General features: G+C 70.3%; 54 protein-coding genes and 2 pseudogenes (1 of these 56 cut by a window edge). 31 read left to right on the top strand and 25 right to left on the bottom strand.

Annotated elements, in window-relative coordinates; all coding sequences use genetic code 11:
- The 10 genes from AIIKEEIJ_RS07780 to AIIKEEIJ_RS07735 form a co-directional block, all read left to right on the top strand.
- Window positions 1-822 carry the 3' portion of a long-chain-fatty-acid--CoA ligase gene (locus tag AIIKEEIJ_RS07780; RefSeq protein ID WP_161995359.1) on the top strand. It extends 735 nt beyond the left edge of the window, so only the last 822 of its 1,557 coding nucleotides appear in the window; its start codon lies beyond the left edge, outside the window; it ends in the stop codon at window positions 820-822.
- Window positions 823-988: 166 nt separating this feature from the next.
- Window positions 989-1,684 (top strand): TetR/AcrR family transcriptional regulator, encoded by a 696-nt coding sequence (locus tag AIIKEEIJ_RS07775; RefSeq protein WP_202916715.1) that lies wholly within the window; start codon window positions 989-991, stop codon window positions 1,682-1,684.
- A gap of 80 nt (window positions 1,685-1,764) precedes the next feature.
- Window positions 1,765-2,688, top strand: a complete 924-nt coding sequence (locus AIIKEEIJ_RS07770; protein WP_161995358.1) for a LysR substrate-binding domain-containing protein — start codon at window positions 1,765-1,767, stop codon at window positions 2,686-2,688.
- A 164-nt stretch (window positions 2,689-2,852) separates the two neighbouring features.
- A complete protein-coding gene (locus tag AIIKEEIJ_RS07765) occupies window positions 2,853-3,698 on the top strand; it encodes an SDR family NAD(P)-dependent oxidoreductase (protein ID WP_161995357.1) in 846 nt (281 codons plus the stop codon).
- Window positions 3,695-4,528, top strand: coding sequence for a TIGR03084 family metal-binding protein (locus AIIKEEIJ_RS07760; RefSeq protein ID WP_161995356.1), 834 nt, complete (start codon window positions 3,695-3,697; stop codon window positions 4,526-4,528). The genes AIIKEEIJ_RS07765 and AIIKEEIJ_RS07760 overlap by 4 nt, the downstream gene beginning before the upstream one ends.
- 361 nt (window positions 4,529-4,889) lie before the next feature.
- Window positions 4,890-5,630 (top strand): SDR family oxidoreductase, encoded by a 741-nt coding sequence (locus AIIKEEIJ_RS07755; RefSeq protein WP_161995355.1) that lies wholly within the window; start codon window positions 4,890-4,892, stop codon window positions 5,628-5,630.
- Between the two features lie 389 nt (window positions 5,631-6,019).
- Entirely contained in the window at window positions 6,020-6,388 is a 369-nt protein-coding gene (locus AIIKEEIJ_RS07750; protein ID WP_161995354.1) for an EthD family reductase, read from the top strand.
- 178 nt (window positions 6,389-6,566) lie between these two features.
- Window positions 6,567-7,688: a zinc-binding dehydrogenase gene (locus AIIKEEIJ_RS07745; RefSeq protein ID WP_238406247.1), complete on the top strand. Its 1,122-nt coding sequence runs from the start codon at window positions 6,567-6,569 to the stop codon at window positions 7,686-7,688.
- A 124-nt stretch (window positions 7,689-7,812) separates the two neighbouring features.
- On the top strand, window positions 7,813-8,094 hold the full coding sequence (locus AIIKEEIJ_RS07740) for an acyl-CoA dehydrogenase family protein (protein WP_202916714.1): 282 nt from the start codon (window positions 7,813-7,815) through the stop codon (window positions 8,092-8,094).
- A gap of 329 nt (window positions 8,095-8,423) precedes the next feature.
- Window positions 8,424-9,320 (top strand): alpha/beta fold hydrolase, encoded by an 897-nt coding sequence (locus tag AIIKEEIJ_RS07735; protein WP_161995353.1) that lies wholly within the window; start codon window positions 8,424-8,426, stop codon window positions 9,318-9,320.
- A 1,016-nt stretch (window positions 9,321-10,336) separates the two neighbouring features.
- Here AIIKEEIJ_RS07735 and AIIKEEIJ_RS07730 read toward each other — a convergent pair.
- The gene (locus AIIKEEIJ_RS07730; RefSeq protein WP_161995352.1) at window positions 10,337-10,858 is read right to left on the bottom strand and encodes a hypothetical protein; all 522 of its coding nucleotides are present in this window, start codon (window positions 10,856-10,858) and stop codon (window positions 10,337-10,339) included.
- Between the two features lie 465 nt (window positions 10,859-11,323).
- On the opposite strand from AIIKEEIJ_RS07730, the gene AIIKEEIJ_RS33600 reads away from it, so the two are divergent.
- Window positions 11,324-11,458 (top strand): hypothetical protein, encoded by a 135-nt coding sequence (locus AIIKEEIJ_RS33600; protein WP_274386531.1) that lies wholly within the window; start codon window positions 11,324-11,326, stop codon window positions 11,456-11,458.
- 813 nt (window positions 11,459-12,271) lie between these two features.
- On the opposite strand, the gene AIIKEEIJ_RS07720 is transcribed toward AIIKEEIJ_RS33600, so the two are convergent.
- Complete coding sequence (locus AIIKEEIJ_RS07720; RefSeq protein WP_161995351.1) at window positions 12,272-13,747, bottom strand: glyceraldehyde-3-phosphate dehydrogenase; 1,476 nt, start codon at window positions 13,745-13,747, stop codon at window positions 12,272-12,274.
- Between the two features lie 434 nt (window positions 13,748-14,181).
- On the opposite strand from AIIKEEIJ_RS07720, the gene AIIKEEIJ_RS07715 reads away from it, so the two are divergent.
- Complete coding sequence (locus tag AIIKEEIJ_RS07715; protein WP_238406246.1) at window positions 14,182-14,460, top strand: DUF4192 domain-containing protein; 279 nt, start codon at window positions 14,182-14,184, stop codon at window positions 14,458-14,460.
- A 485-nt stretch (window positions 14,461-14,945) separates the two neighbouring features.
- Here the strand turns inward: AIIKEEIJ_RS07715 and AIIKEEIJ_RS07710 are convergent, their stop codons facing one another.
- Together AIIKEEIJ_RS07710 and AIIKEEIJ_RS32930 are read right to left on the bottom strand one after the other, a co-directional pair.
- Window positions 14,946-16,346, bottom strand: coding sequence for an Hsp70 family protein (locus AIIKEEIJ_RS07710; RefSeq protein WP_161995350.1), 1,401 nt, complete (start codon window positions 16,344-16,346; stop codon window positions 14,946-14,948).
- A 121-nt stretch (window positions 16,347-16,467) separates the two neighbouring features.
- On the bottom strand, window positions 16,468-16,989 hold the full coding sequence (locus tag AIIKEEIJ_RS32930; RefSeq protein ID WP_238406245.1) for a DinB family protein: 522 nt from the start codon (window positions 16,987-16,989) through the stop codon (window positions 16,468-16,470).
- Window positions 16,990-17,387: 398 nt separating this feature from the next.
- Here AIIKEEIJ_RS32930 and AIIKEEIJ_RS32925 point away from each other — a divergent pair.
- Window positions 17,388-17,611 (top strand): annotated as a pseudogene (locus AIIKEEIJ_RS32925) (type II toxin-antitoxin system Phd/YefM family antitoxin).
- A gap of 157 nt (window positions 17,612-17,768) precedes the next feature.
- On the opposite strand, the gene AIIKEEIJ_RS07695 reads toward AIIKEEIJ_RS32925, so the two are convergent.
- Entirely contained in the window at window positions 17,769-19,253 is a 1,485-nt protein-coding gene (locus AIIKEEIJ_RS07695) for an adenylate/guanylate cyclase domain-containing protein (protein ID WP_029546914.1), read from the bottom strand.
- A 112-nt stretch (window positions 19,254-19,365) separates the two neighbouring features.
- On the opposite strand from AIIKEEIJ_RS07695, the gene AIIKEEIJ_RS07690 reads away from it, so the two are divergent.
- From AIIKEEIJ_RS07690 to AIIKEEIJ_RS07680, 3 genes are read left to right on the top strand one after another with little or no spacing between them, the layout of a single operon-like run.
- The gene (locus tag AIIKEEIJ_RS07690) at window positions 19,366-20,919 is read left to right on the top strand and encodes a succinic semialdehyde dehydrogenase (RefSeq protein ID WP_050034323.1); all 1,554 of its coding nucleotides are present in this window, start codon (window positions 19,366-19,368) and stop codon (window positions 20,917-20,919) included.
- A gap of 57 nt (window positions 20,920-20,976) precedes the next feature.
- Window positions 20,977-22,308: a diguanylate cyclase domain-containing protein gene (locus AIIKEEIJ_RS07685; protein ID WP_161995348.1), complete on the top strand. Its 1,332-nt coding sequence runs from the start codon at window positions 20,977-20,979 to the stop codon at window positions 22,306-22,308.
- Window positions 22,309-22,362: 54 nt separating this feature from the next.
- Window positions 22,363-23,472, top strand: a complete 1,110-nt coding sequence (locus AIIKEEIJ_RS07680; protein ID WP_161995347.1) for a CapA family protein — start codon at window positions 22,363-22,365, stop codon at window positions 23,470-23,472.
- Window positions 23,473-23,482: 10 nt separating this feature from the next.
- Here AIIKEEIJ_RS07680 and AIIKEEIJ_RS07675 read toward each other — a convergent pair whose 3' ends face one another.
- Complete coding sequence (locus AIIKEEIJ_RS07675) at window positions 23,483-24,253, bottom strand: DUF427 domain-containing protein (RefSeq protein WP_161995346.1); 771 nt, start codon at window positions 24,251-24,253, stop codon at window positions 23,483-23,485.
- Between the two features lie 69 nt (window positions 24,254-24,322).
- Window positions 24,323-25,798, bottom strand: coding sequence for a flavin-containing monooxygenase (locus tag AIIKEEIJ_RS07670; RefSeq protein ID WP_065923231.1), 1,476 nt, complete (start codon window positions 25,796-25,798; stop codon window positions 24,323-24,325).
- A 98-nt stretch (window positions 25,799-25,896) separates the two neighbouring features.
- Between AIIKEEIJ_RS07670 and AIIKEEIJ_RS07665 the strand changes: the two genes are divergently transcribed.
- Window positions 25,897-26,490, top strand: a complete 594-nt coding sequence (locus AIIKEEIJ_RS07665) for a TetR/AcrR family transcriptional regulator (RefSeq protein WP_065923230.1) — start codon at window positions 25,897-25,899, stop codon at window positions 26,488-26,490.
- Window positions 26,491-26,502: 12 nt separating this feature from the next.
- On the opposite strand, the gene AIIKEEIJ_RS07660 is transcribed toward AIIKEEIJ_RS07665, so the two are convergent.
- Both AIIKEEIJ_RS07660 and AIIKEEIJ_RS07655 read right to left on the bottom strand, forming a co-directional pair.
- Window positions 26,503-26,808: a DUF1540 domain-containing protein gene (locus AIIKEEIJ_RS07660; RefSeq protein ID WP_006935328.1), complete on the bottom strand. Its 306-nt coding sequence runs from the start codon at window positions 26,806-26,808 to the stop codon at window positions 26,503-26,505.
- 148 nt (window positions 26,809-26,956) lie between these two features.
- A pseudogene (locus tag AIIKEEIJ_RS07655) lies at window positions 26,957-27,652 on the bottom strand (MFS transporter); the annotation flags it as partial.
- A 116-nt stretch (window positions 27,653-27,768) separates the two neighbouring features.
- Here AIIKEEIJ_RS07655 and AIIKEEIJ_RS32920 point away from each other — a divergent pair.
- The 4 genes from AIIKEEIJ_RS32920 to AIIKEEIJ_RS07635 all read left to right on the top strand — a co-directional run bounded on the left by AIIKEEIJ_RS32920 (window position 27,769) and on the right by AIIKEEIJ_RS07635 (window position 32,538).
- The gene (locus tag AIIKEEIJ_RS32920) at window positions 27,769-27,927 is read left to right on the top strand and encodes a hypothetical protein (RefSeq protein ID WP_238406244.1); all 159 of its coding nucleotides are present in this window, start codon (window positions 27,769-27,771) and stop codon (window positions 27,925-27,927) included.
- A gap of 79 nt (window positions 27,928-28,006) precedes the next feature.
- Window positions 28,007-28,633, top strand: coding sequence for a TetR/AcrR family transcriptional regulator (locus tag AIIKEEIJ_RS07645; RefSeq protein WP_161995345.1), 627 nt, complete (start codon window positions 28,007-28,009; stop codon window positions 28,631-28,633).
- 31 nt (window positions 28,634-28,664) lie between these two features.
- The gene (locus AIIKEEIJ_RS07640) at window positions 28,665-31,853 is read left to right on the top strand and encodes a carboxyl transferase domain-containing protein (RefSeq protein WP_161995344.1); all 3,189 of its coding nucleotides are present in this window, start codon (window positions 28,665-28,667) and stop codon (window positions 31,851-31,853) included.
- Between the two features lie 40 nt (window positions 31,854-31,893).
- On the top strand, window positions 31,894-32,538 hold the full coding sequence (locus tag AIIKEEIJ_RS07635; protein WP_420833222.1) for a UdgX family uracil-DNA binding protein: 645 nt from the start codon (window positions 31,894-31,896) through the stop codon (window positions 32,536-32,538).
- A gap of 47 nt (window positions 32,539-32,585) precedes the next feature.
- Here the strand turns inward: AIIKEEIJ_RS07635 and AIIKEEIJ_RS07630 are convergent, their stop codons facing one another.
- The 3 genes from AIIKEEIJ_RS07630 to AIIKEEIJ_RS07620 form a co-directional block, all read right to left on the bottom strand.
- On the bottom strand, window positions 32,586-34,247 hold the full coding sequence (locus tag AIIKEEIJ_RS07630) for an alpha/beta hydrolase (RefSeq protein ID WP_338020918.1): 1,662 nt from the start codon (window positions 34,245-34,247) through the stop codon (window positions 32,586-32,588).
- A 29-nt stretch (window positions 34,248-34,276) separates the two neighbouring features.
- A complete protein-coding gene (locus AIIKEEIJ_RS07625) occupies window positions 34,277-34,657 on the bottom strand; it encodes a PLDc N-terminal domain-containing protein (RefSeq protein ID WP_029546925.1) in 381 nt (126 codons plus the stop codon).
- A 210-nt stretch (window positions 34,658-34,867) separates the two neighbouring features.
- Complete coding sequence (locus AIIKEEIJ_RS07620) at window positions 34,868-35,785, bottom strand: helix-turn-helix transcriptional regulator (protein WP_161995342.1); 918 nt, start codon at window positions 35,783-35,785, stop codon at window positions 34,868-34,870.
- Window positions 35,786-35,989: 204 nt separating this feature from the next.
- Between AIIKEEIJ_RS07620 and AIIKEEIJ_RS07615 the strand changes: the two genes are divergently transcribed.
- Window positions 35,990-36,748 carry a DUF998 domain-containing protein gene (locus tag AIIKEEIJ_RS07615; protein WP_338020917.1) on the top strand — a complete coding sequence of 253 codons (759 nt, stop codon included), beginning with the start codon at window positions 35,990-35,992 and terminating at the stop codon, window positions 36,746-36,748.
- Here the strand turns inward: AIIKEEIJ_RS07615 and AIIKEEIJ_RS07610 are convergent.
- From AIIKEEIJ_RS07610 to AIIKEEIJ_RS07590, 5 genes are all read right to left on the bottom strand, one after another.
- A complete protein-coding gene (locus AIIKEEIJ_RS07610) occupies window positions 36,701-37,429 on the bottom strand; it encodes a transporter substrate-binding domain-containing protein (RefSeq protein WP_161995341.1) in 729 nt (242 codons plus the stop codon). The two genes, AIIKEEIJ_RS07615 and AIIKEEIJ_RS07610, sit on opposite strands and share 48 nt — an antisense overlap.
- A 169-nt stretch (window positions 37,430-37,598) precedes the next feature.
- Window positions 37,599-38,546: a CopD family protein gene (locus AIIKEEIJ_RS07605; protein ID WP_161995340.1), complete on the bottom strand. Its 948-nt coding sequence runs from the start codon at window positions 38,544-38,546 to the stop codon at window positions 37,599-37,601.
- Window positions 38,547-38,562: 16 nt separating this feature from the next.
- Window positions 38,563-39,156 carry a copper resistance protein CopC gene (locus AIIKEEIJ_RS07600; RefSeq protein ID WP_238406243.1) on the bottom strand — a complete coding sequence of 198 codons (594 nt, stop codon included), beginning with the start codon at window positions 39,154-39,156 and terminating at the stop codon, window positions 38,563-38,565.
- 31 nt (window positions 39,157-39,187) lie between these two features.
- Window positions 39,188-39,673, bottom strand: coding sequence for a hypothetical protein (locus AIIKEEIJ_RS07595; protein ID WP_029546928.1), 486 nt, complete (start codon window positions 39,671-39,673; stop codon window positions 39,188-39,190).
- Window positions 39,674-39,680: 7 nt separating this feature from the next.
- On the bottom strand, window positions 39,681-40,355 hold the full coding sequence (locus AIIKEEIJ_RS07590; RefSeq protein WP_006944681.1) for a DUF6474 family protein: 675 nt from the start codon (window positions 40,353-40,355) through the stop codon (window positions 39,681-39,683).
- 107 nt (window positions 40,356-40,462) lie between these two features.
- On the opposite strand from AIIKEEIJ_RS07590, the gene AIIKEEIJ_RS07585 reads away from it, so the two are divergent.
- The gene (locus AIIKEEIJ_RS07585; protein WP_161995339.1) at window positions 40,463-42,055 is read left to right on the top strand and encodes a TM0106 family RecB-like putative nuclease; all 1,593 of its coding nucleotides are present in this window, start codon (window positions 40,463-40,465) and stop codon (window positions 42,053-42,055) included.
- Between the two features lies 1 nt (window position 42,056).
- Here the strand turns inward: AIIKEEIJ_RS07585 and AIIKEEIJ_RS07580 are convergent, their stop codons facing one another.
- Window positions 42,057-42,872, bottom strand: coding sequence for an alpha/beta hydrolase (locus AIIKEEIJ_RS07580; RefSeq protein ID WP_161995338.1), 816 nt, complete (start codon window positions 42,870-42,872; stop codon window positions 42,057-42,059).
- A 70-nt stretch (window positions 42,873-42,942) separates the two neighbouring features.
- Window positions 42,943-43,710, bottom strand: coding sequence for an SDR family NAD(P)-dependent oxidoreductase (locus AIIKEEIJ_RS07575; RefSeq protein ID WP_006944673.1), 768 nt, complete (start codon window positions 43,708-43,710; stop codon window positions 42,943-42,945).
- A gap of 173 nt (window positions 43,711-43,883) precedes the next feature.
- Here AIIKEEIJ_RS07575 and AIIKEEIJ_RS07570 point away from each other — a divergent pair, with 173 nt between their 5' ends.
- The gene (locus AIIKEEIJ_RS07570) at window positions 43,884-45,017 is read left to right on the top strand and encodes a PucR family transcriptional regulator (RefSeq protein ID WP_029546930.1); all 1,134 of its coding nucleotides are present in this window, start codon (window positions 43,884-43,886) and stop codon (window positions 45,015-45,017) included.
- A 109-nt stretch (window positions 45,018-45,126) separates the two neighbouring features.
- Entirely contained in the window at window positions 45,127-45,909 is a 783-nt protein-coding gene (locus AIIKEEIJ_RS07565; RefSeq protein ID WP_043801402.1) for a class II aldolase/adducin family protein, read from the top strand.
- A gap of 40 nt (window positions 45,910-45,949) precedes the next feature.
- Here the strand turns inward: AIIKEEIJ_RS07565 and AIIKEEIJ_RS07560 are convergent, their stop codons facing one another.
- The 5 genes from AIIKEEIJ_RS07560 to AIIKEEIJ_RS07540 all read right to left on the bottom strand — a co-directional run bounded on the left by AIIKEEIJ_RS07560 (window position 45,950) and on the right by AIIKEEIJ_RS07540 (window position 50,015).
- The gene (locus AIIKEEIJ_RS07560) at window positions 45,950-47,176 is read right to left on the bottom strand and encodes an MFS transporter (protein WP_006944667.1); all 1,227 of its coding nucleotides are present in this window, start codon (window positions 47,174-47,176) and stop codon (window positions 45,950-45,952) included.
- On the bottom strand, window positions 47,173-47,592 hold the full coding sequence (locus AIIKEEIJ_RS07555) for a MarR family winged helix-turn-helix transcriptional regulator (protein ID WP_029546932.1): 420 nt from the start codon (window positions 47,590-47,592) through the stop codon (window positions 47,173-47,175). Before AIIKEEIJ_RS07555 ends, AIIKEEIJ_RS07560 begins: the two co-directional genes overlap by 4 nt.
- Window positions 47,593-47,716: 124 nt before the next feature.
- A complete protein-coding gene (locus tag AIIKEEIJ_RS07550) occupies window positions 47,717-48,424 on the bottom strand; it encodes a TMEM165/GDT1 family protein (protein WP_161995337.1) in 708 nt (235 codons plus the stop codon).
- 258 nt (window positions 48,425-48,682) lie between these two features.
- Window positions 48,683-49,210, bottom strand: a complete 528-nt coding sequence (locus AIIKEEIJ_RS07545) for a hypothetical protein (RefSeq protein WP_006944656.1) — start codon at window positions 49,208-49,210, stop codon at window positions 48,683-48,685.
- Between the two features lie 181 nt (window positions 49,211-49,391).
- Window positions 49,392-50,015 (bottom strand): superoxide dismutase, encoded by a 624-nt coding sequence (locus AIIKEEIJ_RS07540; protein ID WP_006944654.1) that lies wholly within the window; start codon window positions 50,013-50,015, stop codon window positions 49,392-49,394.
- A 285-nt stretch (window positions 50,016-50,300) separates the two neighbouring features.
- On the opposite strand from AIIKEEIJ_RS07540, the gene AIIKEEIJ_RS07535 reads away from it, so the two are divergent.
- The 3 genes from AIIKEEIJ_RS07535 (at window position 50,301) to AIIKEEIJ_RS07525 (ending at window position 52,829) form a co-directional block, all read left to right on the top strand.
- Window positions 50,301-51,404, top strand: coding sequence for an acyltransferase family protein (locus AIIKEEIJ_RS07535; RefSeq protein ID WP_006944652.1), 1,104 nt, complete (start codon window positions 50,301-50,303; stop codon window positions 51,402-51,404).
- A 9-nt stretch (window positions 51,405-51,413) separates the two neighbouring features.
- On the top strand, window positions 51,414-52,082 hold the full coding sequence (gene msrA, locus AIIKEEIJ_RS07530; RefSeq protein WP_161995336.1) for a peptide-methionine (S)-S-oxide reductase MsrA: 669 nt from the start codon (window positions 51,414-51,416) through the stop codon (window positions 52,080-52,082).
- 150 nt (window positions 52,083-52,232) lie between these two features.
- Window positions 52,233-52,829, top strand: a complete 597-nt coding sequence (locus tag AIIKEEIJ_RS07525; RefSeq protein WP_006944648.1) for an Rv1733c family protein — start codon at window positions 52,233-52,235, stop codon at window positions 52,827-52,829.
- 13 nt (window positions 52,830-52,842) lie between these two features.
- Here AIIKEEIJ_RS07525 and AIIKEEIJ_RS07520 read toward each other — a convergent pair whose 3' ends face one another.
- Window positions 52,843-53,769: an LLM class F420-dependent oxidoreductase gene (locus AIIKEEIJ_RS07520; RefSeq protein ID WP_029546935.1), complete on the bottom strand. Its 927-nt coding sequence runs from the start codon at window positions 53,767-53,769 to the stop codon at window positions 52,843-52,845.
- A 370-nt stretch (window positions 53,770-54,139) separates the two neighbouring features.
- On the opposite strand from AIIKEEIJ_RS07520, the gene AIIKEEIJ_RS07515 reads away from it, so the two are divergent.
- The 3 genes from AIIKEEIJ_RS07515 to AIIKEEIJ_RS07505 are packed head-to-tail and all read left to right on the top strand — an operon-like array spanning window position 54,140 to window position 56,069.
- Window positions 54,140-54,277: a hypothetical protein gene (locus tag AIIKEEIJ_RS07515; protein WP_202916712.1), complete on the top strand. Its 138-nt coding sequence runs from the start codon at window positions 54,140-54,142 to the stop codon at window positions 54,275-54,277.
- On the top strand, window positions 54,277-55,263 hold the full coding sequence (locus AIIKEEIJ_RS07510) for a DUF4328 domain-containing protein (protein WP_161995335.1): 987 nt from the start codon (window positions 54,277-54,279) through the stop codon (window positions 55,261-55,263). The genes AIIKEEIJ_RS07515 and AIIKEEIJ_RS07510 overlap by 1 nt, the downstream gene beginning before the upstream one ends.
- A complete protein-coding gene (locus tag AIIKEEIJ_RS07505) occupies window positions 55,260-56,069 on the top strand; it encodes a glycerophosphodiester phosphodiesterase family protein (RefSeq protein WP_161995334.1) in 810 nt (269 codons plus the stop codon). The genes AIIKEEIJ_RS07510 and AIIKEEIJ_RS07505 overlap by 4 nt, the downstream gene beginning before the upstream one ends.
- Window positions 56,070-56,101 lie beyond the last annotated feature (32 nt).

Raw genomic sequence — 56,101 nt, 5'->3', positions numbered from 1 at the left:
CGGACCCTGGAGTTGATGCAGCGGTACCAGACCACGACCCAGTTCATGGTGCCGGCGATGTGGGCGGCGCTGTCGAAGGTGCCGGATTTCGACTCCTACGACGTCTCGTCGATGCAGTACGTGCTCTGCGGCGGCGCTCCGTGCCCGCTTCCGGTGATCGAGTTCTACCAGCAGCGCGGCTGGATGTTCCTGGAAGGGTTCGGGATGACCGAGGCTTCGCCGAACACGCTGTTGCTGGACGAGGAGTCGGTGGTCTCGCACGCCGGTTCGGTGGGCCGACCGTTCATGCATGTCGACGTGCGGATCGTCGACAACGAGGATCACGATGTCGCGGTCGGTGAGGTCGGCGAACTGGTGCTGCGCGGCCCGAACATTTTCGCGGGGTATTGGGGCCGACCGGCGGAGACGGCCGAAGCCACCCGGGGCGGCTGGTTCCACACCGGTGATCTCGGACGGGCCGACGCCGACGGCTTCATCACTTTGGTGGACCGGAAGAAGGACATGATCATCTCCGGGGGAGAGAACGTCTACCCGATCGAGGTGGAACAGGTCCTCTACCGCCACCCCGCAGTCTCGGAAGTCGCCGTCATCGGCGTCCCGGACGAGAAGTGGGGGGAGACGGTCGTGGCGGTGGTGGTACCCGAGGGCGACGGCATCGACGAAGCAGAGCTGATCGACTACACACGCAACCGCATCGCACACTTCAAATGCCCGCGTCGGGTGGTGTTTGTCGAGGAATTGCCTTACACCGCAACGGGAAAGCTCCTCAAGCGCACACTGAGGGAGCAATTCACCGGTGTGGCTGCGACCGTGCACCGCTGACCCGTGAGAGATGATCGGCCGACCCGTCGGATCGGTGTGCCACGTCAGACCGCTTCCGTCCTCGTGATTCGGCGGCGTCCACGGCTGGATGACTCGCGTGTCATATCATCGACGGACGGGCGTGGCCCCGGCGAGCGGCGGAGCCGTCCCGGAAAGGAGACAGGCAATGGCACAGCCCGTGCGAGCGGCATCTTCGGGCAGCGAGGGTGCGGCTGCGGCTGACAGCAAGGGCAACGGTGGCGGCGGCCAGCCGGTGCCGGTCCAGTCGCTGTCGGCGCGCGGCAAGAGAACCCGTGCCGCGCTCATCCAAGCGGCCCGGGACGCCTTCGAGGAGGTCGGCCTCAACGAGGCCCGGGTCGCCGACATCACACGGCGCGCGGAAGTCTCCTACGGCAGCTTCTACACCTACTTCGAGTCCAAGGAGGAGATCTTCCGGGAAGTGGTCAAGCAGGTGACCGGGGAGATGTTCGAGGCGTCTGCGGTCGGTGACGCGGCGGGCTCGAGCCCTCGGGACCGTTTGGCGGCGGCCAATCGGCGCTACCTGCAGGCGTATGCGCGTAACGCCCGGATCATGGGGTTGATCGAGGAGGTCGCCCCCTACGACTCCTACTCACAGGAGCTGCTCAAAGGGATTCGCGGCCTGTTCCTGGGTCGGATCGAACACGGCGTGCGCCATCAACAGAAAGTGGGTCGGCTCGACCCGGAACTCGATCCGCAGGTCGTTGCCCGGCTCCTCGGCGGGATGATCGAGCAGGTGGCCCGGGCGTCGTTCATCCAGGGCGAGCCGTACGACGAGGATGTCGTCGTCCACACCCTGACCACCTTGTGGTCGAACGCGGTGGGATCCGTGTCCGACGAGTGACCGTTGGTCGAGCAGCAGGCGGCATCTGCCCGGAATTGTGATCTGTACCATATGAGCGAGGCGGGGTAGACGGAGGTGCGATGGACCTGCGACAGCTGCAGTACCTGGTCGCCGTCGCGGAGGAAGGCAGTGTGCGCCGCGCCGCCCGGCGGCTCTACATGGCGCAGCCGCCTCTGTCCCAAGCGTTGCTCCGGCTCGAACGTGATCTGGGTGTCGAGCTCTTCACCCGGACCAGCAGGGGTGTGATTCTCACCGACGCAGGACGAGAACTTGTCGGCCGGGCCCGCGACATCTTGCACCAGGTCGAGGACGCGCGATCCGCCGTGCAGGCGACGGCCCCGGACGACAGCGCGACCTTGCGGATCGGGGCGGTGGCCGGACCGTTGTCCGCCGGCGAGCTCACCAGGCCCATCCTCGAGGCGTTCCGGGCGCTGCACCCCGATGTCACCGTCAGACTGCGGGACACCAGTTTCGCCGATCAGGTCGACCTGGTCGCGAGCGGAGTGATCGATGTGGCGCTTGTGCGTTGCCCCGTCGTGCACGACGACGTCGATGTCATACCGATTGCGGCGGAGCCACGGGCGCTCTTCGTGCGGAGCACACACGAATTAGCGTCCGAGCAAACTCTTTCCGTGGCCGACGTCATCGAGTATCCGATGCTCGGCCTCGATGCGCCGGAGTGGTTCTCGAGTTTCTGGCAGTTGGACCCCGAACGCGGGCATTCCCTGGTCGATACGCAACTCCCACCGGTGTCGACGGTGCAGGGCATCCAGCTGGCGCTGGCAGCCGCCCCGCTTGTCGTGACCGGTTGTGCCACGATGGCGCGATTTGCCCCTTCGCCGTTGATTCGGGCCATCGAGTTGCCCGACGCGAGCCCGTCGATCATCGGGGTCGCGTACCGGCGCGGGGACACCAGACCGGTTGTTCGGTCCTTCCTCGAGGCGGCGGCGACGGCGGCCGCGGAGAACATCGCTCTGCTTCCGAACGCCACCAGCAGCGTCTGAGCCTCCGTCTGCGGGATGGACGCGGCGGGCGTCCAATCGTGCTCCTGCGGGACGAGGACACTTGACCATGTACTTGACATAGATGTCAAATAGATGTCGGTCCTCTGCAGGCACCTTCTGTGCGCTTCTGTGCGCTTCTTCGTCAATCGAAAGGTCTCGAACATATGCACCCTCGCAACGACCCGCCCTGGCTTCAGGGCGCAGGGATCGTCGTCACCGGCGCCGGTAACGGCATCGGCCGCGCGCTCGCGCATCGACTGGCCCGCGCCGGAGCGCGGGTGGTCGTCAACGACCTCGACCCGCACGCATGCATGGCCGTCGCCGAGGAAGTCGGCGGATACGCCGTACCGGGCGATGCGGCAGCCGAAAGTGCCGTACACGATCTGGTCGTGCAGGCACGGCAGGCGATCGGCTCGATCGATGTCTTCTTCGCCAACGCAGGCATCGAGACAGGTGCGGACGACGCGGAACCCGCCTGGGATCGATCATGGAACGTGAACGTGATGGCCCACGTGCGCGCCTTGCGCGAACTCCTGCCCGAGTGGTTGGAGCAGGGGAAAGGACGTTTCGTCGTCACCGCATCGGCAGCAGGGCTGCTCACGATGCTCGGTTCCGGACCGTACTCGGTCACCAAACACGCAGCAGTCGCGCACGCCGAATGGGTCTCCGCCACCTACGGGGACCGCGGCATCACGGTCCAGTGCCTGTGCCCTCAAGGTGTTCGGACCCAGATGTTGCCTACCAACGAGGTCGGCGACGTCGTATTCGGCATTGGCGTTCTCGAAGCCGACCAGGTTGCCGACGAGGTGCTGAACGCCCTCGGCGACGACCGCTTCTACATCCTCCCGCACCCGCAAGTGGCGCAGTACTACGCCATGCGGGCCACCGAACCCGATCGATGGCTGCAGGGCATGCGACGCCTGCGGCGAAAGATCGACAACGCGGCGTCTACCCGCGCTGCACAGCCCAACGCACCGATGACCGACGAAACGACAGGACCGAAATCGTGAGCACATACGCGCACCTCATCGACGACCTTCAAGCCGAGCAGGCGGCTCTCGACGACGTCGTGGCAGCCTTCGGCGACACCGAATGGAACCGTCTCACCCCCGCGGACGGATGGACGAGCCGGCATCAGATCGCTCACCTCGCCTTCTTCGACGCCGCAGCCGAGATGTCACTCACCGATCCCGAGGCGTTCGCCGAACAGCGACACCGAGCAGATCAGGACCCGGACGCCTACAGCATCGCAGTGCTCGAACCGCTGCTCGAGCTGTCTTCGGCACAACTTCTCGAAACGTGGCGACAGGGTCGCCGATCGCTGCTGCACGCGTTCCGTTCGGCCACGCCCGGCGCGCGCCACCCCTGGTACGGGCCTTCCATGAGCCTGGCGTCGATGGTCACCGCCCGGCTGATGGAGACCTGGGCGCACGGGCAGGACATCGCCGATACCGTCGGCGTCGTGCGGCCGGTGACGTCGCGGTTGGAGCACATCGCCCGGATCGCGTGCCTTGCGCTTCCTTTCAGCTTCGTCAATCGTGGCGTGCCGGTACCGGCCACCGGCGTGCGCGTGTCCCTGTCCGTCGCCCCGGACCGGACATGGGAGTTCGGCGACGAGCACCTCGAGGATTCGGTCAGTGGACCGATCGAGGACTTCTGCCTGGTGCTGACCCGCCGACGCCACGTCGCCGACACCGCCCTGGTCACCACCGGGCCGATTGCCAGGGCGTGGATGACGCTCGGTCAGGCCTATGCCGGCCCCCCCGGGCACGGGCGGACGCCTGGTCAGTTCGTGGAGCAGACACCCCAGACCGGGACGGAACAGAGCACACGGGTCTGACCTCGGCCACGACGCGGGCCCACACCGCGAGCATGTCGGTCCTCGCGCATACCGTGTCCACGGCTCATAAATCGTGATTCCCATGTCATGTCCGGATTATGGCTGTCCTTCTGCGGTGATATCGGATAAGTCTCACACGATCAAGCCAAATCACTGACATTCCTGTCATTTATGGGAGATGGTGATGTCGCTGACGCTGTAGACGTTCGGCGGTAGAGGTGCAACGAGCCCGAGACGTTCGAGCAGCCCACCCGGCGCGTCGGCACCAAGAGGCCTTGACCGGCTGCAATCGATAATGTCAGGAGCAGACATGCCATCATTCGGAGTTCACACGCCCGAGTTCCCGTCGACCGGCTGCGCGGTGGTGTTCGGCGCCACCGGGGGAATCGGTGCCGCCACGGCGGGCTTGCTCGCCGAACGCGGCTGTGATGTCGTGCTGACATACCGATCCCGAGAAGCGGACGCGGAGAAACTCGCCACATCGATTCGGGAGCTGGGACGCAACGCGACGGCGCTGTCCTGCGATGTGACCGACCGGGAGTCCGTGGCAGCTGTCGTGGACGCCGCGCTGGCCGAGCACGGTCGGATTCACACCGTGGTGTCGGCCGCCGGCCTGGTCTTCCGCACCCGGCCGTTGATCGAGTTCACCGACGACGAATTCGCCGGCGTAATCCAGACCGATGTTCTCGGCTTCTTCAATATCGCCAAGGCAACCGTGCCGGCGCTGCGAGCCGGAGGCGGTGGCTCGATCACCGCACTGATCACCACAGCGGTGGACCGCACGGTTCCCACGGACGCACTGTCCGCCACACCCAAGGCGGCGGTCGCCATGATGATGCGGATGTTGGCCACCGAAGAAGCCGCCCACGGCATCCGGGCGAACGCGGTCGGCCCCGGCGTGGTCGAAGGTGGAATGGTTCCGCCGATGCGCGATGCCGACCAGGTCACGCGCGACCTTCTGGAGCTTGCCGTGGGACAGACGCCGTTGGCGCGCCTCGCGCTCCCCGAAGAAATCGCGGAGGCGATCGCTTTCCTGGCCTCCAGCAAGGCCTCATACATCACCGGGCAACGCCTGATGGTCGACGGGGGGCTCGCCACCTGAGCGACCCCGATCGTCTTGTGCAACGGGCACCCGTGATTGCGAGCGCACCGGCCACGAGCGACCGCATCAGCCGGATCCAGAGGTGCCCCTGAAGCTGTCAACTTTCCTGAGACAGAACGTATTCGAGGTGGATTCCTATCACTTGGGGCAGTCCAGTGCGAGGGGGCGGGCCGACGCCGGTTCGGGGGTACCACGCCCGGACTCGAGCAGACGGAGCGCTCACTTCGAGTCGACAGCACGATCCTGTGACAGCGGGTGATGGAGCTCCCTCCCGTACTGGCTCACTTCCCCTTGGGAATCCATCGGTGAATGGCGGGGCTGGTCAGGGCAAGAACAACACAGCTCGACCGAAGTTTTCCCACCGCTGCCGAATAGTGAATGGAGATGGCATGTTCAAGGCTTACGTCATGATCAAAAGGAAGCCAGGGACCACGCTTGAGGAGTTCATCACCTACTACGAGAACAAGCATGCCCCCCTGGCTGTCAAAATGGTTCCGGGCTTGCGCAGATATGTTCGGCACTACTTGCGGAATTGGGAGAATGGCACCTACCGGTCGGACATGGAGGCGCCATACGATGTAGTCACAGAGATTTGGTTCGACGATCGTGCGGCTTTCGATGTCGGCATGGCACACCTGACTTCACCGGAAACAGCCGCCGTCATCGGCGCGGACGAAGAGAAGGTCTTCGATCGACAGTCGATCACCTTTTTAACTGTCGACGACGAACGGGAAACCGATCCCAGCGAATTCATCTGACGATCATCTGCGCAAAGACAGGTGTGCTTCCTCGCCCCAAGTCGGCGTGTGCTCGTAGCCGAGATGTCACGTCGAGCGGGATCGATGACGGTGCGCACGTAGCGGTCCCGGCGACCTGCCTGGACCGCCCATCGGCGCTCCCAGACCCGGCGGCCGGTCACCGGCGCGTACCGCGGCCATGGACGCGGCTGCGGTACGCCACCGCACCCCTCCACACCACCCGACCCGCCACCACACCGCCGCCGCATCGATCGATGGTTGTGGCACCGCGGGATCCGGACACATCCGCTACCACGTCAGTTATGTCGCTCAACAAGAAAGAAGGCTCACCATGAAAGCTTGGATGTTCAAAGGTCTCGGGTCTCCACTCGAGCTCGTCGATCTGCCGGACCCCACGCCGGCCCCCGGTGAAGTCGTGGTCGATCTCAAGGCCGCGGGCCTGTGCCACAGCGATGTCGGCATCACCGACGGCACCCTGACGGAAGTCCTCGGGTTCACTCCTATCATCCTGGGACATGAGGCCGCCGGCATCGTCTCTGCCGTCGGAAAGGGCGTGACCGATGCTGCGATCGGCGACCGCGTCGCGATCAGTGCCATGGGCGACGGACAGAGCGGCGTCATCGGCCAGAAGACGATCGGCATCGGACGCCACGGCGCGTACGCACAGAAGACGATCGCCCCGGCGAGCGAACTCATCCCCATCCCCGACGGGGTCCCGTTCGTCCAGGCCGCTGCAGCAACCGACGCAGGAATGACCTCATACCATGCGGTTTTCGTCCGCGGTGGTCTGCGTCCGGGCATGAAGGTCGGCATCATCGGCCTTGGTGGACTCGGCATGACCGGGGCTCGCATGGCAGTTCTCGGCGGTGCCGAAGTCTATGCCGCCGAGATCAATGCGGAAGTCCACGCCGCAGGCCTCGAGCGGGGCGTCAAGCAGGTCGTCAACGACGTCACGGAACTGGCCCCCTTCGGTCTCGACCTGATCGTGGACTTTGCGGGCTTCGGAACGACCACGGCCGGCGCCATCGAGGCGGTCCGACACGGCGGCCGGATCGTCCAGGTCGGAGTCGGTCGGCAGGAAGCAACGATCAACACGTATCTGCTGGCGATGAAGGACTTGGATCTGGTCGGTTCGGTGGGCGGCACCCCAGCGGACACCGTCGAAGTCATCAAGTTCATTGCTTCCGGGGGCCTGACGATCGCCACCAGGACGATCGGATTCCACGACATTCCTGCCGGCCTGGAAGAACTCGCCCGCGGCGTGAAAGGCCAGCGTCTGGTAGCTAGCATCGATGATTGACCCCGTAGATCGGGAGACCCCTGATCCGCAATGCTTGCCAGAAGCCTCGGACAATCCGGAGTAACGACTTACGCCCGCCTCCATAGAACGGTTCCGCGCTGCCATCTGAGCACCGCTGTCCTAGGTGCACCAGCAGGCACGACATGCGGACCACACGGGGATGCCCGATCGGCCGGATCGGGCATCCCCTCTGCACAGTTGCCTGCAGGAAGCCGCGCTCTGCAGACTGATCGCCTCCGAAATCGCCAACAAGGTGGCCTACCGAGTCAGCCAGTGGCACGGCGGCTACGAATTCATCGACGAATACGACGTCGCACGGCACTTCCGGGACGCTCGCGTCCTGACCACCGGCGAAGGCACCTCCGAGGTACAGAAACTGCTGATCGCCCGCAGCCTCGGCTTCTAACCGCCCAGGTGCACGCGCCGGCACTTCGCCGGCACAGGGCGTGCACCTGTCGTGGTGCACGACCCAGCCGAGGGTACGGCGGCCCCATCAGTCGACCGTGGCCGACGTCCCGCGCAAGCACCGCCGTGCCGCTCGTGCTCGATAGAGCGTGGAGCCAGCCCGGCTTGCAGCCGATCCGTGGGAGTACTCCTTGATCTTCAATAACGGCTATCCGACTCCCGTCAGGTGCGGGAGGAGAACACGCAGCTCCCGTGCGGAAGGAATCATTGTTCCCCGGTAGGGCAACATGAGGGCACGTGCTCGACTCGATGATCTGGGTGAGGAACTCCATGGACCCGATAGCCACACAGTGCGAATTCCGCGGTGCCGGTGTCACCCTTGCCGCCGACCGGTGGGATCCACCGCAGGATGCCGGCGAGGCGGGCGTCGACAGGAAAGGCGTGGTGCTGTTGCTGCACGGCGGCGGCCAGACCCGGCATTCCTGGCGCAACACCGGACGCAACCTCGCGGCGGACGGTTGGTCCGCCGTCGCGGTGGACGCCCGGGGACATGGCGACAGTCAGTGGGCCCCGGACGGGGACTACGGCATCGACGCGTTGGTCGCCGACCTGACCTCGATCGTCGGCGCGCTGGGGGAGAAGCCGGTCCTGGTCGGTGCCTCGATGGGCGGGATGACGTCGTTGATCGGGCAGGGAGAAAATCCCGCACTGGCGCGTGGTCTGGTCTTGGTCGATATCGCACCGAGGGTGGAAACCGGCGGTACCGCGGAGATCATGGCGTTCATGCGCAGTGGTCTCGAGGGTTTCGCGAGTCTGGACGACGCGGGGGCAGCGGTCGCGGCGTACACCCCGAACCGGGTGCGCACGCCGAATCCGGACGGGTTGCGCAAGAACCTGCGCCTGCGTGAGGGGCGCTGGTACTGGCATTGGGATCCGGCGTTTCTGCGCCAGGGTGACGAGCCCACGCGTCAGGCCGACTCGATCGTGCGGTACGAGCGTGCCCGGGTGGCTGCGGCCGCGATCACCGTTCCGACGATGCTCGTGCGGGGCGCGCAGTCGAATGTGGTCAGCGAGGAAGGTGCCCAGGAACTGCGTGAGCTGATCCCGACGGCCACCGTGATCGATGTGCCCGGGGCCGGCCATATGGTCGCCGGTGACGACAACGATGTCTTCAGTGGGGGATTGAAGGGTTTTCTCGACGCCGACGTGCTCGCCGCGCGTCGCTGACGCCCTCGCAAGTAGTCGCCGAGGGTTCGTCTCGGGTTTGCGTCGGTATCGGTGGCCTCGGGGATCGGGTGCGCCGCGAGACCGGTTGTCGTCCGACCGGGAGAGTCGGCGACCCGTTCGGTGGTGCCCGCACACGAGGTGCGCGGATTCGAGGTGTAGGCCCGGCCGTCCCTCGGTGATCAACGATGGACACGCGTTGTGCAGCGGTACCAACTCCACGCTGAGTTCGACGATCGACCACGAGCAGGAAGGGGGGACACGGCTATGGTCGAAAGCTCCTACGTTGCTCCTCCGACGAAGCCCACCAGCAGCCCTGCCAGGGTGAATCACGCGCGACCGGATCGGTCATCAGATGCAATATGAAGTGCGCAAGTTGACGTAATATAGGTTATCGGCATTTCGTTTCACAATGCGCCACAACAGTTTTCGTGCGATACCGGTGAAGGAGCTCGCGGAAAACGAGGTGGGGCGAGTGCACATGCACAGTCGATCGGCAGTGCTGGCGCAGCCCCGGCGCTGTGTGTCGCCGTCGACGCTGCCAGAGCGATCGGCTGGGACGGTCCCGGTTCGGAATGAGTCTGAACTCGCGTTCCTGCGCGACGTGTAGCGCCAGCGTCATGGCATCGCGTTCGACCCGGCGTTACGTCCAATCCCGCTGCACAACAATACTATTGATGGATAACCGGAATTATCCATCATGGACAATCACGAGTTGCAGAAGACGCGAACCCGTGACGTCCACCATCTTCGGACGCTATGACACGTCCCTGTCGATCGCTCACAAGCGTGCTGAACTGCGGCTTCGTGCCCGGCTGGTGCGCCCCGAATCCGCACTGGTCTGATGCTGCACCCTCAAAGGGGCGTACTTGCTGCCGACGGCCCTCACCTGCACCTTTCTGGCCTGGTGCTTGCACCAAACCTGCCTGTCTGGCACTGTGATGAGTGCACGGGGCATTAGCTCCGGTGAAGTGGACCCGGCAGCCTTCCGGACGGTTGGTGAGCCGGGTTTCGCGTTTCTACCGCACTGCCACGGTCTTGGTGATCAACGGCCGGGCCCGGGCAGGCCATTCGCCGCCCTTGGCCAGACCCCAGGCGACCGCGTCGGGAATCCACAGCATCGGTTCCTGCTTGGCGCGCAGATGGTGATACGTCAGCCGATCCCGGATCCCGTGTTTGCCGGTGGCGTCGAACAACGTGCGGCGATCGGACTTGACGGTGGAATCGTCCTGCTCGAGCACCAGACGCGAGACCGACAGCTCGGCAAGATCGCCGACCAGTGCCTCGAGGCATCGTGGGCGCCCCACCTTGGGTGTCAGCCCGGTCGCGTCGTAGACGTGCACCTGCACGTCCAATGTCACCAGGGCCGAGCAGATCGTGCGTCGGCGGGCATCGCGCTCGGACTTGAAGTGGATCCGTTCCTGACCCTTCATTCTCAGCGCCGTCAACGTTCTGCGCGCCTGATCGAGCGCCGACGGATCCGCCACTGCGGCCACCACCAAGATGCCGCGGACGGTGTTCTCATCGACGAAAGCCTGCACGAGAGGTCAGCCTAGAGCGACGCCACTTTCCCCTTCCGGATCCCCCTTCGATACGCACCAGAGACAGGTGCGCACCTCGAGGGCCCACATCTCTCCACCCGCGTACTTTCGATGCGCCCACTGTCGACACGGCCGCAGGAGGTCGACCGTCCTCGGGCCTGCCGACTGTCACCGGTCCGGGGGTGCAGCGGCCGGGCGCACCGCTCGGGCCATCGCGCCGGCATCCCGGGGCGCCCCGGTTTGATTTCCGGCACCGAGTGCCGTAAATGTGGTTGAAGGTTGCACGACCGTCGCCGTCGACTCGGCGAGGCCCGCTGCCGCGCACCGCCACCCCCTGCCGGCGGTGCGCGCGCACCTCGGGCCGACGAGTCGCCCCTCCCGGACGCCCCGCCTTCCCCTGGGGCGGGGTGTCCGGGCCCTCCCCGTCGCCAGGCGGCCACTCGCAGAAGGAAGAGGCACGTTTTGATGATCTCCACCCTGGTCCTCCGTCCGGTGGCCCGCACCCTTGCCGTCGCGCTGATCTTCGCCGATGCCGTCCTTGCCACCCGGGTGCCGCCGCTGCCCGACTGGGACGACGCCGGCCATCCCGCCCGCTACTGAACACCCACGGCCGTTCCGAGTACCGCATCCTGCTCCGAACAGACCTGCATCGCACCGACGCCGCCGTGGCATACCCCGCACTCCGATCGATGACACGCGCTGGCGGACACATGCGTGCGCTGCATGCATGCCAGGCATGCAGCATTCGCATCGCAGCGGACCGGGCCTACGGCTCGACACCGCCGCCCCGGGTCTTCGCACTCGGTAGGCGCTTGTGTCGCCTGCGGGCCGAGGCGCTCGCCCCGGCCCGCAGCGCAGCCGCGTTCGTACTCGCTCGCAGCCCTGCTGGGCGTGCTTGTCCGGCATGGTTGACCGGAGCTCACGGGCGGCATTCCTGCTCCCCCGGCTCGATGCTGCGTCGCAGGCAGGGCCCACAGTTCTGATTGTCCAACGATGCGAAACGAACGTCCCGCCAGAATTCACACCGCAGAGCCAATGACCGGTGCTGATCCCACTCCCGCAGCGCCGCCACGTACCGGGCATGTGGGGCGGTGTCCCGTTCGATGCTGAGCTCGAGAACGGGAAATCCAGCCGCCGCATCGCTCCGGCGACCCTCACCCGGACCGCTCGGCCGGTGAAGTCCTCGAACGGATGCACGTGCAGCGCAGCTCGACCGTGGCGTGGGAGTCCTTCGGCGGTTCGCCTTCCGGAACCGTGAATCGCCAGTACGTGACAGGCGACAGTTCGTCTGTCAGGACGGGCCTGCCCGATTCAGCCCGGTAGACGCTCGTGGTGCCGAACTCTCCACGATTCGGTCCCATACCGCTGCTGCCACGGCATTCACCCCGCAGACGACCCCTCGCAGGTGCGATGTCACTGGGCAGTGGCAGGCGAACCGACCGGCTCCACGGCAGCGCTGCCCGTGGCGGGGTAGACGGCGTACTCCACGCCCGAGAGGTACTGGACGGTACGCACCACCTGGCATGAGTAACCGAACTCGTTGTCGTACCAGACGTAGAGAATGGCGGTGTCACCGTCGACGATTGCCGCGTTGGCGTCAATGATGCACGCCGCGCGTGAACCGATGAAGTCGCTGGACACGGCGTCGGTTGCCGCGGTGTAGTCGAGATTCCGACTCAGGGCGCCTGTCAGCGATTCCTGACGAAGATGTTCGAGCACTTCATCTTTGGTGGTCTCACGCCCCAGCTGAAGGTGGAGGATGGCGACGGAGACGTCTGGGGTGGGTACGCGGATCGAGTTGCCGGTGATCCTGGCCTGAAGGCCGGGGAGCGCCTTCGCCACGGCCGACGCGGCACCTGTTTCGGTGAGCACGAGGTTGAAGGGCGCCGATCGGCCGCGCCGATCGGCCTTGTGGTAGTTGTCCAGCAGGTTTTGGTCATTGGTGAAGGAGTGCACGGTCTCGACGTGGCCTCGCGCGACACCGAACTCGTCGTCCATGGCCTTCAGGGGCGGGACAATGGCATTGGTGGTGCACGATGCGCACGAGACGATGTTCTCGGTCGGGTCGAGGTCGCGGTGATTGACCCCGTGCACAATGTTGGGCACGTCGCCCTTGCCGGGCGCGGTGAGCACCACCTTGGCCACCCCCGGGCGGAGGTGCTGCGACAGCCCGGCGCGATCGCGCCAGATCCCGGTGTTGTCGATCAGGATGGCGTTGTCGATGCCGTACTCGGTGTAGTCGACGCTCGTCGGATCGTTGCTGTAGATGAACTTGATGACGTTGCCGTTGGCGATCAGGGTGTTGTTCTCTGGGTCGACCTTGATCGTGCCGTTGAACTGCCCGTGGACCGAGTCGCGACGCAGCAGCGAGGCGCGCTTGGTCAGGTCGTCACTACCTCCCTTTCGGACCACCACGGCGCGCAAGTTCAACCCATTTCCCGAGCCGGCCTTTTCGATCAGCAGTCGAGCCACCAGTCGACCGATGCGCCCGAATCCGTACAGGATCACATCCTGCGGCTGCGGAGACGTCGGAGCGGTACCGGCCAGTTCGGCAAGACTGCGTGCAACGAACTCAGGGATCGGCACTCCGTCGCCGTTCGCCCGGTAGTTCATCACCAGGAGTCCGAGATCGATCTTGGAGGGCCGGAGGTCGAGATGCGTCAGTGCCTCGAGGAAAGGGAACGTCTCTTCGACGGACAGCTCGTCGCCGCTGATCTGTCGGGCGAAACGATGGGTTCGCAGGATGCTGATGACCGACTTGTTCACCAGGGAGCGGCTGTGAAGCAGAATGGTCACCGAGCGCGTGCGGTGTAAGCCACCGATGATCGGGATCATCGCTTCCGCAAGAGCCTCCTCGGAGTTCCACTGTGCCAATTCTGCTGTGCTCACTGTGCTCCTCTGCCTTTCCGGCTCGTGGGACACGTCCGGTGGTTGGATGCCGGCCCGGACGAGACGCACGTCACTCGCCGGTCAGCGTTCCGGATCGGTGGAACAGTTCGCGACCGACGCCGATCAGGACGTGCGCAACACCAAGCATATGGAAGCGCTCCCTCGGATCGACAAGCCGGTCGCCGAAACCGTCCCGGGGGCGTGGAGCTGCCGCCTCACGCGAAGAATGCCACGGACAACCTGCTGTCCTATCCATCAGTAGCAGCAGGAGGAGGCTTCTTCGTGTGAGTGAGCGGCGGCGGCGCACAGCAGCAAGCAGAGGCCGATACTCCCCCTCGCTGCGGTGTGGACGCAGGTCACATCCTGGTGGATCGGATTCGGTCACGTTCCAGCGGGTGCACGCGGGAAGGCGCATGTGCGCGCCCTCCGCGACCATGGCGAAGAAGAATGGGGCGAGTGGCAGCGTTGACGGTTGCCGGGTCTTCGCCTACGTCGACGTCCAGGGACCGGACGCAGGGTGCGCGTTCGACGCCGCCCGTGAGAAAGCGGCGTTGCATCCGCTGTCCGACACGCGCCTGCTCGGCCTTGTCGAGCAGGCACTCGAGGTCGGCTTGCACCCGACGAAGTTGCGCACCCTGTCCGGCACGGGAGTCGGGATCATGCGACGCGACTTCGGGGTCGAGTTGCCCGCGCCCGGCAACGACTGCCTCTGACAGCGCAACACAGGCGAGGCTCCCGGAATCCCTGGTTCCGGGGGCCTCGCCCGTGGCGTAGGAACGTCGTTCCGGCACGAGCCGGAATGACGTGGGCGCCACCACTACCGCGTCCAGCACAACCGGGCGCGTACGGTCGCCACGTCTCGCACCTCCAGCACGAACACCACCTCGATCCGATCGCCGGTCGGTCGCCGGACGGCACCAGCAAAGATGCCGTCGTGGCGCTGTTCGCTGCCGCCGATCCGGCCGGATTGATCGGCTGGGACGGTCCCGGTCCCGAACCCGTGTTCCCACGCCAAGCGGGCACAGGCACCATGGCACCTTCCTCGCCCGTCGTTCCGTCCAACTCTGCTGCACCGCAACATGAGTGGTGGGTAATCGTGCTTATCCACCACACCTGGTGGGGGCTCACCGGCCTGCCGTCGAGCAAGGACCAAGCGTCACGCCTCAGAACATGTCGATGGTGTGTGGGCTCGAGGGGTTCAGAGTCCGGGTATCGGGGGCAGTTCCGGTAGGGGGAGCGGCGGGGGTGGGGGAAGTGTGGGCAGTTGGTACTGCGGGAGACCGGGAATGAGGGGGGCTGGTTCCGGTGGGGGTGGCGGAGCCGATGTGTCGGCCGGCGCACTGTTCTGCGTCCGGGGGGTGGCGGGGGGCTGGGGCGGATTGTGTGTCTGTGGCTGGTTCGTGGTGCGCGCTTCGGTCTGTGCGGGGATCGTCGGCTGCGTGTCGACCACCGGCGGGGCGGCTTCCGGGGGCGGGGCCACGTCCGCGGTCGTAGTGGGCGGTGGCGGGGCGGTGGGCTGTGCGTCCCGCTCGGAACCCTGCAGCAGGTCGGTGCCGAGGCCGGTGCCGAGGCCGATCGCCGCGACGACGGTGACGACGCTGCCGGCGAGGAGGAGGCGTCGAGGTGTCCGCGGCGGTGCGGTCGTCTCGACGGTGTGCCGGGTGTCGGCGGTGTCGACGGTGCTGCTCGTCTGGTGGGGCGCGGGTGCCGTTGTCGGGGACATCACCGTGCCGGCGGCCTCGCCGGTGGCGGGGCGGGCCAGCAGCGCCGCACCCTCGGCCGCGACGAGTTCGGGTTGTGCGGGCACGATCACCGGGAGGTCGAGCCGGGACTGCATCACGGAGGTGACCAGCGGGATGTGCGCACCGCCGCCGAGGAGCACCGCGGCGTCGGGGGTGCGGCCGGAGCGGCGGATGACCTCCCGGGTGAGGTGGGCCGAGGCTTTTACGGGGTCGTCGATGAGCGAGGCGAAGCTGTCCTGGGAGAGCAGCAGCAGACCGCCCTCCCCGGGCATGCACACCGCGCCGTGGGTGGACAGCTGCTCCTTCGCGTCGCGGCACCGGGCGGTGAGGGCGAGCTGTGCTGCCGGGTCGGCCGGCGGGGTGAAGCGGTGCAGTTCCAGGTGATGGTGGTAGATCAGCCGGTCGAGGAGGTCGCCGCTGATCCGGTCCGAGCGGGCGGTGCTCAGCACGAGCCCGGTGGGGCGGTCGACGACGGTGACGGTGAGGCCGGAACTGCCGAGGTCGTAGAACACGAGCGTCTCGTGGTCGCCGAGATCCCCGGACGTCTCCAGTCTCTCGAGCGCGGCCGTCACTTCGGGGACCAAGTGGAAGTGGCCGATCTCGAGTCGGGTCATCGCGGCCTGGACGGCACCGGCCTGCGCCTGGTTCCGGTACGCGACGCCGATGGCCTGGGCCTCGTCGATCTCGTCGGTTTCGGCGAGCACCGTGTCGAGGGATGCGGCGGCCGGGTCTCCCGGCCGTTCGACGGTCGCGGTCACCGACCGTGATCGGAAGAGCGGACCGTGGGGGCTCTCGGTGTCGCGGCACGCGAAGCGCACAGCGCTGGCCCCGACCGACACACCGAGAATCGACGTCATGACGCCGACTATAACGGTTCGGTCACGGGTCGCGCGCACGGAGCAGGTCGGCTCGGTGCTGCCGGTACACCACCGCCGCGCCGCTCGGTCCAGGACCCCACCACTACGCGGCTCGGCCGGATCAGCCCGCGACGTCGTGCAGATGGTGCTCGACGTCGTGCAGCAGATACTGGCACAACTGCGCGATGGTGAACCTGCGGCCGTCGCTGCGCAGGCCGTCGCGCCGCCAGTCTTCGACGCCCTCGACGATCTTGACGGTCTCGTCGGTGCGTGAAGCGATCTGCTGGGCCACGGCGGCGGGATCTGCCGCCCAGAACCGCCGGCGGATCGCCTCGGCCTCGCCGTCGTAATCGGCGAACGTCGGGGTGTCCTCGGTGATCATCGCCCGCACTCGTTGTCCGAGGACGGCGATGAGGTCGCGCGCGTGGGAGGCGTACTCGAGCGTCGACCACACCCTCGGAGCGGGACGCTCGGCGACGTTCGGCCGTCGCAGCACGGCCTGCCAGCGTGGCACGCCGGCGCGCAAGCGTTGACCGGTCGTGGCCGGATCGTGCAGCGTGTACCCGCACTCGGGGCACCCTCCGTCGAGCACGAAGGTCCAGTCGCGAGTGTCGGGCATAGCGGGTTCCGGCGCGGTGTCCATGGCCCCATGGTGCCGCTGTACGGGCTCTTCCGGTCCTGGAGTGCCTCGATCGCGCGGGTGAGGTTGCCGCAGTGCGGCAGTGACGGGATCCGGTGGGGTCGGGTTGCCGAATCGGAGGGCGTGACGGGGCAGTGCTTCGAGTCGGGCGTTGATCGCCGCGGTGGGTCCGTTCGAGGCGCGGTGGTCGACGCAGGCGAGCCCGTCGGCTCTGCGTCGGTGCAGGGTGCGTCCGAGTGGGGCGAGGTCGTCGAGACCGTCCGGAACTGACCGATGGTCTTCGTTGAATAGCGCACGACAACGGCTCCGTACGGTTCGGCGTTCGGGGACCAGCCGTTGGGCGGCGGCGGGGCGCGGTGTCGCCGCCATCCTGCTACCGGGTGCGCATGAGGGCAATATTCGTGCACGAGGTGCCGCTCGGCGAAGCCGAGGACAAGCTCTCGGCGCTGGTCGACAGCGACGAAGCCACGCACGACGTCATCGCGATCACCCGGTACGGCAAACCGGCCGCGGTCCTGATGTCGGTCGACGATCTGGAATCACTGCAGGAAACGATCTACTGGCTGTCTCGCCCGGCACCGCCGAGTCGCTCGCGGCCACCGACGGCGATCCTGCTCAGTGCTGACTCGCAGGGCCGGATCTTGGGGAACCGGATCGGTAGCGCCGTCCCGGTTCCGGCCTCATCACAACCGAAGCCTGGCAGGCCGAGCCCGCCACCGAGACCTCGCCTGCTGATTCACACGAGGGTCACGCACGGGTGATCGTGGTCTTCCGTTCCATGATCACCGCGCCTGCCGGTGCTGCCGGGCGTGGGCGAGAGCCGCGACCGCCCGCAGCACCTGCGGTGCGCGCCGGGCGGTGCGGAGCACGGCCCGGTCGAGCACGGACAGGTCGAGGGACCGGTGCGCGATCGGGGGCGGGTCCGTGATCGCGTCGGTGAGCGCGTACAGCTGCCATCGGCCGGGCACCCCGGCGAGCCGGTGCCGGCCCCGGTCGGCGAACCTCAGGCCCGAGCCGGTGCCGAGGTCGCGGGCGGTGCGGGAGACCAGGATCTCGCCGGGACCGGCGGTCGCGCCGATGCGCGCCCCGATGTGCACGGACAATCCGGTCAGCTCGGGTCCGGCGTGCTCGACGGTGCCGGTGTGGACGCCGGCCCGGATCTCGATGCCGAGGCCGCGGGCGTCGTCGCGGATCCGCGCGGCACAGCGCACGGCCGCGGCCGGGCCGTCGAAGAGGCTCAGCGTCCCGTCGCCCGTGACCTTCACGAGCCGGCCGCCGGCCTGCTCCACCTCGGCCCGGACCCGTCGTTCGTGGGCGGCGCGCAGGTCGCGGTAGGCGCCGTCGCCGATACGGGCGAGCAGTTTCGTCGAGCCGACAATGTCGGTGAACAGCAGCGACGCGAGGCTGCGGTCGGCGTCGACGGGATGCTGCATCCCGGTGGCGAGTTCCTCGACGTGGTCGAGGATCGGCCGCCACGCCTCCCCGAGCGAGGCGCCGGGCAGGGCGTTCGGCAACAGGTGGAACGAACCGCGGGGGATCTGCCGCGCGACGAACTCGGCGGCGGCGCGGGGCACGGGGCTGGCGGCCGGGAGCAGCACCCGGGCCGGGCACTGGATCGACGGCAGGACGCTGGAGTAGTCGAGCCGGAAGATCCACTCGAGGTGCGCCTGCGTCGTGGTCGGTGTCGCGGAGCAGCGTTCGAGCATCGCCATCAGCCGCCGGTTGTAGGGGTTGTCGGCGTGGTGCTCCCACATCCGGACCGAGGCCCCGGAACCCCACTCCCGGCCCACGGTCCGCCAGTTGTCGACGAACTCCGCCCGCCGCACCGGCGTCCATCCGTGTGGCTCACCGTCGCCGCCGAGGAGACGCTCGGCAAACGGCTGGACGAGGACCAGGCCGGCGACGCGGTCCGGGGCGCGGGCGGCGACGAGGCACTGCGGTCCGCAGGTGCTGGCGACGCCGACGAGGGTGGCCCGGCGCATCCCCACCTCGTCCATCACGGCCAGCACGTCGTCGGCCTGCTCCTCGAGGCTGGGCACCCGGTCCAGCGGATCGGACAGCCCGATCCCGCGGCGCTGGAAGTACACCGAGCGGCCGAAGGTGCCGTTGCGTTCGATCAGGTAGTGCAGGTGGGGGTCGGTCCACATCAGGTCCAGGTGGGTCTGGATCTCGAGGAACCACACGACGTCCACCGGGCCTTCACCCACCACCTGGTACGCGAGGCCGTGGCCGTCGCGCGGAAGATACCGGGTGACCGGTGGGTCCATCTCCTCAGGCTAGCGGGGCTGCCGGGCGGCGAACAGCCCGCTCTGTGACAAGCACCACGCCGCGCGGTAGGTTGGTGTAACTGCAAGAACTACTCACCAGTAGGGGTACGACATGCCTGCTCCCAGCGCCGCCACCTTCGCACGGTTGGCCGAGCTCATCGCCATCCCGGACGCAGCGAGCCGTCCCACCCGCTCGGTCGTGGAGGCTTTCACCGGTCGTGAACTCGCGACGGTTCCCATCGGCACCGCCGACGACGCCAGGGCCGCCCTCGAGCGGGCCCGCGTCGCGCAGGCCGACTGGGCCCGCCGCTCCGTCGAGCAACGCGCCGAGATCTTCCACCGCTACCACGACCTGGTGCTGGCCCACCGCGAAGAGCTGATGGACATGGCCCAGGCCGAGACCGGCAAGGCCCGCGCGTCGGCGCAGGAGGAGGTCCTCGACATCGCCCTCACCGCGCGCTACTACGCGCGCACCGCGCCCCGGCTGCTGCGTCCCCGCCGCGCCACGGGTATGCTTCCCGGCCTGACGAAGACCACCGTGCGCTACCACCCGAAGGGCGTCGTCGGGGTCATCGCCCCGTGGAACTACCCGATGACCCTCGCCGTCTCCGACGCGATCGCCGCCCTGCTCGCCGGTAACGCCGTCGTCCTCAAGCCCGACAGCCAGACCCCCTACTGCGCGCTGGCCGTCGTCGAACTGCTCTACCGGGCCGGCCTGCCGCGCGACCTGTTCGCCGTGGTGCCCGGGCCCGGCTCCGTCGTGGGCACCGCCCTCGTCGAGAACGCCGACTACCTCATGTTCACCGGCTCCTCGCAGACCGGCAGCCTCCTCGCCGAGCAGGCGGGCCGCCGCCTCATCGGCTTCTCCGCCGAACTCGGCGGCAAGAACCCGATGATCGTCACCGCCGGTGCGAACCTGCGCGAGGTCACCGACGCGGCCGTGCGGGCGTGCTTCTCCAACTCCGGGCAGCTGTGCATCTCCATCGAACGGATCTACGTGGAGAAGTCCGTCGCCCCCGAGTTCCTCCGCATGCTCGGCGAGCGGGTGCGGAACATGACCCTCGGGCCGGGTTACGAGTACGGCGTCGAAATGGGCAGCATGGTCAACGAGACCCAGGTCAAGGCCGTCTCCGGGCACGTCGACGATGCCGTCGCCAAGGGTGCCACCGTCGTTGCCGGCGGCCGGGCCCGGCCCGATCTCGGCCCCCTGTTCTACGAGCCGACGGTGCTCACCGACGTCCCCGAGGACGCCGAGTGCTACCGGGAGGAGACGTTCGGTCCGCTCGTGTCGGTGTACCCGGTGGACAACGTCGAGGAGGCGATCCGTCGCGCCAACGACACCGAGTACGGGCTCAATGCCAGCGTGTGGGCGGGCACCAAGGCGCAGGGCGAGGCCATCGCGGCGCGGGTGCGGGCGGGCACCGTCAACGTCGACGAGGGCTACGCGCCGGCGTGGGGCAGCACCGACGCGCCGATGGGCGGCATGGGCATCTCGGGTATGGGCCGCCGGCACGGCGCCGAGGGCCTGATCAAGTACACCGAGCCGCAGACGATCGCGACCACCCGGGTGATGAATCTCGGTGGGCCCCGTGGGGTTCCGCCGAAGCTGTGGTCGAAGGTGATGCCGCCCTTCGTCAAGGCGATGCAGTGGCTGCCGGGCCGGTGACGGCCGGCATTTCGCCGAGCGGGACACAAGCGGTGCGACGAACGCGATAATCCGGGTGTGGGCGATCGCCAGGTGCTGCACGGTGCGACGGAGAACCTCCGGGTCCAGCGGCGCCGTCTGCTCGTGTGGTACCTGGCGGTCAGCACCGGGCTCGTCGCGGTAGGAATCGTTGCGGCCCTGCTCGATCCGGCCATCGCCCGATCCGGCAGCTTCGCCGGCATGGCCTCGGCGCTGGCGCTGGGCATCGCGGGGCTGGTGATCCTGCGGTGGGCGCCGCGGCGTCTGGGACGCACCCCCATCGTCGCCGCCACCGCGTGCGCGGTCGTCGCGATGCCGGCGGTGATCGCGTTCCACGTCGATCCCTCCCGCATCCTCATCAGCGTCATGGGATCGATGTTCCTGTCGATGTATCTCGCGGCGTTCTGGCCACCGCGGCAGGCCGTCCTGTGGATCGGGGCGCTCACCGCGGCGACCCTCGGCGCCGCGGCCGTCGCCCCGACGCGCCTGCTGTGGGTCGGTTACGTGATCGTCGCCGCCGCCCTGCTCGGCTCCGGGGCGATCTTCGGGGCCGTCGGACGGCTGCTGGTGAACGCGGCGACCCGCGATCCGCTCACCGGCCTGCGCAACCGCGCGGGTCTCGACCTCGAACTGCGCTCGCGGCCGCGCGACCGTGGTACCCGGGTCTGCCTGGGCCTGCTCGACGTCGACGGATTCAAGGCGTTCAACGACGAGCACGGGCATCCCGCGGGTGACGCACTGCTCCGCGATGCCGCCGGGGCGTGGGCGCAACAGGTGCCGCGCGGTGGAATCCTGGCTCGTCTCGGCGGCGACGAATTCCTCGTCGTGCTCCCGGACACGGACGAAGAGGAGGGGCGCGCGGTGCTCGAGGACATGGCCCGCGCGAATCCCGTGCCGGTCAGCTTCGGGGTCGCGGCGGGCGTCGTCAGCGACCCCATGGACCTCTACCACGACGCCGACTTGGATCTGTATCGGGCCAAGGCCGCGACCTGGGCGCACCTGCCGGACCGGTTGGCGCCGCTGCCCCTGCCCGCCGTCCTCGATCTGCTGCCCGTCCCCATCATCGCCGTGCGCGACGGCGGCGCCATCGCCTACGCCAATCCCACCTTTGCCGCGCTGCTCGGCGTCGACGCCCGGGACGTGGAGGACCGGGCGCTGCACGAGATCTTCACCGGCGGCACGTGGCCCGACGGTTCCGTCACCGTCCGCTCGCTGCACGACCGGACCGGGCAGCTGTGCGAGTTCGGCCGCCCGGACGGGACCGTCGTGCAGGCGACGGTCGGCGCCGCCCGGATCCGGTGGGAGAACACCCTCGCGACGCTGGTCGTGCTCGGCGACGTCACCGAGCAGCCGAGCTACGCGTCGGGCTGACCTGTGCCCGCGGACGCGCGACGGATCCGGGGGCCGGGGATTACTGTCGCAGGTGTGCCGGGCACGGTGACGCTCTTCCTCGCCGGAGACGTGATGACCGGCCGGGGTGTGGACCAGATCCTCCCGCACCCCGGAGGTCCCACGCTGCGGGAGTCCTACGTGAAGGACGCCCGGGACTACGTCGAACTCGCCGAGACCCGCAGCGGCGCGATTCCGCGGCCCGCGGGATACGACTGGCCGTGGGGCATCGCGCTGTCCGTGCTCGACGAGTGCGCCCCGGACGTTCGGATCGTCAACCTCGAGACGTCCGTGACCACGTCGCGGGACTACGCGCCGGAGAAGGGCATCCACTACCGGATGAATCCGGCGAACGTCGAGGTGGTCACCGTCGCACGGGTCGACGTGTGCACCCTGGCCAACAATCACGTGCTCGACTTCGGCGTCCGTGGTCTGCGCGAGTCCGTCGAGGTCCTCACGGCGGCGGGACTGCGGCTCGCCGGCGCGGGCGGCGACGATCGGCTGGCGTGGCGGCCGGCGACGGTCCCGGTCGGGGCGTGCCGGGTGCGGGTGTGGTCGGTGGGCGCGGTGTCGAGCGGGATCGCCCCGTGGTGGGCCGCGACGGCGACGCGGCCCGGGGTGGCGCTGTTGCCGGAGGTGTCGGAGGCGGGAGCCGACGGGCTGCTCGCCCGGATCGACGCCGACCGTGCAGCCGGCGATGTGGTGGTGGTGTCGGTGCACTGGGGATCCAACTGGGGCTACGCGGTGCCGGACGAGCACGTGCGGTTCGCGCACCGTCTGATCGACGGCGGCGTCGATGTGGTGCACGGGCATTCGTCCCATCACCCGCGGCCGCTGGAGGTCTACCGCGGCAAGCCGGTGCTGTACGGGTGCGGCGACCTGATCAACGACTACGAGGGCATCGGCGGCTACGAGCGCTTCCGCGACGAGTTGCGCCTGCTGTATGTCGTCTCGTTCGACGCGGACTCGCGGGAGCTGCGGGAGTTGCGGATGATGCCGGTGCGGGCGCGGCGGATGCGGCTCGAACACGTCACGCAGTCGCAGGAGCGCTGGCTGCGCGCGGCGCTCGAGGAGTCGTCGGCGATCTTCGGCACTCGGTTGCGGGCCGCGGGGGACGGCGGCCCGTGGATCCGGCTCGAGCGGTGAGCCGGCGCGGTCAGCCGCCCGGACGCGCGACGGGAACGCCGTCGACGACGAGGTCCACCGCCTCGTTGTAGAACGCGACGTGGCCGGCGATCGGTGCGACGGCGAGGAGGGGATCCGGGTACGACCAGGCGACGTTCTCGGCCCGCGGCGTTCCGGTGAAGCTCCAGTACCGGGCCGTACCCTTGTAGGGGCACGACGTGTGCAGTTCCGTCTCCTCGAGTACCGAGAAGTCGACGTCGGCGGGCGGGATGTAGTACCGCACGGGCAGGTGGGTCTCGAACAGCAGCACCGGGTTCCGGGTCTCGGCGACGACCGTGCCGGCGATGGACACCTGCACGTGCCGGCTGCTGGGCAGCGCATCGACCCGGTGGTGCGGGTCGCGGGGATGAACGAAGATCTCCGTGTCCTCCTCGTACCAGTTTTCGATGCCCGCTCCCCGGCGGCCGAACCATTCGAAGCCGATGTACTCCTCGAGTCCCGCGACGTCGAGCACGAACGCCGCGGCGGGCGCCCGGGTCTCGTCGTCGGTCAGGTCGAACCACCGCGCGACGTCGTTCCTGTCGCCCGGTGCCGGGGCGGGCGCGAGGAGATCGGTGCGCACGTCGTCGCGGGGGAACAGGTAGAAGGGGACGGGATGGCCGGGCGGCCACACGAGCAGCGCGCGGATGGTGTCGACCACGGTGTGACCGGCCCAGGTTCCGCGGACCCGCCGCTCGCTGGGTTCGTACAGGTAGCCGTCCGACGGGGGCGGACGGCGGCGGGTGGCGGACCTGCGGGCCATGACCCGACGGTACGCCGGCCATCCGGGCACCGAGGACCGCCGGGCGCACGGATCACCGGCGGACACGGATCACCCGGCGGGCACGGGTTCGTCGTCGCGCGTGACGGCGTAGACGCCCGGGTCGAACGCCGACACCCGGCGACGGAGCGCGGCCGACGACCACGGCCAGTTGAAGCTGTTGCGGCCGTTGGCGTCGAAGAAGTAGCTGCGGCATCCGCCGGAGTTGTAGACCGTGCCCGGCAGGGCGGCCTGGACCTCGTCGTTGAAGGCGTCCTGGACGTCGCGCCGCACCTCGAGGGTGCGCCAGCCGCGGCGCACCGCCGTGTCGATCGCGGTCGCGACGTGCTCGAGCTGGGCTTCGAGGATGAGGAACGCCGACGTGTGACCGGTGCCGAGGCTGGGGCCGAGCAGGACGAACGCGTTGGGAAAGCCCGCGACGGACGACCCCAGGAACGCCTGCGGGCTGCCCTGCCAGTGCTCGTCGAGGCTGCGTCCCTGTCCGTCGAACATCCGGCCGGCGATCGGCATGTCGAGGATGTGGAAGCCGGTGCCGAAGACGACGGCGTCGACCTCGGCTTCGCTGCCGTCCTGGGCGATCACGGTGGAGCCGCGGATCTCGCGCACCGCGCTCGGGTGGACCTCGACGTGGGGGCGGGTGAGGGCGGGGTAGTAGGTGTTCGACATGAGCAGCCGCTTGCAGCCCAGGGTGTAGTCGGGGGTCAGGGCGCGGCGCAGCCGCGGGTCGCGGACCTGCGCCCGCAGCTGGGCGCGGCCGATCCACTGCAGTTGCCGCATGAGCCACGGGTGCCGGAAGCCGAGGCCGAGGGCCTCCATGAGCGCGTACTCGGTCGCCTCGACCAGTCGTCGCGCGCCCGGGACGCGGGCGAGCAGCCGGCGCTCGAACCCCGACAGCCGGCGGTCGGGCTTGGGCAGCACCCACTGCGCCGTCCGCTGGTACAGGTGCAGCCGCGCGACGTCCGGCGCGATCTCGGGGACGAACTGGACGGCCGAGGCTCCGGTGCCGACGACGGCCACGCGCTTGCCGCGCAGGTCGTAGTCGTGGTTCCAGCGCGCCGAGTGGAACACCTCGCCGGGGAACTGCGACAGACCGGGGATGTCGGGTACGAGCGGTTCGTTCCACGGTCCCGCGGCGGCGACGAGGAACCGCGCCCGCACGGTCCCGCCGGTGGTCTCGAGGGTCCAGCGCGCGTCGATCGGGTCCCAGTCCGCGCGCAGCATCTCGATCCCGAACCGGACGTGGGACCTCACGCCGCGGGCGTCGGCGGTGTGCTCGATGTAGTCGCGAATCTCGTTCTGCCCGGCGAAGATTCGGCTCCAGTCCCGGTTCCGGGCGAAGGAGTACGAGTACAGCAGCGAGGGCACGTCGCAGGCGCATCCGGGGTACGTGTTGGCGCGCCACGTGCCGCCGAGGGTCCCGGCCTTCTCGAGGACGACGAAGTCGGTGATCCCGCGCCGTCGCAGCGCGATCGCCGCGCCGATGCCGGAGATCCCGGCGCCGATCACCACCACCCGGTATTCGTCCATCGCGTCGTCCCCTCGTCTCCCGTGATCCCCATTCGAATACCGTCGGTATCCGGATAACCACAGTATCCGAACTTCGGCCGCTCCGGTACCGTCGAGTCGTGGCACGACCGACCCGCCAGGAGACTCAGGCACGCACCCGTGAGGATCTGCTCGCCACGGCGGCCGAGCACTTCCTCGAGCGCGGCTACGCCGCGGCGTCCCTCGACCAGATCGCCGAGGACGCCGGTTATTCCAAGGGTGCGGTGTACTCCAACTTCCGCAACAAGGACGAGTTGTGCTTCGCGGTGCTCGATCGGATCCGGGCCGAGCGCATGGGCGAGATCGCCGCGACGCTCGCGGCCGGTGCGACGCTCGACGACGTGGTGACCGCGTTCGGGGTGTGGGCCGAGCGCACCATCGGCGACCGGCGCTGGACCCTGCTCGAGATCGAGTTCTCGGTGCGCTCCCGGCACAACGAGGAGATCCGGTCCCGCATCGCGGCGGGTGCCGAAGGGGTGCGCACGCTCATCGCCGAGCTGATCCGCTCGCTCGCCGACCGGTACGACGTCACGCCCACGATGGATCCCGGGCAGGCGTCGGCCATGCTGCTCGGGCTCGGCATCGGCCTGGGCCTGCAGCGCGCGATCAGTCCCGAGCTGTCGGCGGCCGCGTTGACGGACGCGGTGCGCACGTTGATGCGGCCGCGGCGGTGAGGTCGGCGGAACCTACCGGGCTCGGTAGGTCAGGCAGTTGGCCGCGTGCTCTCCGCTGCCGGTGCCGCCCACGCGGATCTCGCTCGCGGTGCACTCGAGATCCTGGTTGTGCACGCAGTCGGCGCGCTGGCAGGCGCCGACCATGCTGCTGGTGACGGTGTCCAGGCCGCCCTTGGTCGACAGCGGGATGAACGTCTCGCAGTCGGCGCTGCCGTTGTGCCCGGCGACGTTGATGGCGTAGGCGTGGCAGCCGTCGTGGTTGTAGGAGCAGGTGCCGACGCTGCACTCGGTGACGTGCGGCATTTCCATCGTGGTCATGATCGATCCTTCCGGAGGACGGTTGTCCACTATGGGATGCAGACCATGGTAGTGGTGCGGCGGGTGTGCGAACAGGGTAGTGGCCGAGCGGATTTCGTTGGTGTGCGGTGCATTTCGAGAACACCCGTGTTGCGTAAACCGGGTCGGCTCACACCCGGGCCGCGGCGGGCTCGCGCACCGGTTCGAGGCTCGGCCGCCGGGCGACGGGGATGGCGAGGGTGACGGCGGCGGCGACGGGGGCGACACCGCAGCCGATGAGCATCCCGGTGCGGAACCCGCCCTCGGTCGGCAGGCTGTAGCCGCCGACCGGCACGCTCATCTGCGACAGGACCACGCCGACCACCGCCGCCGACACCGAGGTGCCCACTGCGCGCATCAGGGAGTTGACGCTGTTCGCCGACGCCGTGGCGGACTGCGGCACCGCACCCATGATCAGCGCGGGCATGGCCCCGTAGGCGAAGCCGACACCGGCGCTGCCGATGCAGACGACGAGCATCAAGCCCCACGTCGAGCCCATGAGCAGCAGGGACACCCCGTAGCCGGCGGCGATGACCAGGCATCCGATCAACAGGGTGACCTTCGGGCCGCGGGTCGCGGACAATTTTCCGCCGATCGGTGAGACGGCCATCATCACCAGGCCGCCCGGTGCCATCCACAGTCCCATGGCCGGCATCGACCGGCCCAGGCCGTAGCCGGTCTCGGCGGGCAGCTGCAGCAGCTGCGGCACGATGAGCGACTGCGCGTACATCCCGAACCCCACCACGACCGAGGCGGCGTTGGTCGGCAGCGCCTGGGGCCGGGCGGTGGCCCGCAGGTCCACGAGCGGATGCGGCCGGCGCAGCTCTCGCCGAGCGCATCCCCGACCCCGAGGGGGGCGTCGCGCGCAAGTTCCGCATCACCGCGGAGGGTGTCCGTCGCCTCGACGACGAACGCGCCCGCTCCGTCGCCGGGCTCGAGCGGGTGCTGGTCGACTGGGATCCCGCCGAGGTCGCCGAGTTCGCCCGCTGGCTCGAACGGTTCAACACCGACATCGAGCGTCTGGCGGGGCGCCCCTGGCCCCGGCCGGTGAGCTCGCCCGGATCGTCCCCGTCCCACCCCGAGGGCCGCAGCGGGTCCTGAGCCCGCGCCCGCCCGGCGGCGTGGAGCGACACGAGCGCGGCGTCCGCCGTTGACATTGACGTCAACGTCAACGCATGCTGTGCGGGTGACGACGAGCGAAGCCCAGGAACGGGCCCGGTCCGCCCGGCGCGACAGCGACGGCCCGCGCCGGCAGGCCCTGCTCGAGACCGCCCGCGACTGCTTCGGCGAACTCGGCTACGAGCGCACCACCGTCGCGGTGATCACCGGCCGCGCCGACGTCTCCCGCGCCACCTTCTACGCGTACTTCTCCTCCAAGGAGGAGGTGTTCCGCGCGCTCGCCACCCTCGTGTGCCGGCAGTTCCTCGACGCCCAGCACATGGAGGGGCGGGCGGTGGACGACCTGCGCCGGGTGCTGCGCACCACCACCCGCGCCTTCATCGAGTCCGTCTACGTCAACGGCCGCATCCTCGAGCTGATCGAACACCGCGCCCGCCTCGACGAGGAGGTCGGCGCCGAGTGGGAGAGCGTGCGCGAACGCCTCGTGGGCCGCTACGTGCGGTTCGTCGAGCGCATCAACGCCACCGGCGAGGTGCTCCCGTGCGCGCCACCCGAACGCATCGCCCGCACCCTCGCCGACGCGCAACGCGCCGGCGCCCTGCGTCTGCTCGGCGCCCCGAGACAGGAACAGCAGTCCTACATCGACGACATGATCGCGATGTCCGAACGGCTCATCGGCTTCCGCTGACCGGCCCCGACCGACAGGACCCCCGACACCCATGCTGCTCGTAGCCAACCGCGGCGAGATCGCCCTGCGGGTCATCCGTTCCGCCACCGAATTCGGCCTCGACACCGTCGCCGTGTATGCCGAGGACGACGCGGACAGCCCGCACGTCGCCGCCGCCACCCGCGCCGTCGCGTTGACCGGTGCCGGACCGGCCGCCTACCTCGACGGGCAGGCGCTGCTGCGCGCCGCCGCCGAGACCGGCTGCACCCTCGTTCACCCCGGATACGGATTCCTCAGCGAGAACGCCGAATTCGCCGAAGCGTGCGCCGCGGCCGGGGTGACGTTCGTCGGCCCCAAGCCGCAGGTGCTGCGGATCTTCGGCGACAAGGCCGCCGCCCGCCGCACCGCCGTCGCCGCACAGGTGCCCGTGCTGCCCGCCACCGACGGGGGCGTCACGGCCGGCGCGGCCCGCGACTTCCTCGCCGCCCACCCCGGCGGCATCGTCCTGAAGGCGCTCGCCGGCGGGGGCGGCCGCGGCATGCGGATCGTGCGCGACGCCGCGGACCTCGACGACGCCTTCCGCGCGTGTACGGCCGAGGCGGAGTTGGGTTTCGGCAACGGCGCGCTGTTCGCCGAGGCCCTGTGCGCTCGGGCCCGGCACATCGAGGTGCAGGTCGTCGCGGCCCCCGACGGCGCGGGCGGGGTGCGGGCTCTCGCGCTCGGTGACCGGGACTGCAGCGTGCAGCGACGCCACCAGAAGCTCGTGGAAATCGCTCCGGCGCAACGGCTCGGCGCGACGGTGCGCCGCGCGCTGCACGAGGCCGCGGCGCGGCTGTGCGCATCGGTGGGCTATCGGGGTCTGGCCACCGTCGAGTTCCTCGTCGCCGGCGACGACGCGGTGTTCCTCGAGGTGAACCCCCGGATCCAGGTGGAGCACACGGTCACCGAGGAGGTCACCGGCGTCGACCTGGCCGCGACGCAGATCGCGATCGCCCGCGGTGCCCGGTTCGACGAACTCGGCCTGCCCGGCGGCGTCACCGCCGACGGCGCCGGCGTGCGCGGCGAGCCCGCCGCCGCGAGGGGCATCGCCGTCCAGGCTCGCGTCAACACCGAGACGATGCGCCCCGACGGCCGGGCCGTACCCGCCTCCGGCACGCTCACCGTGTTCACGCCGCCCACCGGACCGGGCGTCCGCGTCGACACCTACGGCCGTCCCGGGCTGACGACCAGCCCGCGCTACGACTCGTTGCTGGCCAAGGTGATCACCCACACCCGCATCGACGACTTCGCGGCGGCGCTGCGCAAGACGGACGCGGCGCTCGGCGACCTGCTCGTCGAGGGTGTCGCCACCAATGCCGAGTTTCTGCAGAACATCCTGCGCGACAAGGACTTCGCGGCATCCGACGTGCACACGTCGTGGCTGGACGAACGGATCGCCGACCTCGCCGTCGCCGGCCCCGACGGCGCACCGGCCGTCGCGCCGGAACTGCACGCGGGGGAGGAGGCGGTGCGCGCCGACATGGTCGGCACCGTCGTCGAGACCGCCGCCGACGGCGACGCGCTCGCGCCGGGCGCACCCGTCGCGGTGCTCGAGGCGATGAAGATGCAGCACGTGGTGTCCGCCTCCGGATCGGCGACCGTGGTGCGCCTGCTGGTGCGGCCGGGGCAGACCGTGCAGCCGGGGGAGGTGCTCGCCGTGGTGCGCGCCGGGTCCGGCGACGCGGCCACCGGCGACGGGGGTGAGCGGGACCTCGACGCCGTGCGCGACGACCTCACCGAGATCCGGAACCGGCACGCCCGCACCCTCGACGCCGCCCGGCCCGACGCGGTCGCCAAGCGGCACCGGACGGGCCGTCGAACCGCGCGGGAGAACATCGCCGACCTCGTCGACGACGGCACCTTCGTCGAGTACGGGCCGCTCGTGCTCGCCGCGCAGCGCAGCCGGCGCAGCGAGGAGGATTTGATCGCCAACACCCCCGCCGACGGGCTCGTCGGCGGTCTCGCCCGCATCGACGGTGCCGAATCGGTGGTGCTCTCCTACGACTACACCGTCCTCGCCGGCACACAGGGCATGCGCAACCACAGCAAGACCGACCGGCTGCTCGCACTCGCCGCCCGCCGCGAGGTGCCGCTCGTGTTGTTCGCCGAGGGCGGCGGCGGACGGCCCGGGGACGTCGACGCCGGACCCGGACAGGGCCTGGAGCTGTCGACGTTCCGCGCGATGGCCGCCCTGCGGGGGCGCGTCCCCACCGTCGCGGTGGTCTCCGGGCGGTGCTTCGCCGGCAACGCCGCCCTCGCCGGCGTGTGCGACGTGCTGATCGCCACCCCCGACACCAACATCGGCATGGGCGGGCCCGCGATGATCGAGGGCGGCGGGCTCGGCGTGTACCGGCCCGAGGACATCGGCCCGATCGACGTGCAGCGCCGCAACGGCGTCGTGCACCTCGCCGCACGCGACGAGGCGCACGCCGTCGAACTGGCCCGGCAGTACCTCGGCTACTTCACCGCCGCCGCCGGCGAGTGGGCGGCCCCGGACCCGCGGCTGGCGCGCCACGTCGTTCCCGAGAACCGGTTGCGCGCCTACGACGTGCGCGCGGCGATCGATGCGATCGCCGACGTCGGTTCCGTGCTCGAACTGCGCGGCGACTACGGTGTCGGCATCGTCACCGCCCTCGTCCGCGTCGAGGGCGCGGCGTACGGGGTGCTCGCCAACAGCAGCCACCACCTCGGCGGCGCGATCGACGCCGAGGCCGCGGACAAGGCCGCCGACTTCCTCGAGCTGTGCCAGGCGCACCGCCTGCCCGTCGTGAGCCTCTGCGACACACCGGGATTCATGGTCGGACCCGAGTCGGAGAAGGAGGCCACGGTGCGCCGGTTCGGCCGGCTGTTCGTCGCCGGTGCGCGCCTGACCGTCCCGTTCGGCACGATCATCCTGCGCAAGGGTTACGGCCTCGGCGCCATGGCCATGGCCGGCGGGTCCTTCCACGCACCCGAGTTCACCGTGGCGTGGCCCACCGGCGAGATCGGCGGCATGGGGCTCGAGGGGGCGGTGCGGCTCGGCTTCCGCAAGGAACTCGAGGCCGCACCCGACCGGGCCGCGCGCGACGAGCTGTTCGCGCAGCTCGTCGCCGCCGCCTACCAGCACGGCAAGGCCCTGCAGGCCGCGACGATCTTCGAACTCGACGACGTCATCGATCCCGCCGATACACGGGCCTGGGTGTCGCGGCTGCGCATGTCCTGAGCGCCGGTGGGTACCCGTCCGTCACCGAAGGGAGGTGGCGGTGAGCAGGCAACCGGGAGCCGAGGAGTTCGTGCCGGAGACCACCGACCTGGCCGAGCTCGCGGCCGCGGCGGGCGGCTGCCGCGGATGCGAGCTGTACCGGAACGCCGAACGCACCGTGTTCGGCGCCGGCCCGGCCACGGCCCGGCTCGTGCTCGTCGGCGAGCAGCCCGGCGATCAGGAGGACCGGGCCGGGGAGCCGTTCGTCGGCCCGGCCGGGCGGCTGCTCGACCGGGCCCTCGAGGAGGCGGGGATCGACCGCGGCGAGGTCTACGTGACCAACGCGGTCAAGCACTTCAAGTTCGAGCGGGCCGCCGCCGGCGGGCGTCGCATCCACAAGAAACCGGCACGCGGCGAGATCGTCGCGTGCCGGCCCTGGTTGGTCGCCGAACTGCGGGCCGTGCAGCCCGACGTGCTCGTGTGCCTCGGCGCCACCGCGGCCCAGTCGCTGCTCGGCCCGTCGTTCCGGGTGACCGCGCACCGGGGGGAGATCCTGCACCTCGACGGGGAGGTGCAGATTCCGTCCGCTCCGGCCGTCGTCGCCACGATCCACCCGTCGGCGATCCTGCGCGGACCGGCGGAGCAGCGGGACGAGGCCCTCGCCGGGCTGGTCGCCGATCTGCGGGTGGCCGCCGGGGCGCTGTAGTACCTACAGATGTCCAGTACCTACAGCTGTTCGGTACCCACAGCGGTTCAGTCGTCGGACGCCGTTCCGGCGAGGGCGTTCTGCACCCGGTGGGTGGCCGCGTCGTCCCAGCCGTCGGGGGCGAGGATGTCCGCCCACAACTGCGCGGCCTCCGGCCCGTACGCGTGGCCGAACCCGGACGGGACGTCGGCGGAGAACACCATGTCGAGCGTGACCTGCCAGAACGTGACGAACGGCAGCCACCGCATGCCCGGATCCACATCCGGGCCGAGCGGCTCCCGCAACCAGTCCGGCTCCCGCAGCAACAGCTCGAACGACCACCAGGTGATCGGATCGCTCGCGTGCTGCCAGAACACCACCCGCGGAAACTGCCACGGCCCGGGCAGGTCCGCGTCGTCCGGGCGGGACGCGAACCGGATGTGGCGGCCGGCGTCGACCACCGGCAGCCGCTCGAGCGACCCCGGGTCGCGGTCCGCGGTGATCTCCCCCCACGGCTGCGCGAAGTTCGGGGTACCCACCAGCAGCGCCCCGTCGGTCCGGGCGACCAGGTCCGGCCCCGACGCGAACGCCGCCTGACCGCCGTACGAGCCCAGGCTCTCGCCGAACACCACCAGCGTCGGCCGCTCCGGCTCGGGCCGCGCCGACCACGCCGCATACACCGCCTCGAACAGCGCCCGCCCTGCCAGCCGGGGCGTCTCCCGGTCGGCGACGAACGACAACGCGCTGGGCAGGAACGAGTACTGCATGGCCGCGATCGCCGAATCCCCGCCGGCGACGTATTCGAAGGCCCCGGCGACGTTCGCGTTGACCCAGCCGCGGCCGGTGGTGGTCACCACCGCCAGCACCCGGCGGTCGAATGCGTCGGTGCGCTCGAGCTCGGCGACGACCCGGTCCGCGATGCCCTCGACCGTGTCGGCGGATTCGCGGCCGGCATAGACCCGGATCGGGGTGCGCGCCGGCGCCCCGGTGACGGTCTCGATCTGCTCGGCGCTCGGCCCGCCCGCGACGAAGGTGCGGCCCTCCCGGCCCAGGGTGTCCCACGCCTCGTTCGAGGCCGGCGATCCGGACCGTTCCGGCAGCCCGGGCTGCACCACACCCGGTGCGGTGCCCTGATCGGCCACCTCGGACGAGCGTTCCGCCACGCCCAGCACACCCCGGTGGACGGCGCCGTCGAGCACGAACACGCTCAGGAGCACCACGAGGGTCACCGCCCCGAGCCGGGCGACGGGCCCGGGCACGTACCGCCGGCCCAGCCGGGTCAACCGGTTCGTGCCCGCACGCAGGCCCCGGCCGATCGTCAGCAGCGCCAGAGCGACGACCAGGGCGATCAGCAGCACCAGCAGATAGAACGAGCGCTGGGCCCGCGGCACCCCCACCAGGTCCCGGATGATCTGCTGCCACCACGACCCCAGCACGAGGAACACCGGCACCAGCACCAGCGCCGCCCCGGCCAGAATCCACCAGCCGACCCGGCGGGTCCGCTCCGACCACTGCGGATCGACGCCGCAGCGCCGGACCACCCAGGCGAGCAGGCAGCCGATCCCATAGCCGGTCACCAGGCTCAGCCCCGACGCCACGCCCTGCAGATACCACACCCGCGGCAGCAACGACGGCGTCATCGACCAGACGAAGAACACCAGCGCGAAGCCCAGACCGATCGGGTGGAACCGGCGCCCGTAGCCGAGCAGCCGAGCGCGCGGCGTGACCACCCGGCCGGGCTCGACGTCAGCGGTGGTAGTCAGCGCAGGGCCTTGGCCTTGAGCCGGTCGAACTCGTCGCCGGTGATCGTCCCGGCCTCGAGCAGTGCCTGGGCCTCGGCGATCTCGGCCGCCGGGGATCGTCCGGCCACCTTGCGGATGTAGTCGTCGGCCGCGTGCTGGGCCGCCTCGTGGGCGGCCGCGTGCCGCTCGGACATGCCGCGGCCCCGCACCAGCAGGTAGACGAAGGCGGTCAGGTACGGGAGGACGACCAGGAAGATGATCCACACGACCTTGACCACGGCGGACGTGGAACGGTCACGGAACAGGTCCGTCAGCACCTGGAACAGGATCAGCAGGTACGCGACGAACGCGAAGACGACCAGGGTGTACCACAACAGGTCCCACAACGAATCCAGCATCACGCACACGCCTCTCACGGTTCGGAGGTGCCCGGGAAACGGACGGAAAGGACACCCGGACGCAAACAGGTACACGGTCTTCGCCGGGCACCGGAACACGGCGGCGCAGAATGCGCCGTGGTGACGCGAAATGCAGCACGATCATTCCGGGTGCGGGTCGAGGCCCAGCGTGGTCGCAGCCCGGTGCGGTCGAGCCCGGTGTGGTCGAGCTCAGTGCGGTCGCAGCTCACTCGGGCTCACGCCGCGCACCGCGCGAAGGGCGCGACGCAGCTCGGCGCTGGACGCGAAACCGGCGATCGCCGCGATCTCGGCGACCGTGGTGCGGGCATAGGCGGGTTCCTGGAGGAGCACGGCGGCGCGGTGCGCGCGCAGTCGCCGGATCTGGGACGCGACCGTGGTGTCGTGGGCCGCGAAGGCGCGCTGCAGGCTCCGCAAGGACATCTGCAGCCGCTCCGCGATCACGGTCGGAGTCAGCATCGGGTCGCTGTGATGGGCCCGGACGAGGGTGAGGGCGCGGGTGTACGCGCTGCCGCACAGTTCGCCGGAATCGGCGCCGTAGCCGAGCGATTCGTGGTGCAGCCCCACCACGAGCTCGATCAGGGCGTTCTCCACGCCGCGCGGGGCCGCGGTGGTGTTGTGACGACCGCGTTCGCGGAGCATGGCCATTCCCACTGCGTTGAGCGCGTGCGTCGACAGGGTGGGCTTGGCCGGCCCGAACGTCACGGCCGTCTCCTCGAGATCGAGTCCGCGTTCTTCGAGCCGGTGGCGGGGAATGCGCACCAGGAGCAGGTCCGAGCCGTCCGCATCCGCGGCCTCGTATCGATTCCACCCGACCTGCAGGACGATCCGGCCGCTCTTGACGTGTACCCGGGTGGTGCCGTGGTCGACCATCCGCTCGCCGGTGAGCATCAGGAACAGGTTCGCGACCTCGCCGTCCTCGACGACGCCGGCCAGAGCACGATGCGGTGACATCTGCACCCGGCCGACACTGATCGCCCCGACGTTGCAGATCTCCATCCGGAACCGGAACTGCGTCACGTCGGGGACGAACAGCTCGGTGCGGCTCCCGGCATCGGAGGCCATCGCCTCGAAGCCCTGCCGGCCCCGCAGTTCGATCTTCCGATACACCCTCGTCCCTTCCGCCCCGGCGCGTCCGTGGCTCGGTGCGTCAGCGTGGCATGCTGCAACGGCCGTGGCGGGGGATACGGGCGACGGATAGCTCACATTCCGCGGGGATCGGGGCCGAAGGTCTCTGGCGTCGCCTCCCCGGCCGGATCATGCTGGACCCATCGGGCGCCCGCACCGCCGAGTCGGCGTCCGGGGAGGTCGACGGTGTCCACCCCTGCTCCGCACACATCCCAGGCCCGGCGCGACGGGTCGCACCGTCCGAGCACGGCGTCGACGGTGCTGCTCGCCTGCGGGGTCGTGTCGTCGCTGTTGTACGTGGTTGCGCACGAGATACTCGCGGCTGCGCTCTACGACGGCTACAGCCGGTTCGATCAGGCGATCAGCGAGCTGACGTCGGTCGGCGCGCCGACCCGGGCACCCCTGACCGCTGTGGGATTCGTGTACGACGTGCTGATCGTCGCCTTCGGGATCGGCGTGTGGCGGACGGGCCGCGGCGTCCGCCCCCTGCGCATCGCGGGAGTTCTCCTGGTGGCCTACGGATTCGTGGGACCCCTGTGGCTGCCGTTTCCGATGACCGGACGTGAGGACATCGAGGCCGGGGCCGCCATGCCGCTCGCCGACACCATGCACCTGGTTCTCAGCGCGGTGACGGTCTCGCTGTGGTGCGCGATGATCGGGTTCGCGGCCGCTGCCTTCGGAACCTGGTTCCGGGTGTACTCGGCGGTCACGGTCGCGACGATCCTGGCGTTCGGAGCATGGACGGGCCGGTACGTGCCGGCGGTCGCCGCCGCCGAGCCGACCCCCGGCATGGGCGCGGTCGAACGCGTGATGTTCGGTGCGTTCGTGCTGTGGGTCGCGGTGCTGGCGGTCGTTCTGCTCGTCCGCCGCACCCGGCCGGCATCGCTTCGCGGTGCGTCAGGAGGACGACGTGCCGTCGCCCCGAGCGAGGGAGAGCCATCGTGAAACCAGCGCGCCGAGCGTGCCGTCCGCGGTGAGGGCGCGCTGCGCCTCCTCGAGATCGGCGCGCAGCACGGCATCGCCGAGGCGCACCGCCAGGGCGATCTCCTCGCGGGTGATGTCGTACTCGACGACGTCGACGTGTGTCCGGTCGCGGGTCAGCCACGTCAGGACGGGACCGAGCTTCATGAAGGCGTCGCACCCGCCGGTCGACAGCTCGTCCAGGGCACGGTCGATCTCGTGGTACGCGTACACCCGGATCCCGCCGATCCGTCCCTCGGCGAGAAGGCGTTTCACCACCGGTTCGCTGGTGTTCCCCTGCTGCACCCCGACGGTCAGGCCCGTCAGGTCTGCCACCCCCTGCACCGCGGGGTGACGGGCGGTGTCGACCGCCAGAGACTGCCCGGACACGAAGTACGGCGCGCAGAACGAGGCCCGCTCGCGGCGCGGCTCGGTGACGGTGGTGCCGGAGGCGACGACGTCGAAGCGCCCCGCCGCCAGCTCGTCGAAGATCGTCTCGAAGTCGTCGCCCTCGTGCGGGACGAATTCCCACCGCAGCCCGAGGTGCCCGGCGAGGGCCCGGGTGAGGTCGATGTCGAACCCCACGGGCCCGCCACGCTCGTAGAACTCGAACGGCGGATCGGGCATCGCCGATCCCACCCGCAGTGCGGAGGTCCGGGTGGTCATCACTGGCGGCCCGGGTGCGGCCGGACGCGGGTCGTCACAGCACCGGTTTCGGACATCGGCAACCGTCCCGTCCGTTGTGCCTGTCCGTTTCGTCGCACTCTTCTCGACACCTCCCATTGTGCGCGGTCACACTCCCGCAATCCAGACGCCGGGACGCCGCGGGGCCAGCTCAGGCGCTGGTGGCCAGCGCCGCAGCGAGCCCGAACGCGACGGACGTCGCGGCGACCTCGAGTACCGCGTTGCGCAGCGACGCCTCCGCGGTGACCCGGTGCGCGGCCGCGGCCGGCACCCACGTCCGCCGCCACCACCACGCCAGCGCCAGCAGTGCCGTCAGGGTCAGCGTCTTGGCCAGCACGATGCGGCCGTATCCGGTGTCGACGAGCGCCGGGACCGAGCCGAGCCGTACCGCCGCGTCGACGACGCCCGTCGCGGCGAGCACGGCGACGCATCGCACCGCGAGCACCGAGTACCGGGGGAGCAGCCGGGCCCACGCGCCGCGGGACCGGACGGTCAGGGCCAGCGCGACGAGCGTGCCGAACCACAGCGCCGCCGCCAGGGCGTGCGCCGCGTCGAGCAGCGATCCGAGGGCCTGCTGGGACATGTGGCCGGTGACCGGCCGGGCGATGAGCGCCAGCGCCGCGGCGACGAGGACCGGGACCGTGGGCCACGCCGCCGACCGGCGATACGCGAGGGCGGCGACGAGGGTGCACACCAGCACGCACAGCAGCGCGGCCACGCCGATCCGGCCGGCGCCCGCACTGCCGAGGTACTCCGCGAAGCGCGACACCCCGAGCCGCGACACGGGGACGTTCGTGGTGTCCGCGGCCTGCAGCACGAGCTGCACGACCTCCGTCAGCACCCAGAGCCCGCCGAGACCGGCGATCACACGCCAGACGTCGCCGGGGGCGACGGGGGGCCGCCGCTCGTCGCGCACCATGACACCGAGCGTGGCCAGGCCGAGCACCGTCGCGCCGACGCACAGCGACAGCGCCCGCACCCAGCTCGACGCGGCCGGGTTCGCCAGCAGCCATCCGGCGGCGACGCCCGCGGTGGCGCCGACGCCGGCGGTGAGCAGCCACGCCCGGTGCGCGGCGGTGCCGGTGCCGCTCGTCGTCAACGCCCCGCCACCGGCGTCAGGCCTTCTTCGGCTTGCGCAGCACGAACCACAGCACGCCGGCGAGGACGGCGACGCCCACGACGACGAAGACCCACACGGCCGGGCCGCTGTCCTCGTCGCTGTCCGCCGCGGCACCGGCGGCGGCCGCCGCGCCGGGTGCGCCCGGACCGTCCTGCGTGAGGGTGAAGACCTGGGTGCCGGTGACCGGATGGCCGTCCGCCGAGGTCACGCGGTAGGCGATGGTGTACTCGCCGGCCGGGCCGAGATCGCCGACGGCCACGGAGACCGTGGCGTCCTCGACGAGGGGATCACCCTTGGACCACAGGTTGCCGTCCGGGCCGACGACGGTCAGCGCGGCGAAGGACTCCTGCAGGGCCTCGTTGAAGGTCAGGCTCACGCGCTCGGGGCCCTGCGCGATCTGCTCGCCCGGCGCGGGTGTGCTGGCGATGACGACCGAGTGCGCGGCGGCCGGGCCGGCCGCGAACAGCAATGCCGCCGCGACCGCGCCGAGGAGCCCGGCGAGCCGGGCGAGGCCGAGGAGCCCGGCGAGCCGGGCGAGAACGAGTGGGGTCTGTCGCCGGCGTGCGGCGACGGTGTTCGGGATGTTCATGGGTTTCTCTCTCCGGTGGGGTGGGTCGCGGTCACGCCGCGACGGGCGGCCCCCGCCGGGAGATGCACGGTGCCGGCCGGGCCGACGCGACGGTCCGGCCCGCCACGACCGGCAGCACCGTCCGGGCTGCCTCGATGCGAGGGGGCGCCGCGGTCCATGCCGCCCGCACCGCCCGGGTCAGCGGCCCGTACAGGCGTTGCGCCGCCTCGAGCAGGGCCGCGCACGCAACGACCGCGACGGTGTGTGCGACGAGCATCGGCGCCGACGCGTGCAGGTGGCCGGTCGTGACCGCGGCCAGCACCAGGTGCGTCGCCCCCTGCCCGGCCGCGAGCAGCACCGCGGTGGGCACCGCGCGGAGGTGGGCGGCGACGAGCCCGACCCCGGCCGCGACGGCGAGCAACAACGCCACCGCCGCGTTGCCGGGCACGCCGCCGCCGGCGCCGCCGTGCGCGGCGACCGCCAGGGCGGCGGTCAGCGCTCCCGCGGCGGCGCCGCGCAGGGTCGAGCCGGGCGTCACGCTGGTGTCAGCGCACGCCGAGGCGGGCGAGCAGGTCGGCCTCGATGCCGTCCAGCTCCCGCGAGATGCCGGCGTGCGCGGCCTTGCGGCGCGGTGCCGGCATCTGCTCGGCGGCGTGCACCGCGGCCGTCAGGTCGGAGAGCCGGCCCCGGATGGCGTCGGCGAACTTCTGGGTCTCGGCGTCCTTGGGATGGCGCTCGAGGATCTCGCCGAGCGACTTCTCGGCCCCGGCGATGCGGGCGCTCAGGTGCGCGCCGTGACCGGTGTACTCGCCGAGCTGGTCGACGGCGACGCCCATGCGCTGGGCGCGCGCGGCGTCGAGCTGACCGCGCAGCGCGGTCACACCCTGGTACACCAGCGGCACGAGCACCGGCGCGAGCAGCCGCACGACGGCGAGGTAGCGCCGCACCTTCGCCGCGGTGAAGCCCTTCTGGGCGGCGGCCTTCTCCTGGGCCTTGAGCGTGGCGAGCTGCTGCTTCTCGACCCGGGTCTGCGATTCGATCAGCGCCTTGTCGGCCTTGAGCTGGGCCTTGGCCGCCTTGATCTCGGCCTTCGTCAGGCGGCTGTCGCGCTTGCGCTGATTCTTCGCGTTGAGTTTGGCCTCGAGCCTCGCCTTGTGCTTGAGAGCCTTCGCCTCCGCCTTGCGGGTGGCGCGGCGCTTCCGCCTCTTGAACAACGCCATCGAACAGGACCCTCCATTCGGTGTACGGCGCCCACGGCGCCACGGGTCAGCCTATCCGTGACGGGGGTTTCCGGTTGACCCTAGGTGGACGAATACTGTTCTTCACTGTGAACGTATCCAGCGAGAGACGGACCTTGCCGGTCCTGATCGAGGCGAGCGCGCTGACCCGCTGCCGGCACCGGGTCCATCTGGACGCGGCCTTTCCGGACGAGTTGGCCGCGGCCCCGGAGCACCCGGGAGCCAAGCAGCGGCAGGAGGCGGCGGCCACCCACCGCGAGGCCGTGCGGCAGCGGCTGTTCGACGCGAACCCCGGCGACTGGGCGCGGATCGACCCCGAGGGGCCGGCGTGGCGGCGCGCCGAAGCCACCCTCGACGCATGCCGTCGCGGCGCGAACCGGATCTGGGGCGCGGTTCTGCCGTCGGAGCCGGACTCGGGCCGGCGGGGCCGGGCCGAGATCCTGCTGCGCGACGTCGAACGCGGTGGCTACATCCCGGTGATCGTGGTCAATCACAAGGTCACCGACCCGGGCCGGGGCGCGACGACGTCGGGGCTGTTCGCGTGGGAGCCGGTGGTCGACGAGACCCGCAAGGTGCGCAGCCAGGTGCGCGACCAGATGCGGGTGGCCCACCTGTACCGGATGCTCGAGCGTCACGGTCTGGCCAGCCCGGCGCAGGTCGGCGGCGCCATCGGGTACGGCGGGGACTGCATCCTGGTGCACGACCTGAGTGCGGTCCTCGAGGACTACGACGCGCGGCTGGCCGACCGGCTCGCGATCGCCCGGGGCGAGACGCCGACGGAACCGTTGCAGATCGGGGAGTGCAAGACCTGCCCGTGGTGGCCGCGGTGCCGTGAGCAGCTGAGTGCGACGCACGACGTGTCGCTGGTGGCGCCGGGGCAGCGCGCGGCGGTGCTGCGCGAGCTGGGCGTGCACACGATCGACCAGCTGGCCCGCTGGGAGGGGGATCCGCCCGAGACCTGGCCGCAGGGCTCGTTCGAGGACACCGTCGTGGTGGCCAAGGCGTGGCTGGCGGGTGCGCCGCTGGTGCGGCGGCACGACCACGTGCACGTGCGGCGTGCGGACATCGAGATCGACATCGACATGGAGAGCTACCACGAGCACGGCGCGTACCTGTGGGGCACGCTGCTCAACGTCGGCGGGATCTCCGCGTACCGGGCGTTCGTCAGCTGGGATCCGGTGCCGACCGACGACGAGGCCCGCTCCTTCGCGGAGTTCTGGACGTGGCTGTCCGCGGAACGGGCCGCCGCCGCCGCGAGTGGGAAAACCTTTGCCGCCTATTGCTATTCGCGTACCGCGGAGGACAAGTGGCTGCTCGGCTCGGCCCGCCGGTTCGCCGGTTTCCCGGGGGTACCGAGCGAGGACGAGGTGCGCGAGTTCATCGACTCGCCGCAGTGGGTGGACATCTACCAAGTCGTCACCGATCAGTTCGTGTGCCCGAACGGCAAGGGACTCAAGAAGATCGCGCCGATCGCCGGGCACCGCTGGCGGGACGAGGAGGCCGGTGGGGAGGCGTCGATGAGCTGGTACCGCGAGGCCGTCGGCTACGACGGGGACCCCGACCCGCAGCAGCGACGTCGCCTGCTCGAGTACAACGAGGACGACGTGATCGCCACGAAGGTGCTCCGCGAGTGGATGAGCGAGCGTGCGGTGCACGAGATCCCGCACATCTCCGACCTGTAGATCACTCCTGCGGGGGCGTCACCGCCTCGGCGAGCCGGATCAGGGCGTCGACCACCGGTGGGCCGAACATCACGGGATCGTTGTGCTCGGCGCCCGGCAGGGCCACCTTCTCGACGAGCCGGCGGGCGGCGCCGGCGACGGCCTCGCTCTGCCCGGGCGGGACGATCGTGTCCGCGGTCCCGTAGACGACGGTGATCGGCACGTCGAGACGCGCGACGGTCTCGGCGACCGGGAAGCGGTCCCACATCAGCCCCGTGGGCAGCAGCGGGTAGTGGTGCCGGCCGACGGTGGGCAGATCGACGAACGGCGAGCGCAGCAGCATGCCCGCGGGCGGATGCTCGGCGGCGAGCCCCGTCGTGACCCCGGTGCCCAGGCTCTCCCCGAGGTAGAGCAGCCGGTCCGGTCGGACGTTCTCGTGCTCGAGGAGGTACTGCCGGGCGGCGCGCACGTCGCGGGCGAGGCCGTCCTCGCTCGGGCGGCCGGGGTTGCCGCCGTAGCCGCGGTAGTCGAAGAGCAGAGTGGCGAAGCCGGCCTCGGCGAGCGCCGACGCCAGCGGCGCGCGGTCGACGCGGTTGCCGCCGTTGCCCGAGGCGAGCAGCACCGTGAAGCCCCGCGCCGTGCCGCGGGGCGGGACGTACCAGGCGCCGAGTTCGAGCCCGTCGGAGGTGGTCAGCAGCACGTCGCGGGTGCCGGGCAGCAGCGACTGCGCCGGTGGCGGCGGGGACCTGTCGGGCAGGTAGATCAGCCGGCGCTGCCCGAACCACAGGGCCGACGCGAGCACCGCGACGACCGCGACCACGAGCCACACCAGGCGCATGGCACCAGTGTGCCGTGGTGTCCTATCGGATCCGGGCGGATCCGAAAGGACACCACGGCGGCGGAGCCGCCTATCGCGGCGCCATGCGCAGCGCGCCATCCATGCGGATGGTCTCGCCGTTGAGGTAGTCGTGCTCGGCGATCATCTGCACGAGCTGGGCGTACTCGGACGGCTGGGCGAGGCGGGACGGGAAGGGCACGCCCGCCTCGAGGCCCTTGCGGTATTCGTCGGTGACGCCGGCGAGCATCGGGGTGTCGACGATGCCGGGGGCGATGGTGTTGACCCGGATACCGTACTGGGCCAGGTCGCGGGCCGCGGGGACGGTCATGCCGTGGACGCCGCCCTTGGAGGCGGAGTAGGCGATCTGGCCGATCTGGCCCTCGAACGCGGCGACGGAGGCCGTGTTGATGATGACGCCGCGCTGGCCGTACTCGTCGACGGGCTCGGTCTTGGACATCGCGTCGGCGGCCAGGCGCAGCACGTTGAACGTGCCGAGCAGGTTCACGGTGATGACGGTGCGGAACAGCTCGAGGTCGTGCGGGCCGTTCTTCGACAGCACCCGGCCGGCCCAGCCGACGCCGGCGCAGTTGACGACGAGGCGCAGCGGCAGGCCCGAGGCGACGATCTGATCGACGGCGGCCTGCACGTCGTCGGCGCTGGTGACGTCGGTGGCGATGAGGGTGACGCCGGCGGGCGCCTTGTCGCCGACGCGCTCGATGGACTGCGCGAGGTCGAGGCCGAAGACGGTCGCGCCGGCGTCGGCGAGACGCTGGGCGGTGGCTGCGCCGAGACCGGAGGCCGCGCCGGTGACCAGTGCGGCGGTTCCCTGAATTTCCACTGCCGTGCTCCTTTCGTGGCGCCACCGTCCGGCGTGCGCCTTGTCGACGCTCGCACCTTAGCGCGCGTTAGCTCGTGCGGATCGGCAGCGGTGGTAGGGCCGTCCCGCGCCGGAGCTGTCGTGCGGCGACTAGCGTCGACCACGGTAACGCCCGGTAGCGGAGGAGGGGCACCGTGGAATCCGACAGTTCGATCGCCGGGTTGTGTGACGCGGTGATCGCCGACCTCGACGCGTTGTCGGCCGAGGCGGTCGACCGGATCCGCGAACGTCTGCCGACCTACCTGGTGGTGCCGCCGGACGAGCACCGCGAATCGACCCGGCAACAGTTCCTCGTCACCCTCCGGTTGCTCGCGGATCGTCCCGCAGACACGCACCCGGCAGGCCCCGAGTTCGAGCGTGCCCGGCAACTCGGCAGGCAACGGGCACTGCAGGGGTTGACCCTTGCGAATGTGATCGAGTCCTTCCACATCGGGTCGCGAGAACTGTGGCGCGCTCTCGTCGAGCACGCGCCGGAGCCCACCACGGAACTGCTGCACGCCGGGGGGCTGCTGTGGGACCTCGTCCATGCGGGGACGACCGCGGTGGCGATGGGACACGACGACGCCACCCGCACGGCGCAGGCGGTACGGGCCAATCGCCGCGCGCTGCTGTTCGAACTGCTCGAGCAGGGACACCCGACGGAGGAGGCCCGAACGCTGGCCGCTGCGCTGGGGCTGGACCCGGACGGGATGTTCCGAGCCGCATGCACGCCGTCCGAGGCGTGGTCCGATGTGCAGCTGCAGGGACTGCAGCACGCGCTGGACGACGGACCGGCGCCGGCGCTGTGCAGCCGACGCGGCACCACGGTCGTCACCGTCTTCCAGACGGTCGCGAGTTCGGTGGTCGTCGACGCGATCCGGCACGTGCGCCCCGACATGTCGGTGGGATTGGGGCTCGCCCGTCGGGGCCTGGAGGGGGCGACAACGAGCATCGGTGACGCCCGGCGCGCGCTCGCGCTGGTGCGGGGCCGGGCACAGACCGCCGACTTCGACGAGTGCTGGCTGCCGGCGATCCTCTTCGAACACCGGGAAGAGCTGGCGCCGATGTTGGCGAAGGGGGCGGAGATCGCGGCCCGGCACCCGCACCTGGCCGAAGCCGTCTCGGCGTTCGCCCAGAGCGGGTTCTCGGCCAGCGCGGCCGCCCGGAGACTGCACCTGCATCCCAATTCGCTCGCGTACCGGCTCGAACGCTGGCAGCAGTTGACCGGGTGGGATCTGCGCACGGTCGACGGGCTCGTCCGGTCGATGGTCGCGCCGGCGCTCTCGTGAAATTGCCGAACAGGATGCCCGAAGTTCGGCTCTGTTGCCGATGGTCACGGGCGAAGCGAAGGCCGAGTATGAACCGGGACACGAGATCGGCCCTCGGGAAGGAATGCTCATGACCGACGCAGCGCAGACAGGTCCGGGGATCGAGGTGCCACGGCCACCGACGTTCGGCTCGGTCGACGAGGAGCGCCTGCACCGCAAGCAGCGCCTGGCCGCAGCGTTCCGGCTGTTCAGTGCATGCGGCTTCGACGAAGGCGTCGCCGGCCACATCACAGCTCGCGATCCCGAGCATTCCGACCACTTCTGGGTCAACCCCTTCGGAGTGCACTTCAGCCTGATCCGGGCGAGCGATCTGATCCTGGTCAACCACGAGGGCGAGATCGTCGAGGGGAACCGGCCCGTCAATCGGGCGGCCTTCGCCATCCATTCCCAGGTCCATGCTGCGCGTCCGGACGCGGTGGCCGCCGCGCACGCGCACTCCCTCTACGGCAAATCGCTGTCGAGCCTGAAGATCGGACTCGAGCCGCTGACGCAGGACGCCTGTGCCTTCTACGACGATCACGCGGTGTTCGACGACTACACCGGTGTGGTGCTCGACGTCGAGGAGGGCCGACGTATCGCCACCGCCCTCGGTGACAACAAGGCCGTCGTGCTCGCCAATCACGGGCTGCTCACCGTGGGTCAGACGGTCGACTCGGCCGCGTGGTGGTTCATCACCATGGAACGGTCGTGCCAGGCCCAACTGATCGCCATGGCCGCCGGCACCCCCCGCCCCCTCGACGCCGCCACCGCGAAGTTGACGTACGACCAGGTCGGACTCGAGTACGCCGGATGGTTCCAGTTCCAGCCGCTGTATCAACGCATCGTCGCCGCCCAGCCCGATCTGCTCGACTGAAGCGGCCCTGGCGCGGCCGCCCGGCACCGGGCGGCCGGGGTCACGACTCCGGCCCGCCGTCGCGTCCGAGGCGCGTCGCGCCGACGCCCGCGGCGACGAGGCACGCGGCGGCGCCGAGCAGCAGTCCGGCCCGGCCGCCCCACTGTTCGCTGACCCACCCGGCGATCGGGCCGCCGATCGCGGTGGAGCCGAGGAAGGCCACCGCGAACAGCGCCATCACGCGCCCGCGCATGCCGGGGGCCGCGGCGAGCTGCAGGGAGCTGTTGGTGGTGGCGGTGAACGCGACGCTGAGGACGCCGACCAGCACCATCGCGGCGAGCATGAGCTCGAGCGTGGGCGCCACCGCGGCCGCGAGCAGCACCACGCCGAACACCGCGGAGGTGGCCACCACGGCGGTCGTGCCGGTGCGACCCCACGTGGCGACGGCGAGCCCGCCCACGACGGCGCCGGCGCCCATCGCGGCGGTGAGGAAGCCGTAGGTCTCGGCGCCGGCACCGAAGGTCTGCTGCGCGACCACGGGCAGCACCACCTGGAACTCGTACGCCAGGCAGCCCACCAGCGCCATCGTCAGCAGCGGCACCGCGAGTGCCGGGGTCTGCCGCACGTGCGCGAGCCCCTCGCGGAGCTGGCCGCGGGCGCGGGCGGCGGGTGGCGACGGGCGCAGCAGGGACAGGTCCAGGCTCGCCAGGGAGGCGACGACGGCGACGAAGCTGAGCGCGTTGAGCAGGAAGCACACGCCGAGACCGCCGACGGCGATGATCAGGCCCGCGACGGCCGGGCCGATCAGGCGCGCGACGGACGCCAGCACCGACTGCAGGCTCACGGCATTGCGCAGGTCCTCCGGTCCGACGAGTTCGAGCATGAACGACTGGCGGGCGGGGTTCTCGAAGCACTGGTTGAGTCCGAGCACCACGGCGAGGACGTACACGTGCCACAGCTGGACGGCACCGGTGACGGTGAGCAGGCCCAGGATCAGGGCCTGCACACCCATCGCGGACTGCAGGCCGATCATGAGCCGGCGCTTGTCGACGCGGTCGGCGACCACCCCGCCGTAGGGGCCGAGCAGCAGCATCGGCACGGTCTGCAGGGCCAGGACGAGGCCGATCGCGGTGCCGGAGCCGGTGAGCTCGAGCACCAGCCACGACTGGGCGACCGTCTGCATCCACGTGCCGATCAGGGAGACCGCCTGGCCGCTGATGTAGCGCCGGAAGTTGGCGCCGCGGAAGGCGGCGAAGGTCTGGCCGCGCAGGTCGGTGAGGACGGTCATCGGCGCTCCTCCGCGGAGCGACGGCACATCTGCTCGGCGAGCGCTTCGAGCGCCGGCAAGGCGTCGTGCAGGGCGTGGAGCCGCTCGGGGGACAGTTCCGCGAGGTGCTCGGTGAACACTGCGGTGCGCATGCGACGCAGGTCGGCGAACGTACGGGCACCGGCCTCGGTGATGTGGGCGCGGACGACGCGCTTGTCGTCCGGGTCCGGGGAACGGGTCAGGAGTCCGGCGTCCTCGAGCTTGCCGAGCATCCGCGAGAGCATGGTCGGATTGAGGCCCTCGATCTCGGCGAGCTCGCGCACGCCGACGGTCTCGCGCCGGGCGACGGTGGCGAGGATCGAGAACTGGGACCGGGTGAGTCCACCTGCGCCGGCGGTGCGGCGGTCGACGCGGCGCGCGATGCGGCCGAGCGCCACGCGCAGGCGGTTGACGTCTTCCTCGTCGAAGCGGTCGTGTGCGGTCGTGATGCCCACCTCCATTTACTTGCCTATCGGCAAGCATACTCCTGGGGAGGCGGACGCAGGGCACTCACGCGGTGCTCTACCGCTCGGCGGGTGCCTCGACGGCGACGGGGACCCGTGCGACCTCGGTCCGGCGGCGCAGCAGCGCCCGGCCGGTCACGACGGCGAGCGCGACGGCGAGGGTCACCCCGCCCGCGACCGGGCCGGCGGGCGTGCCGGGGGCCAGGCCTTCGCCGAGCATCCAGGCGCCGAACCCGAAGAACAGCGCCGCCGCCGCCAGCCGGATCGCGTTCTCGGGCAGGTGCTTGCCGAGGACGGCGCCGACGACGATGGCCAGCGCGTCGGCGGCGACCATGCCGATCGTCGAGCCGACCCACACGCCGGCCCAGTCGTTGTCCGCGGCCAGGGCGATGGTGGCGAGCATGGTCTTGTCGCCGAGTTCGGCGAGGAAGAAGGCCGACAGGACGGCGAGGAAGGCCGAACGGGTGACGCGGGCGGCCTTGCCCTGCTCGTCCTCGTCGAGGGAGTCGCCGCGCAGCGTCCACAGGCCGAAGAACAGGAAGGCCAGGCCGCCGACGATCGCCATTGCCGAGGTGGGGATCGCGAGGCCCAGGTAGTGGCCCACGGCGACGGAGACGAGGTGCACCGCGGTCGTGGCCGCGAGGATGCCGGACAGGACCACCCACCAGCGGTAGCGCAAGGCGAACGTCATCGCCATGAGCTGCGACTTGTCGCCGAGCTCGGCGACGAACACGACGGCGAAACTCAGGACCAGGGCGGACCACATACCGGGGGTTCCTCCTCCTCGCGTGTCGGTGTGGAGGAGGTGGGGACCTTCCTCCGGCCGGGCGACGCGGGTGCGTCGCGGCCGAAGGTCTCGCCCACCGGTGCGGAATCCGGTTCGCCGGGCCGGGCTGAACGCCAGTATGTCGACCGGGCGATTGTGGGCTACTCCCCTTCGCTTAGGCAACCATAACGTGGGCTGCACGAAAAGGCAAAGGCGGCAATAAGTTTGGAAACCCGAACTTCGAGGTGCGGGTTCCGGTCAGGCGGCGAGCAGCATGGCCAGAACCGCGGTGTCGGGATCGCTGTTGGGATCGACTCCGACCCGGCTGACCAGCGACGTCACCGTCCCGTCGGCCTCCGCCTCCACCCACGCGGCCCGGTGCTCGAGGCCCAGGTGCGGCAGCCCCGGCAGCAGCACGCACCCCGACGCCGCACCCGTGCACTCCGGCAGCGACGGCCGCGTCTCCGACGGCGGGTGCAGCATGATCAGGGCGGGCGGCTGGTGCGCCGCGAACCGGCCCGGTTCCACCGCCTCGTCGCCGATCACCGGACCCTCCGCGAGCACCAGGCCCACCGTGCCCGGCGCGGGGTCGTCGGGCAGTTCCTCCCGTACCCCGAACACCGTCGACGTGGTCAGCAGGCCGGGCAGCGACGCCACCCGCACCGTCACCGCGAGCAGCTGCGCCCATTCCCGCGTGCTCTCCGGCCACCGCCCCGAAACCACGAATCCCCGCAGGGATCCTCCGGTGTGGAAGGCGGCGAGGCCGATCTGTTCGTTCCCACTCATCCCGCTACCTCCTCGGTGTGACGACAGTCGATGACCGATACACGCCGTTGGGTAGGTGAAGAATGACCGTTTCGTCCGCTGGCACACAAGAGCCCCCGAGTGCCAGCCCCGTCGCGCGCCCCTCCGGAACCCGCGAAGGGGATGCCGGAATCCGGCATCCCCTTCGCGAAGTGCGACGCGACTAGACCAGCAGACCGGCGGTCTGGGTGCGGGCGCGGTCGAAGCGGGCCTGCACGTCCGCCCAGTTCACGATGTTCCAGAAGGCCTTGACGTAGTCGGCCTTGACGTTCTGGTACTGCAGGTAGAAGGCGTGCTCCCACATGTCGAGCATGAGCAGCGGGGTCAGGCCGATCGGGATGTTGCCCTGCTGGTCGTACAGCTGGACGATGATCAGCCGCTGGCCGATGGAGTCCCAGGCCAGGATGGACCAGCCGGAGCCCTGGATCGAGTTCGCGTTCGCCGAGAAGTGGTCGCGGAACGCGTCGAACGAACCGAACGCATCGTCGATCGCGGCACCGAGCTCGCCGTCCGGCTTGTCGCCACCCTCCGGCGACAGGTTCTTCCAGAAGACGGAGTGGTTGGTGTGGCCACCGAGGTGGAAGGCCAGGTCCTTCTCCAGCTTGGTGGCCTGCGCCGCCATCGTGCCGTTCTCCCGCGCCTCCGCCATCTTCTCGAGGGCGGTGTTGGCGCCGGCAACGTAGGTCGCGTGATGCTTGCTGTGGTGCAGCTCCATGATCTTCGCCGAGATGTGCGGCTCGAGCGCGGCGTAGTCGTAGGGCAGGTCCGGAAGCGTGTACTCAGCCACGAAGGATCCCTTCTCTTCGGGCCCGGCGGGGCCCGTGCGTGATTTTCAAGTACTTCTGGGTTTCCACCCAAACCCATAAGTACACCCTCTGCAATACCGCCCGCGCAGCCGGTTGTGCGGGGCGGCGGTGGCGGCGGAGGGCGTCGCGGCGGCGTCCGAAAAGGGACCGACGACCTACCTGCGGAAACGCCGGACAATTCGGCCGGCGGGTGAACGGGCCCTTAACATCGTCGGGTGTTTCGGCCCCTCGCGAGCGACGGGACGCACGACGCCCCGGCGCCACGTGTGGACCTGCCCGGTGTGAACCTGCTCCGCACCGTCGCCGTCCTGGCGGTGCTGTACTCGCACATCTCCTTCTATCTCATCGACGACCTCGGCACCGGCTGGTGGGTCATCGATGTCGTGTACCGGGTGCTCGTCGAGGGCGCCGGCCTCAATCAGCACCTGTCCTTCCTCGGGGTCGCGATGTTCATGACCCTGACCGGGCTGCTCATCACCCGCTCCGCGATCCGCGACGAACCGCGGCGCTTCCTCGTCGCCCGCAGCGCGCGGCTGCTGCCGGCGTTCTGGGTTGCGATCCTCGCCGCGATCCTGCTGGTGCGGCTCGGGATCAACGGGATGTTCAGCGGCCAGACCGGCGTCTCCGGCGTCGAGGCCGTGCTCAGCTTCTTCCTGGGCGGGTTCTTCCTGAAGCCCGAGGTCGCGGTCCTCGGGGTCACCTGGACCCTCGCCGTGCAGATCACGTTCTATCTGTACTGCGTCGCCGCCCGGCCGCTCCTGCGGACCCGGCCCATCGTGGTGCCCGTCCTCGGCGCCGTGGTGTGCATGCTGGTGCTGCTGTACAACCTGTACCTGCCCGAGCCGTACACGGTGCCGTTCCTGTCCAAGGTCGCGGCCACGATGCCGACCGTGTTCCTCGGCCAGATCGTGTACCTCGGCTGGGCGCGGCTGACGTCCCGGCGGTGGCTGATCGTCGCGCTGCTCGCCCAGGTCCAGGTGGTGCACCTGGCCACCGACTACCAGGTCTACTGGGCCGGCAGCCGCTACCTGTGGACCATCGTCGTGGTCACCGCGTGCGTGGTCCTGCTCTCCCGCATCGACGGCCGGTTCGCCCGCTCGCGGGTGCTGCACTGGACCGCCACCCGCAGCTACGCGATCTATCTGGTGCACACGCTGGTGCTCTACCGGGTGTACGAGAACACGGTCGCCCACCTCGGCCGCACCGGTGCCGTGCTCGCCTTCGTGGTGGTGTGCGCGGCCGTCGCCGAACTGCTCTACCGCGGCGTCGAGGTGCCGGCCGCCCGCTGGATCACCGCCCGGTGGTTGTCGCCACGCCCGTCGCCCCAGGTGGCGGCCGAGACGGAACCCGTGGAGAAGCCGCGCGCGTAGCATCGAGGCATGTCCTGGTTCGACGACATCCTCGCCCGTGCGGGTTCGAAGTCGGTGATGGTCACGCAGGAGCAGGCGCTGCCCGGCCGCGCCGAGCCGCTGCCCGTTCCCGACACCCATTACGTCAACGGGCACCGCATCATGCCGCCGTTTCCCGAAGGGATGCAGACCGCCGTTCTCGGCATGGGCTGTTTCTGGGGTGCGGAGAAGGAGTTCTGGGGGCTCGAGGGCGTGTACTCCACGGCCGCGGGATATGCCGGGGGATACACCCCGAATCCCACCTACGAGGAGGTGTGCTCGGGCCGGACCGGGCACACCGAGGTGGTGCTGGTCGTGTTCGATCCGAAGGTGATCTCCTACGAGGGCGTCCTCAAGCAGTTCTGGGACAACCACGACCCCACGCAGGGCATGCGGCAGGGCAACGACCACGGCACCCAGTACCGCTCGGCGATCTACACGTTCGACGAGGGGCAGATCGAGATCGCCGAGGCCACCGCCGAGAACTTCGGCGCCCGGCTCGCCGCGGCCGGCTACGGCGCCGTGACGACCGAGATCGCGCCGCTCACGCAGTTCTACTACGCCGAGGACTACCACCAGCAGTACCTGGCGAAGAACCCGAACGGCTACTGCCCCGTCCACGCCACCGGGGTGAGCTGCCCGGTCGGCCTCGGCGCCTGACGCCACGCCCCGCGCCGCGCTCGGTCCCGAACGGATCGGCATCGGCGACTTCCGGGTTGTGTGACGTTGGCCGGAACGCCTTGCCGTCGTTAGCTGTGCGTATCACTCTGGAAAGAGGGAGTTGTCACGGGGGAGAGGATCGAGGCCGAGATGATGCGGAACACGAGCGGATACCTGCGGGTCCTGCGGCGGGGGCTGCGCGGCCGCCACCCGCTGATCCGGCGCACCGACCGTGCCGAGGCGCGACTCGCCGTGGCGGTGCTGCTCCTGGTCCTGGCGACGATCCCCCTCGCCGGCTGGGTCGGCGCCCGCACCTGGGACACCCAGTCGGCCCTCGCCGTGCAGCAGACCGCCGAACGCACCCTCGTGACGGCGAAGACGCAGGCTGCGGCCGAGACCACGGACGCCACTGCCGGCGAGCTCACGATGGTGGCCTCCGCGTCCGCGCCCGCCACCTGGGCCTGGGGCGACGAGAAGCGCCGGGGTGACGTCACGGTGGACTACGGCACACCCGCCGGCGCCGACGTGCAGATCTGGGTCGATCCGAACGGCGAACAGGCGCTCGCGCCGCTGAGCGCGACGAGCGCGAAGATCTCCTCGGTCCTGGTCGGGCTTTCGCTCTGGTTCGCCGCGGCCCTGCTCGCCGCCGCGGTGTTCGGCTACGGCCGGTGGCGGCTGGATCGCACCCGCAACCGGGAATGGAGCCGCGAAATCGCGGCCTTCCTCGGTTCCACCAGCAGCCACTGACCGCGCCTCGTCGTCACACTTCCGGCATGACCTCCCGCGCCACCAGTTCGAGGTGGTCGAGGTCGGCCAGATCCAGCACCTGCAGGTAGATGCGCTGTGACCCGGCCTCGGCGTAACGGGCGATCTTGTCGACCACCTCGGCGGGCGTGCCGGCGAGACCGTTCTCCCGCAGCTCGTCCACCTCGCGCCCGATCCGGGCGGCGCGGCGGGCGATCTCCGCCTCGTCGCTACCGCAGCACAGCACGAGCGCGTTCGAGTACGTCAGCTCGGAAGGGTCGCGGCCGGCCGCGCGGCACGCGTCCTGCACGCGGGCGAACTGGGCCGCGGTGGCCTCCACCGACTGGAACGGGATGTTGAATTCGTCCGCGTACCGGGCCGCGAGGGCCGGAGTACGGCGCTTGCCCCCGCCGCCGATCACGATCGGCGGACCGGAGCGCTGGTGCGGCTTGGGCAGCGCCGGTGAATCGACGATGCGGTGGTGCGCACCCTCGTACGAGAAGGTCTCCCCGACCGGCGTCTGCCACAGCCCGGTGATCACGGCGAGCGACTCCTCGAACTTGTCGAAGCGCTCCTTCAGCGACGGGAAGGGGATGCCGTAGGCGAGGTGCTCCTCCTCGTACCAGCCTGCCCCGAGCCCGAAGTCGACCCGGCCGCCGCTCATGGCATCGACCTGGGCGACGGTGATCGCGAGGGGGCCGGGGTGGCGGAACGTCGCGGAGGTCACCAGGGTGCCCAGCCGGATCGTGGAGGTCTCCCGGGCCAGGCCGGCCAGCGTGATCCAGGCGTCCGTCGGGCCGGGCAGGCCGGCGGAGTTCATCGCGAGATAGTGGTCGGAACGGAAGAAGGCGCCGTAGCCGAGCCGCTCGGCCGTCTGCGCGACGGCGAGCAGGTCGTCGTAGGTGGCACCCTGCTGAGGTTCGGTGAAGATCCGTAGTTCCATGCCGTCGATCATTTCAGTTCGCCGGAGACCACGTCGGTCTGCGTCGAAGCGCGCACTCGCCGCCGACGGTGCGCCGGAAGCCGTGAACCGTGCGCGGTGGTGGTGCAGAAGATGCCTGTGGGGCAACGAATGACGCGAGCAGCCCGGCCGCTCACCGCCGAAATGTTCCCGGAGTGAGGCGATGTGCCGCTGTGGAAACTGAGCCCTCTGTGGATGAAGCTGTGGAAACTGTGGATAACTCCCGGGCGGAGGCGTTTTCACACGACCCCGCCGGGACGGGGCGAATCGGGCGGGCGGCCCTTCTCCATGGGGTGGGCGGGATCCCCGGTGGTCGCTGCATGCGCCGCAGCGGCGTGCCAGTATTGACGGTGTGAGCTTCCCCGACGTGCCCACCGTCACGGTCGCCGACGTGCCGCCGATCGGTCCCGAGGTCGTGCTGCTCGACGTGCGCGAGGCCGGCGAACGGGATCTCGGGCACGACGGCGACGCCTCGGCGAAGATCTGTTGATGGCCGCCTACCAGATCTGCGTCCGCTGCGGACACCGCTGGCCCGTGTCCTGGCAGCCCCGGCAGTGGTGCCCGGGCTGCCGCGGGCTGCTGCTGTCCCCCGACGACACCGCGGCCCCCGTTCCACCGGGGCGCCGCAACTTCCGCTGGGTGGCACGGCCGCCGCAGGCCCGCTCCGGCCAGGACGGTCCCCGGCCGCGACGGCGGCCGGCGGGCCCGGCTCCGCGCTACCACGAGGTGCCGCGCTGGGGCCTTGCCGATCCTCGCCCGGCCGGCGAGCCGTCGACCCCGTCGCGTGAGGAAACCCTCGCGGATCTCGCCCCGACCCTGCTCGCCGGAACCGCCGTCGTATTCGGCCTCGCCGCCGTCGCAGAGGCCGTCCGCTACGGGCTGCTGCTGTACAACCGCACGCGCCTCGTCGACCCGCTCGCTCTCGCGGCGTCCGACGCCCTGGTGTGGGCCACCCAGTTGTGCGGCCCTGCCGTCGCCCTCGCCGCCGGGGTCGCGGCGACGCTGCGGCTGATCCGCGTGCGGCGACGGATGTTCGCCGCCCGCGGTGCCGCCGACCCGCGCGGCCGGATCTCGCTGCTGCTCGGGTGCCTCGTGCCCGGCGTGAACCTCGCGATGCCCGGCGTCTTCCTCACCGAGATCACCGGTCCCGACGACCCGCGGCTACGGCGAGCCGTGCGCACGTGGTGGGTGCTGTGGGCGCTCGGCGGCGTGCTGTTCGTCGTCAACGTGCTGTGGCGGCAGAGGGACACCCTGCAGGCGCAGGCCGACGGGGTGCTGCTCGCCGCGGTGACCGCCGCCCTCGCCGCGGCCGTCGCCGTCGCGGCACTGCATGTGGTGCGGCTGTTCGACGACGAGGACCTGCGGGGCCGTCCCCGCCGCCTGCCCCGCCGCACCGTGGCGACCGGCCCCAAGTACGAACCCATCGCGCCGATCGAACCGGTCGGCGCGCGCACCGACGAGGCGGTGGCCTCGTGACGGCGGCCGGCGAACCCCGCGTCGTCGCGCACCGCGGGGCCTCCGCCGCCAGGGCCGAGCACACCCTCGCCGCCTACGAACTCGCGCTGCAGGAAGGCGCCGACGGCCTCGAATGCGACGTGCGGCTCACCCGCGACGGGCATCTCGTGTGCATCCACGACCGCACCGTCGACCGGACCTCCACCGGCAGCGGCCTGGTCAGCGAGATGACCCTCGCCCAGCTCGGGGAGCTCGACTACGGCACCCCCGGCGAGCCGGCGCGCCTGCTGACGCTGCGGCAGCTGATCGAGCTGACCCTCGACTGGACCAGCCGGCCCGTCAAGCTGTTCGTCGAGACCAAGCACCCCGTGCGCTACGGCGGGCTCGTCGAGGCCAAACTCCTCGCCGAGCTGGCCCGCTTCCGGCTCGCCACCCCCGCCTCCGCGGACTTCTCCCGCATCGTCGTGATGTCGTTCTCGGCCGCCGCGGTGTGGCGGGTGCGGCGGTCGGCGCCGCTGCTGCCGACGGTGCTCCTCGGCGACACCTCCCGCTATCTCGGGGGCAGCGCCGCCACCACCGTCGGGGCCACCGCGATCGGCCCCTCGATCCTCACGCTGCGCCAGCACCCCGAGCTCGTCGACAAGGCGGCTGCCGCGGGCCGCGCCACCTACTGCTGGACCGTCGACGATCCCGCCGACGTCGAACTGTGCCGCGACCTCGGCGTCGGCTGGGTGGCCACCAATCATCCGGGGCGCTGGCGCAGCGTGAGGATCGAGGGGCCGATCGCGGTGGCCCCGACGGTGGTGGCGGCGCTGCCCCCGAGATAGCGGGAGGTGTCGCCGAGGAGCACCGTCGGCAG

This window comes from Rhodococcus sp. YH1 (assembly GCF_009939605.1).
Classification (GTDB): Bacteria; Actinomycetota; Actinomycetes; order Mycobacteriales; family Mycobacteriaceae; genus Rhodococcus; species Rhodococcus aetherivorans.
Note: the sequence above shows the minus strand (reverse complement) of the source record. Positions and strands in the feature narration are given on the sequence as shown.

Bases quoted from the DNA above. Each gene is read 5' to 3' on its own strand.
- AIIKEEIJ_RS07765 (WP_161995357.1), top strand. From the start codon at position 2,853: ATGCACCCTCGCAACGACCCGCCCTGGCTTCAGGGCGCAGGGATCGTC.
- AIIKEEIJ_RS07550 (WP_161995337.1), bottom strand. From the start codon at position 48,424: ATGTGGTCCGCCCTGGTCCTGAGTTTCGCCGTCGTGTTCGTCGCCGAG.
- AIIKEEIJ_RS07750 (WP_161995354.1), top strand. From the start codon at position 6,020: ATGTTCAAGGCTTACGTCATGATCAAAAGGAAGCCAGGGACCACGCTT.
- AIIKEEIJ_RS07695 (WP_029546914.1), bottom strand. From the start codon at position 19,253: ATGGACCCACCGGTCACCCGGTATCTTCCGCGCGACGGCCACGGCCTC.
- AIIKEEIJ_RS07600 (WP_238406243.1), bottom strand. From the start codon at position 39,156: ATGAACATCCCGAACACCGTCGCCGCACGCCGGCGACAGACCCCACTC.
- AIIKEEIJ_RS07510 (WP_161995335.1), top strand. From the start codon at position 54,277: ATGGCCGCCTACCAGATCTGCGTCCGCTGCGGACACCGCTGGCCCGTG.
- AIIKEEIJ_RS07565 (WP_043801402.1), top strand. From the start codon at position 45,127: ATGACCGACGCAGCGCAGACAGGTCCGGGGATCGAGGTGCCACGGCCA.
- AIIKEEIJ_RS32930 (WP_238406245.1), bottom strand. From the start codon at position 16,989: ATGGACACCGCGCCGGAACCCGCTATGCCCGACACTCGCGACTGGACC.
- msrA (WP_161995336.1), top strand. From the start codon at position 51,414: ATGTCCTGGTTCGACGACATCCTCGCCCGTGCGGGTTCGAAGTCGGTG.
- AIIKEEIJ_RS07690 (WP_050034323.1), top strand. From the start codon at position 19,366: ATGCCTGCTCCCAGCGCCGCCACCTTCGCACGGTTGGCCGAGCTCATC.
- AIIKEEIJ_RS07625 (WP_029546925.1), bottom strand. From the start codon at position 34,657: ATGCTGGATTCGTTGTGGGACCTGTTGTGGTACACCCTGGTCGTCTTC.
- AIIKEEIJ_RS07660 (WP_006935328.1), bottom strand. From the start codon at position 26,808: ATGACCACGATGGAAATGCCGCACGTCACCGAGTGCAGCGTCGGCACC.
- AIIKEEIJ_RS07775 (WP_202916715.1), top strand. From the start codon at position 989: ATGGCACAGCCCGTGCGAGCGGCATCTTCGGGCAGCGAGGGTGCGGCT.
- AIIKEEIJ_RS07580 (WP_161995338.1), bottom strand. From the start codon at position 42,872: ATGCGCCTGGTGTGGCTCGTGGTCGCGGTCGTCGCGGTGCTCGCGTCG.
- AIIKEEIJ_RS07545 (WP_006944656.1), bottom strand. From the start codon at position 49,210: ATGAGTGGGAACGAACAGATCGGCCTCGCCGCCTTCCACACCGGAGGA.
- AIIKEEIJ_RS07520 (WP_029546935.1), bottom strand. From the start codon at position 53,769: ATGGAACTACGGATCTTCACCGAACCTCAGCAGGGTGCCACCTACGAC.
- AIIKEEIJ_RS07640 (WP_161995344.1), top strand. From the start codon at position 28,665: ATGCTGCTCGTAGCCAACCGCGGCGAGATCGCCCTGCGGGTCATCCGT.
- AIIKEEIJ_RS07590 (WP_006944681.1), bottom strand. From the start codon at position 40,355: ATGGCGTTGTTCAAGAGGCGGAAGCGCCGCGCCACCCGCAAGGCGGAG.
- AIIKEEIJ_RS07670 (WP_065923231.1), bottom strand. From the start codon at position 25,798: ATGGACGAATACCGGGTGGTGGTGATCGGCGCCGGGATCTCCGGCATC.
- AIIKEEIJ_RS07710 (WP_161995350.1), bottom strand. From the start codon at position 16,346: ATGACGTCGATTCTCGGTGTGTCGGTCGGGGCCAGCGCTGTGCGCTTC.
- AIIKEEIJ_RS07745 (WP_238406247.1), top strand. From the start codon at position 6,567: ATGGACGCGGCTGCGGTACGCCACCGCACCCCTCCACACCACCCGACC.
- AIIKEEIJ_RS07525 (WP_006944648.1), top strand. From the start codon at position 52,233: ATGATGCGGAACACGAGCGGATACCTGCGGGTCCTGCGGCGGGGGCTG.
- AIIKEEIJ_RS07560 (WP_006944667.1), bottom strand. From the start codon at position 47,176: ATGACCGTCCTCACCGACCTGCGCGGCCAGACCTTCGCCGCCTTCCGC.
- AIIKEEIJ_RS07610 (WP_161995341.1), bottom strand. From the start codon at position 37,429: ATGACCACCCGGACCTCCGCACTGCGGGTGGGATCGGCGATGCCCGAT.
- AIIKEEIJ_RS07715 (WP_238406246.1), top strand. From the start codon at position 14,182: ATGGCGAAGAAGAATGGGGCGAGTGGCAGCGTTGACGGTTGCCGGGTC.
- AIIKEEIJ_RS07770 (WP_161995358.1), top strand. From the start codon at position 1,765: ATGGACCTGCGACAGCTGCAGTACCTGGTCGCCGTCGCGGAGGAAGGC.
- AIIKEEIJ_RS07675 (WP_161995346.1), bottom strand. From the start codon at position 24,253: ATGGCCCGCAGGTCCGCCACCCGCCGCCGTCCGCCCCCGTCGGACGGC.
- AIIKEEIJ_RS33600 (WP_274386531.1), top strand. From the start codon at position 11,324: ATGATCTCCACCCTGGTCCTCCGTCCGGTGGCCCGCACCCTTGCCGTC.
- AIIKEEIJ_RS07735 (WP_161995353.1), top strand. From the start codon at position 8,424: ATGGACCCGATAGCCACACAGTGCGAATTCCGCGGTGCCGGTGTCACC.